The following is a 56,659-nucleotide window of genomic DNA, read 5'->3' on the forward strand; positions in this document are numbered from 1 at the left end:
CGGCTGCGGCCCGGCCGCGGGCGCCGGACGGGCGCCGCCGCGGCGCTCCCGCCACCGTTCGCGCATCGCGAAGATCCAGGCCTCGGTCCGGGCGATCAGCGGTTCGAACCAGGGCAGCGCCAGCAGGATGAGCAGCCCGGCCGCCCAGCCCAGCACGACATCGCTGAGCCAGTGCGTACCGATGTACACGGTGGTGAGACCGACGCCCAGCGAGACCGTCGCGGACACCGCCGACAGATAGCGCCTGGCGCGCGGCGTGGTAGCCAGATAGGCGAGGATTCCCCAGGTCACGACGGCGTTCGCGGTGTGCCCGGAAGGAAATATATCGCCGCCGGCGAACATCTCGGCCGAACCGACCTGTGTCGCGTAGTGCGGGCCGAGCCGCCCGAGCCCCAGCTTGACCGCGCCCACCGTCACATTGAGCAGCAGCAGGGACGCGCCGAGGACCAGCAGCGGCCGGAGCGTGTGCTGGCGCCAGGAGCGCCAGCCCAGCCAGCAGGCGACCATCACCGCCGTGGGGCCGCGCTGGCCGAGCACGACGTAGTAGTCCAGGAAGGCGTGAATCTCGGGCCACTGCTGGTAGGGCCGGAACAGCATGACCTTCCAGTCCAGGGCCACCAGCCAGGACGTGATCAGCACCGCCCAGACGATGGCGAGATAGAACGCCAACGTCCCGCCGAAGAGGGCGATGCGGTGACGGCTCATCCGCGGTGCCTCTATCTTCGGCGGTTCCGGCTCCCGGTCCAGCCGGGCAAAGATGTCGGTACGCACCCAATCGACGTTACAGCGAGTGAGTGCGCGAGCAGGCCAATCCGGGCTCTTCGTGATGACGATGTGATGTGGAATTTATCTCGGAACGGCGTCTTTTCCGGGTGCGGCGAAGAATCTCCGTGATCTTGCACCCAATAGTCCGCGGGTTCCGTTCGTAAGCGTGTTTGATCTCTCGGAAAAGGAACCGCACCGGAATCCGCGGCAATTGATCCCGCCATTCGGGGGAGGCGTGCGCCGCCGCGCCGCGTCCCGGCCGCCCGGGCCCCCGTCCCGTCAGGGCTGCCGGCTTCCCGGGCAGGGGCCCCCGGCCGGGCCCGGAATGGCGTACGCCACACTGTGCGGCGGACCGGGGTATGACGTGGACCACGTCTGACCACACCGAACTCGCGTACGCTGACGGATCACTCGCCCGTCGATGCCGGGCCCGAGGGACGCACATCCCACGTCACCGTCGGTCCGCCGAGCGCGAGGGACTCATCGGGAGGTACGCAGATGTCCGGGACGACCACGGCCGGGGTCCGGCTGCGCGAAGCCGCCGACGACGCCAACCGCTGGGTCGTCCTCGTGGTCCTCTGCCTCAGTCTCCTGGTCGTCGCACTCGACGCGACCGTGCTCCATGTCGCCGTTCCGGCCGTCACCGAGGACCTGCGCCCGAGCGGCACGGCCCTCCTCTGGATCGTCGACGCCTACCCCCTCGTCTGCGCCTCGCTGCTCATCCTCTTCGGCACGCTGGGTGACCGGATCGGCAGACGACGCGTGCTGCTCCTCGGCTACGCGCTGTTCGGCGTCGCCTCCGCGCTCGCCGCCGCTGCCGACACCCCCGCCGTCCTGATAGCGGCCCGCGCCCTCCTCGGCGTCGGCGGCGCGATGATCATGCCCGCCACGCTGTCGATCCTGCGCCAGGTCTTCCCCGACCGCCGGGAGCGGGCCCTCGCCATCGGCGTGTGGACCGCGGTCGCCGCGGTCGGTGCCGCCGCCGGACCGGTCGTCGGCGGTTTCCTCGTCGAGCACTTCTGGTGGGGCTCGGTATTCCTGATCAACATCCCGCTGATGGCCGTGATCCTGCCGCTGGCCCGCTGGCTGCTGCCCGAGTCGCGCGGCGGTGACGACGGCCCGTGGGACGTGCTGGGCGCACTGACCGCCGCGGCGGGCGTGCTCGGCGTCGTCCTCGGCGTCAAGCGCCTGGGCGGCGGCGCGGGGTTCCTGGACCCGGTCTCGCTGGGCCCGCTGGCCCTCGGACTCGCGCTGCTGATCCTCTTCGTACGCCGGCAGAAGCGCCGCAGGCATCCCCTGATCGACATCTCGATGTTCGCCCGCCCGGCCTTCTCCACCGCCGTCGGCTGCATCGTGCTCGCCATGCTGGCGCTGGTCGGCCTCCAGCTGATCGCCGTCCAGTACCTCCAGCTGGTGCTGGGACTCAGCCCGCTGGAGACCGGTCTGCGGCTGCTGCCGCTGACCTTCGCGGCGATGGCCGCGGGAGCCACCGGCTCGTACACCCTGCGCCGTGTCGGCCCCCGCCGCATGGTCGGCTGGGGCTTCGTCCTCACCGCGTCCTCGGTGCTGCTGCTCACCTCGATGGGCCAGCACGACCGGCCCGCGTTGCTGACCTGCGCCTTCGTCCTGCTCGGCTTCGGACTGCAGACCACGCTCTTCGGGGCGTACGAGTCGATGCTCAGCGACGCCCCGCCGGAGCGGGCGGGCGGCGCTGCGGCGATCGGTGAGACCTCCTACCAACTGGGCGCGGGCCTCGGCATCGCCCTGCTCGGCAGCGTCATGAACGCCGCCTACGCCCCCGGCCTCGCCTCCCTGCACGAGAAGGGCGTCCCCGCCCGCGCCGGGGTGGAGGCCTCCCACTCGCTGGGCGAGGCCTACCAGGTGGCCGCGCAGCTCGGCGGCCCGATGGGTGATCTGCTGCGCTCCACGGCCCGGCACGCCTTCGTCGGCGGACTCCACATCACGCTCTTCGTCAGCGCGGGGCTGCTGCTGCTCGGGGCGCTGGCCGCACTGCGGCTGCCGAAGGTAATGGACTGCCCGCCGAAGGAGCCCTGTCGCCGGGGCGAGGCCGATGCCGCCGAGCCGGAGGCCGCCGAGCACCGGGCCCCGAAAGCCACGGCCGCCGGCTACCGGGCCGCCGAAGCCGTCCGTCCGGCCGGCCGGGACCGCCCGGCCCCGCGCCCGATGCTGCCCGCGCGGCGCGAGCCGGCCGAGGCCACCGGCTCTGGACGAGCGGCACACTGAGCCGTAACGTCAGCACGACGCCCTGACTACCACTGCTAGTTTTCGGAGGGCGGGCGTCTCCCGGTCCCTCCGAGCACCGTGCGAGCCGCCGGAGGCACCCTCATGTCCAGCACCGAGTCCGCGAAACCGTCGAAGCTCCCGCCGTTCGACGCGTCGGACCCCCTCGGCATCGACGACCTGCTCGGCCCCGACGACCTCGCGATCCGCGACGCCGTCCACACCTGGGCCACCGACCGCGTCCTGCCGCACATCGCCGAGTGGTACGAGAAGGGCGAGCTGCCCGGAATCCGCGAGCTGGCCCGCGAGCTCGGCGCGCTCGGCGCGCTCGGCATGTCGCTCGACGGGTACGGCTGCGCCGGGGCGAGTGCCGTCCAGTACGGGCTCGCCTGCCTGGAGCTGGAGGCCGCCGACTCCGGGATCCGCTCGCTCGTCTCCGTACAGGGGTCGCTCGCGATGTACGCGATCCACCGCTTCGGCTCCGAGGAGCAGAAGCAGCGGTGGCTGCCCGGCATGGCCGCCGGCGAGATCATCGGCTGCTTCGGCCTGACCGAGCCCGACCACGGCTCCGACCCGGCCGGGATGCGGACGTACGCCAGGCGCGACGGAGCGGACTGGGTGCTCACCGGCCGCAAGATGTGGATCACCAACGGCTCGGTCGCCGGGGTCGCCGTCGTCTGGGCGCAGACCGACGAGGGCGAGGACGGCCGGGGCGTCCGGGGATTCGTCGTGCCGACCGACGCCCCCGGCTTCTCCGCCCCGGAGATCCGGCACAAGTGGTCGCTGCGGGCCTCGGTCACCAGCGAGCTGGTCATGGACGAGGTGCGGCTGCCGGCCGACGCGGTGCTTCCGGACGCGCGGGGGCTGCGCGGCCCGCTCAGCTGCCTGAGCCACGCGCGTTACGGCATCGTCTGGGGCGCCATGGGCGCGGCGCGGGCCAGCTTCGAGTCGGCCCTCGACTACGCGAGGAGCCGGGAACAGTTCGGCCGGCCGATCGGCGGCTTCCAGCTCACCCAGGCCAAGCTGGCGGACATGGCCCTGGAGCTGCACAAGGGCATCCTGCTCGCCCACCACCTGGGCCGCCGGATGGACGTCGGCAGGCTCCGGCCGGAGCAGGTCAGTTTCGGCAAGCTGAACAACGTGCGGGAGGCGATCGAGATCTGCCGCACCTCGCGCACGATCCTCGGGGCCAACGGGATCTCGCTGGAGTACCCGGTGATGCGGCACGCCACGAATCTGGAGTCGGTGCTCACCTACGAGGGAACCGTGGAGATGCACCAGCTGGTGCTGGGCAAGGCGCTCACCGGTCTCGACGCCTTCCGGTGACCACGGCACGTCCCGAGGGGCGCGCCGGCCGGAGACGCCGGCCGGACCGTTCCGGCGAGCGCCCTGCTCAGCTCTGGTTGAAGAAGCCGTCGGCCTTGCGGCCGGCGGCTTCGCCCGCCATCACCTGGGTGTCGGCGGGGGACAGCAGGAAGACCCGGGTGGCCACCCGGTCGATCGAGCCGCGCAGACCGAAGATCAGCCCGGCGGCGAAGTCCACCACGCGCTTGGCGTCGGCGGGGTCCATGGCCGTGAGGTTGACGATCACCGGGACGCCGTCCCGGAAGAGCTCGCCGATGGCCCGTGCGTCCCGGAAGCTGTCCGGGGTCACCGTGGCGATCCGGCGGTCCCGCTCCTCGGCCGTCTCCGCGGCCACCTGCACCCGCGGGTCGGTGACCCAGGCCTGGTTGCCCGTACCGGTCTCCGTACCCTCGGCGTACTCGTCGTCGTAGTACCGCTCGTCGTTGTCCTCTACGAGGCCCAGCCAGGCACTCGCCTTGCGCACCGATCCCATGGACGCCTCCTCTCACCGCGGTTCCTTGGTGTTCCGCATCTCTTTCGTATCCCTATGGTCGTCCATGATGCGGATACCGCGCCAAGTGGATAGTCGGCTCGCAGGCGATTCGTGACGTTACTGGTGCAGAAGATGTGGCGATTCGTCAGGGTTCTTCCTACGTAAGGGGGCTTGTAGAAGGAAAATATGATGCTCCGGCCGTACGGGTGATCCAGGGGACGTACGGGTGAACGGGGCACTCGATACGATGCACGACGCTTCGGTCCGCGAACGCCGCGCACCGGCTGAACGGCTCTCGGGGGATCGTCGTGTTCGGAATCGTCAGGCCCTGCACCCACCGGCTCTCGGAGGGCCTCAAGGTCGAGTGGATGGCCCATCTCTGCGGCCTCTGCCTGGCCCTGAGGGCGGATCACGGGCAGTTCGCCCGTATCGTCACGAACTATGACGGTCTGATCGTCTCGGTCCTGACGGAGGCTCAGGCGGTCCGGACGCCGGAGGGGCGCCGCACCGCCGGCCCCTGCCCTTCCCCAAGCTCTTGAGGAGCAGGGGAGACCCCATCCGCGCCATGCGCACCGCGCCGGTCGCCAAGGGGGAGGGGGCGGGGCTCGCCGCGGCCGTCTCGCTCATCCTGGCCTCGGCCAAGGTCCGTGACCACGTCGCCGACCGGGACGGGCTGTTGGCCCGCCGCCCGGTCGCCGCCGCCGCGCGCCGGGTCGCCGCCGGGTGGGACCGGGCGGGAGCGCGAACCGGGGCGGCCCTCGGCTTCGACACCGCCCTCCTGGTCGACGCGGTCGACCGGCAGGCCGGGATCGAGACGCTCGCCGGGATCGGCACCCCGCTGCTGACGGTCACCGAACCCACTGAGACGGCCACCGCGGCCGCCTTCGCGCACACCGCCGTGCTCGCCGGGAAGCCGCAGAACGCCGCGCCGCTCGCGGAGGCCGGCCGGCTCTTCGGGCGGCTCGCGCATCTGCTGGATGCCGTGGAGGACCGCGAGGCTGACGCCGCGTCGGACGCCTGGAACCCTCCCCCGAGGCCTGAAGGGCCAGGGGCCCCCTCCCGCCACCGGCACCCCGCTGTCCGAGGCGCGCCGGCTCTGCGACGACGCGCTGCACGGCGTACGGCTGGCGCTGCGCGAGGTGGAGTTCACCGACGGCAGGCTCGTCCGCGTCCTGCTCACCCATGAGCTGCGGCGGTCGGTCGACCGGGCGTTCGGCACTTCTTCCTGCACGCACCAGGAGCACCAGGGACAGCAGGGGCTGCTGGTGCCGGACGGTTCCTTCGGGCCGCCGCCGGGGAACCCGTACGGCCCGACGCCCGGGCATCCGTACGGTCCGCCGCCCGGCGGCCCGGCCGCCCCGCCCCCGCCGCGCGACCGGCGCGGGCTGATCGCCGGATGCCTTGTGTGGGCCGGACTCGCCTGCACCTGCCAGATGTGCTGCGGGACCTATGAGAACCCCTGGAGCAGGGAGCGGCGGCAGGCGCCGTGCAGCGACTGCGGCGACTGCTGCGAGGTGTGCGACTGCTGCGGGGACTCCTGCGGCTGCGACTGCTGAGGCCCGCCGCCCCGCCACCCTGGACCACCTCGGCGCGGGGCGCGCCGCCTGGAATGAGAGCGGAGCGTATCGCTCGGAACGCACCGGCCCCACGCTGCGGTCGCACCTCGGCCTGCCGGAGCCGGTATGGAAAGGTTGACCGCATGAGTACGGACGCAACGCAGCAGGAGCAGGGGGGCGGGCCGGACGCCGCGCGCGACTGGCACCGGTGGCACGAGGGGCGCGTCGTCGCCGTCGCCGCCCCGTACGGCCCGCTCTCCCTGACCGGAACCCACTGGCTCTCCGACTACCCGGAAGGGCGAATTCCGGCCGTACCTGGCCACTGGCGCGAGGACGGTGCCGAGGTGGTCCTCACGGCCGCCGCCGAGGACGGCGTCGTCGTCGACGGCAAGCCGCTGACCGGCGGTATCCGGCTCGGCGCGGACCGCGGTCCCATCGACGACTCCCGGGTGACGCGGGGGGAGCGGCGACTGGTGGTGCTCCGCCGCGAAGGGCTGTGGGCGGTACGGGACTTCGACCCGGGATCGGCGGCCCGGCACGCCTTCTCGACCATCGATGCCACTCCGTACGACCCCCGCTGGGTGCTGCCGGGGGCCTTCCGTCCGTACGACGGGGGCCGGACCGTGCGGGTGGCCAACGCGGACGGGGTCGAGCGAGGCCTCGGCCTCGGCGGCGAGATCGCCTTCACGGTGGACGGCGACGAGCACACGCTCCAGGTCGCGGTCGAACCCGATGGGTCGCTGTGGGCCGTCTTCGCCGACGCGACCAGCGGGAACAGTAGCTACCGCTTCCGCTTCCTGCGGCCCGGGGCGCCCGCCGCCGACGGCCGCGTGAACGTCGACTTCAACCGCGCCCTGCTGCCTCCGTGCGCCTTCGCCGATCACTTCATCTGTCCCTTCCCGCCCCCGGGCAACACGCTCACCGCGGCGGTCCCGGCGGGGGAGCGGAACCGGATCGACGCCTGACTCGCGAGCGGCCCCTCCGGTTCCGGCGACCCCACGGCCCCACGGTCCCGGGGCCGGATGCGTAGGTGATCCAGGTGGCCGAAAGGCCTTCTTGCGGCTCCCGTCCGGTCCCCTCGATACTCCGGTCAGCGATTGTCAGGGGCATGGCATCTCCGAATCCGGACAGGCCCCCGACTGCGCCTCACGGGCCCGCCACCCCACAGGAGGGCCCCCGATTCCCCTCGGAGGAACCCGAAGTGAGGATCAAGCGCACCAACAGCCGCTCCACCACGGCGACACGCGTCCGTACCACGGCCGTACTAGCGGGGCTCGCCGCCGTCGCGGCGATGGCCATCCCCACCGCGAACGCCGAAACACCCCGTACCTTCGGCGTCAACCAGCTGACCGCGGCGAGCGACGCCGTGCTCGGCGCCGACATCGCGGGCACCGCCTGGAACATCGACCCGCAGTCCAAGCGCCTCGTCGTCACCGTGGACAGCACGGTCTCGAAGGCGGAGATCAACCAGATCAAGAAGTCGGCGGGCGCCAACGCCGACGCACTGCGCATCGAGCGCACTCCCGGCAAGTTCACCAAGCTGATCTCCGGCGGCGACGCGATCTACTCCAACACCGGACGCTGCTCCCTCGGCTTCAACGTCCGCAGTGGCAGCACGTACTACTTCCTGACCGCCGGTCACTGCACCGACGGCGCGGGCACCTGGTGGGCGAACTCGGCCCGCACCACCGTGCTCGGGACGACCGCCGGATCGAGCTTCCCGAACAACGACTACGGCATCGTGCGCTACACCAACACCAGCATTCCCAAGAGCGGCACGGTCGGCGGCCAGGACATCACCAGCGCCGCCAACGCCAGCGTCGGCATGTCCGTCACCCGCCGCGGCTCCACCACCGGCACCCACAGCGGTTCGGTCACCGGACTCAACGCCACCGTCAACTACGGTGGCGGCGACGTCGTCTACGGCATGATCCGCACGAACGTGTGCGCCGAGCCCGGCGACTCCGGCGGCCCGCTCTACTCCGGCACCCGGGCGATCGGTCTCACCTCCGGCGGCAGCGGCAACTGCACCTTCGGCGGAACGACCTTCTACCAGCCGGTCACCGAGGCGCTGAGCGCTTACGGCGTCAGCGTGTACTGACCGGCCCCGCCTCGGCCGGGTACGGAGCTGTCCGTACATACGTGCCCCCGTCCGGAATTCCGGACGGGGGCTCCCGCTCGCCGGGGGCTCTTGAGAGGATGTCGCCACGACGGGTCGTCGCGACGGGGCGACGGGGGCGGGCCCGCCCCCGGGGTGCGCTCCGCTGGCATCAGGGGGTAGCAGGTCCGTGAACCGCATCGGAGTGACCGGTCACCGCTCCATCCCCGCCGAGGCCGAGGCCCATGTGCTCGCCGGGCTGCGGGCCGCGCTGTGCGGCCTCGGCGGCGCGACGCAGGCGCTCTCCAGCTTGGCCGTCGGCGCCGACCAGCTCTTCGCCGACCTCGCTCTCACCTGCGGCGCCGAACTGACCGCCGTGATCCCCAGCGGCGACTACGAGGCCTGCTTCGAGAACGCCGTCGACCTCGCCCGCTACCGGACGCTCAAGGCCCGCGCGGCGCAGGAGGTCCGGCTCGACTTCCCGCACTCCACCGACGAGGCCTACTATGCGGCGGGCGCCTACATCGCCGACCACTGCGACCGGCTGCTCGCAGTCTGGGACGGCCTCCCGGCCCGGGGCCTCGGCGGCACGGGCGACATCGTGACGTACGCCCGCACCCTGGGCCGCCCGGTCACCGTGATCTGGCGCGACGGAGTCCTGCGCGGCTGACCGACGGTCCCTCACCGGGCAGGCCGTACGGGAGCGGGGCTTCCGGCCCCGTAGGCTCTCCCCGTCTCACACGCGGTGCCTGACCAGCCAGTCGGTGTGCTCGGGCGACACGATCCGCTCGGTCTCGAACACCGCCGCCGGCCAGTGCCGCTCGGTGAGGGTGGTCTCCATGGCGGCCTGCATCGACTCCAGGTCCTTCTCCACCAGCGAGTGCGCCGAGATCAGCGGATGGTGCCGACGCATCTCGTTCCAGGCGAGACAGGCCGCCGCCGCCGCGGACAACGTCCCCGTGAGGCCGAACGACCGGCCCACCCCGAAGGTCTGGAACACGCTCAGTGTCAGCGCCGGGAGCGTCAGCGCGACAATGGCGCCCGACCACAGGAGCGCCCCGCGCCGGGAGGCCTGCTGACGTCTGCGGTACCAGCGCCGCTGTTCGATGAGCCGGTCCCGTACATAGGTTTCCTTGCGGACCGTGTAGGCCTTGTTCCGTAGCGCGCGCATGGACTCCGTGATGAGGCCGCCGGAATCCGGCAGTTCCTCGCGCGGATCGGCCCAGCCTACTTTCCGCAGCTCCTGGAGGCCGTCCTCCAGGCGATTGGCGAACAGCGCCTCCGGGTGCTCGGACGCGCTGTCGAACGGTGCGCCGTGCACCGCGTAGCGCCAGCAGTTGGACTTGATGAACTCGGCCGCGGAGCGGTTCAGTTGCCAATGCGACTTTGCTTTGCGCTGGGAGGCGAGAAAGGTCACGAAGAGCACACCCAGGTAGGCCAGTACCGCGGCGCCGTACAGGGCCCGGGCCGCCGGACCGTCCTCGGCGTGCCAGGGCAGCGCCGCGGGCACCGTGCCGGCCACGAGCAGCGCCAGCTGCACCCGGGTGGTGTTCACGGCCTCGTGCTGGCGGGCCACGGCGACCGTGTCCGTGTGATGGAACAGGGCCGGCAGGTCATCGTTCCTGAAGACCATGGATCTCAGCGGCTCGGGCAACGCCGTCATGGTCGCCTCCGTCTGCAGTTGTCGTATGACCCGGCCGGTCGTCGTGCCTGCCCCGCCCGGGGCCACGAGAGTAGGGGGGAGGGCCGGACGCGGCAAGAGCGTCCCGGCTCCCCGGGCGGCCGGCACGGCGAGGTTCGGCCACTTCCGCACCCGCGTCCTCCCTCGCGTGGCGGCACTGTGGCACGGCTGTCCGACTGGACGTTGCAGCAGCTGAGTTGATGCCCCTCATCAGCGGGTGCGATCACCTCCGGGCGAGGGAGGGGGTATCGAGGGGGCCGGGGCGCAGGGACGGACTGCCGGCTCGTCGCCTTCGGGGCGGGCCTTCCGCCGGTCGGCGCCGGGAGCCGCGGGACCGTGCCGGTGGGGGTGCTCCCGCGGCGGTGCGTCGAGCGGGTCGGGGCGCTCCGCGTCCGGGCGCGGGCCACGGACGTCGTGGGCGACCGCCGTGACCGCGTCCTGGGCCGCCTGCGGCGGCTCCCCGGGCGGAACGCGGCGTCCCCGGCGAGAAACCGGTGAACGAGTGAATCGCCGTCCCCGCCGGGGCGTCCCGGCGAGCGTGGGCCGGGGCCCTGCCGGACGCACGACGATGCGCGTGCCCGACGCCTGCGCGGGCGGTTTCGCCGACGTCGGAAAGGCCCCCACCTGCAAGGGCCGGCGGCGGAGAGGCCGGCTCTCCGGCGCGCCGCTTCCGCCGATCGTCCCGCGCTCATCCGAGCGGTCGCACGGAAAGCGTTTCCCGACTTTCACAACCCGGTGCGAAGGCTGGTCCGCCGGCATGTGCAAGGGCCCCAGCGGTAGTAAAGTGCGCGTGCCGGGCCGTGTGATGACACGGAATCCGGCAACGTTTCAATGTCCGGAAACAGACCCCTTCAGGATCCCCCTAGGACGGCCGTGAAGACCTACGGAACCACTCCCGCCTTCGCCTCTGCGAAGACCCGCGCGACCCTCTCGGCGACCGACGTCCGCAGCGCCGAGGCCGCCAGGAAGATCAGCCGTGTATGCGGTGCGACAATGGCCCGGTCCACCCGGATCTCCACGTTCAATTCGGCTCTCTGAGTTGGCGTCAGAAGTGGCTAGAATGGCGGAATGACAGGACCGCTGGTCCCCTTCCGTGAATTCGTGCTCAAAGTGCACAGCAGGTGCGATCTGGCCTGTGACCACTGCTATGTCTACGAACATGCAGATCAGAGCTGGCTGACCCGCCCCAGGGCCATCTCCGACGAAGCGATTTCCTGGACTGCCCGGCGCCTGGCCGAGCATGCGACGACTCATGCGCTTCCCTCCGTCACAGTGATCCTGCACGGCGGGGAACCGCTCCTGGCAGGGCCCGCGCGACTGCGACGGGTCTGCGAGGAGCTCGGCTCGGCTCTGAACGGCATCGCTGAGCTGGACCTCAGGATCCACACCAACGGCGTCCAGCTCAGCCCCCGTTACCTCGACCTCTTCGACGAGTTCCACGTCCGCGTCGGGATCTCGCTCGACGGCGACCGCGCGGCCAACGACCGCCACCGCCGGTTCACCGACGGACGCAGCAGCCACCCGATGGTGATGCGAGCGGTCGAACTGCTCCGCGAGGAGCGCTACCGCCACCTGGACCTCGGCCTGCTGTGCACGGTCGACATCCACAACGATCCGGTGGCCGTGCACGACGCCCTCGCCGGACTCGAACCCCCGCTCGTCGACTTCCTGCTGCCGCACGCCACCTGGGACGACCCGCCCCCGCGGCCGGACGGATCGTCCACCGCGTACGCCGACTGGCTCCTGGCCATCTTCGACCGCTGGACGGAACAGGGCCGCCCCATGCCCGTCCGGATGTTCGCCTCGGTGCTCTCCAGCCTGAACGGCGGCCCCAGCCTCACCGAGTCCCTGGGGCTCGCCCCCACTGACCTCGTCGTCATCGAGACCGACGGGAAGCTGGAACAGGTCGACTCGCTCAAGAGCGCCTACGAGGGCGCCGCCGCCACCGGGTTCGACGTCTTCCGCAACACCCTCGACGAGGTCGCGGCCCACCCCGGCGTGCAGGCGCGGCAGCTCGGCCTGGCCGGGGTCAGCGAGACCTGCCGCCGCTGCCCGGTCGTGCGTTCGTGCGGCGGCGGGCTCTACACCCACCGCTACCGCTCCGGGCCCGGCCCCGACACCGACACCGACACCGGCCCCGACACCGGCCCCGACATCGGCTTCGACAACCCGTCGGTCTACTGCGCCGACCTGACCGCCCTGATCCGGGGCATCGAGGAGCGTACGGCCGCCGCCACCGGGTCGCCCGCCGTCCGGGCTCCGGACGAACTGCTCGCCGCCCATCAGGACCTGACCCGCACCCTGCTCGCGGTGGTCCACGACACCCTCGACGGACAGGGGGGAGCCCTCTGGGACGACGCCTGGCGGCTCGCGGCGACGGTGGAGGCGGGCACTCCGGGCGCCGGGGCGCTCGACGCGGTGCTCGCGCACCCCTACACCCGCACCTGGCTGGTCGGCGCCCTGGAGGACGTCCAGGCGGGCCGCGGTATGTCGGGGCCCACAGCCGAACGGCTCGGCGCGACCGTGGCCGCCGCCGCCGTCCGGGCCGGACTCGACCTGCCCGTGCCGGTGGCGTACCGGGACGGAGGCCTGTACCTGCCCACTCTCGGCACTGCGGTCATCGGCGACCCGGGAGAGCGGGGTGTCGCCGTGGTGCGTGCCACGGGCGACGGATTCCTCGTCCGGCGGCAGGGGACCGCCTCCGGCGCGGAGCTGCGCATCGCGCGGGAGGAACCCGAGGGCCCGCACTGGCGTCCCGTGCGCGTCCTGCGGCAGGCGCCGGCCCCCGCCCTCCTGCTGGAGGACCTCGACCCCTTCCGCGACTGCTTCGACATCCCCGCGGCCGGCCGGCTCGCGGGGGAGCGGGCCGACGCCTGGGCGCACCGGATCGCCGAGGCCTGGGCACTGCTGGCCGACGCCGTTCCGGACCAGGCGGCGGAGGCGGCCCGGACGTTCACCACGGTGACCCCGCTGACCGCCGGCGCGGTCGAGCCGGGGCGGCACGGACCCGGTTCACTCGGTATCGGGGAGACGGCGGACGGGAAGGAGCTGGCACTCGGCCTGCTGAGCGGATTCCGCCGGGCGAAACTGCGGGCGCTCGGTGAAGTGACGGATCTTTACGCCTTGGACGGTACCTGGGAACATCGGACGCCTTGGGGGAGCGAACACGTGACGTTCTCCCGACTGCTGGCGGAGACATTCGAACGGGCGGGGCTCGGACTCTACGATCCGCGCTTCCTCACGGGTGTTCCGGAAGCACTCGACATGATCGAGAACGCGGCGGAGGTGACGGTCGACGGAAAACAGCTGATCACCGCTGTCCGCAAGGAGATCAGCGGAACACGGAGTGCGGCCGGGAGGAATCTCGGCGGGAACGTCCCGCCGTCCGGTCAGGCATCGAACGTACTGGCGTCTGACCGGAAAGTGACGTTCGAATGACCGAACGGCAGGGGAGTGAATAGCGGTCCGCTCCGGAATGATGAGTTCGCTTGCACTCCCTTCCTCCTTCTGGGATGCGAGTGCTCACACAGGACGGGGGTCGTGTGCACGCATCGACGCAACAGCGAGCGGTGGGCCATCGGCCGTATTTCTTTCTGAGTTACGCCCACACGCCGGGGTACGGCGGCGGCACGGACCCCGACATGTGGGTTGAGCGGCTGTTCCAGGATCTTTGCGGTCATGTGATGGCCATGACCGACTTACCCGCGGGTGCGCCCGCGGGATTCATGGACCGGGAGATACGTTCCGGAGAGGGCTGGTCGGAACGGCTCGGTGACGTCCTCGCCACCTGCCGGGTCTTCGTGCCGCTGTTCTCGCCGCGCTACTTCGCCAGCGAGATGTGCGGCAAGGAGTGGTACGCCTTCGAACAGCGGGCCATCCACCACCGGGCCCGCTCCAACCAGCCGGCCGAGGCCATCGTCCCGGCGCTCTGGGTGCCGGTGCCGCCGAGTCAGCTGCCCGGCTCCGCCGAGCGACTCCAGTTCAACCACCGTGATTTCGGGGAACGGTACGTCAGCGACGGCCTCTACGGCCTGATCAAGCTCCGGCTCTTCGCCGAGGAATACGAACGGGCCGTCTACGAACTGGCCAAGCGCATCGTCAGTGTCGCCGACTCGGTCCGCATCGATACCGGCCGGCCGGTCGACTACCGCCTCGCGCCCAGTGCCTTCGGCTCGCCCAGCAGCGGAGTCGGCGCTCCCCGGCCGATGCAGATCACCATCGCGGCGCCCACCCGCCACGATCTGCCCGAGGGACGCAACAGCGACCACTACGGCGACCACCCCCAGGACTGGAACCCCTACTATCCGGCCGCCGCCCGCCCGCTGGCCTATGTGGCGGAGGAACTGGTCCGGTCGCTCAACTACCAGGCCGTCATCACCTCGTTCGACGAGGACCGGCACGACGGCAAGGCCCCGCCCAGCACCCCCGAGATCCTGCTCGTCGACCGCTGGGCCCTCAGGGACGAGGACCACCGTCGCAGGCTCGCCGCCTTCGACGCCGAGAACCGGCCCTGGGTGACCATGGTCGTGCCGTGGAGCCGTGACGACCACCAGAGCAGAGCGGCGGAGACCGAGCTCATCGAGAAGCTCGAAGCGACCATGCCGATCAAGATGGGCCAGGGCCGGGCCCTCTGCCGTGCCGCGGCGAAAGGAGTGCCCACCATGGAGGCGTTCGGCCAACTCCTGCCCCAGGTCGTCGAAGTGGCCGCCCAGCAGTACCTCAAGCACGCGAAGGCCTACCCGCCCGGATCCGGCGGCGGATCCGGCGAGCGGACCAGGCTCACCGGCCCCATGGGCAGTACGAGCTACATCCCCGACCCGCACGACCCTGCGACGGAAGCGGAGGACCTATGAGTGCCGGTCGTGACGGGCGCATCGTCACCTTCTACTCGTACAAGGGCGGTACCGGGCGCACCATGGCGCTCGCCAACACCGCCTGGATCCTCGCGGCCAACGGCAAGCGGGTGCTGGCCGTCGACTGGGACCTGGAGGCCCCCGGGCTGCACCGGTTCTTCCACCCCTTCCTCGACCCGGCCACCCTCGGCGCCACCACCGGCGTGATCGACCTGATCACCGAGTACGCCTGGGCCGCGACCAGCCCCGCCCAGCGCGCCGAGGACTGGCACCGCGACTACGCCCGCATCCAGCCGCACGCCGTGTCGCTGACCCCGGAGTCGCTCGGCTGGGAGTTCCCGAAGGGCGGCACGCTCGACTTCGTCTCCGCCGGACGGCAGAACCGCGAGTACTCCGCGACCGTCTCCACCTTCGACTGGGACAACTTCTACGACCGGTTCGGCGGCGGCCACTTCTTCGACGCGTTGCGCGACGACATGAAGGCCAACTACGACTACGTCCTCATCGACAGCCGGACCGGCCTCAGCGACATCGCCGACATCTGCACCGTCCACCTGCCGGACGTACTCGTCGACTGCTTCACCCTCAGCGACCAGTCCATCGACGGCGCGGCCTCCGTCGCCCGCCAGATCGCCGAGCGCAACACCGGCCGTCCCATCGCCCTCTACCCCGTCCCGATGCGCATCGACGAGGGCGAGAAGGAGAAGGCGGACGCCGGAAGGGCGCTGGCCCGGCTCAAGTTCGACCGGCTTCCCCGCGACCTGTCCGGCGACGAACTCACCGCCTACTGGGGTGCGGTGGAGATCCCCTACCGCCCCTACTACGCCTACGAGGAGACGCTCTCCACCTTCGGTGACGAGGCCGGGCTCACCAACTCGCTGCTCTCCGCCTTCGAACGGCTCACCGCGGTCATCACCGGCCGGGAGATCACCTCGATGCCCCCGATCGGCGAAGAGGTCCGGCTGCGGATCCGCGACGCCTTCACCCGGCGCAGGCCCGCCCTGCCCGCCGACCTCCACCTCAGCTATGTGGCGGAGAACCGGATGTGGGCCGACTGGCTCGAGTCGATCCTCACCCGGGCCGGCTTCCGGGTGGTTCCGCGCGACGTCTCCGCCGAACGTCCCCCGGAGGAGGCCGAAGCCACCGCGGACAACGCCGCCCGCACCGTGGTGCTGCTCTCCAGCGCCTACCTGAAGTCCCCGCGCGCGGTCGAGCTGTGGGAACGGACCGCCGCCGAGGCCGTCGGCAGCGGCCGCCGCCGGCTGGTCCCCCTGCGGGTCGGGGACGTACGCCTGAGCGCCCCGTACATCGACCGCAACCCGGTCGACCTCTTCCGGCTGGACGAGGTGCACGCCACCACCGCCGTGATGCGGGCCCTGGACCGCCCGGTGCAGGTGGCGGACGGGGTCTCGCCCGGGCCCCGCTTCCCCGGCACCGTGCCGAGGATCTGGAACGCGCCGCCCCGCAACCCCGGCTTCACCGGCCGCTCGCTCGTCCTGGAGCGGATGCGCGACCAGCTCGGCGGCGGGCTGGCCGTCGTCCTGCCGCAGCCGCAGACCCTGTACGGACTCGGCGGCGTCGGCAAGACCCAGGTGGCCCTGGAGTACGTGCACCGCTTCATGGCCGACTACGACCTGGTGTGGTGGATATCGTCCGAGCAGCCCGACGACGTGGTCGCCTCGCTCGCCGAACTCGCCGTCCGGCTCGGCGCCCAGGGCGGCGACGACATGGCGGCCGCCTCCCAGGAGGCCGTCGACCTGCTGCGGCGCGGCGTCCCCTCGGACCGCTGGCTGCTGGTCTTCGACAACGCGGACGACCCCGAGCAGCTGCGCCGCTACTTCCCGCAGGGCGGCTCCGGCCACATCCTGGTGACCTCCCGCAACCAGAGCTGGTCCCAGCACGGGGACGCGCTGCCCGTGGATGTCTTCCTCCGCGAGGAGTCGATCGAGCACCTCCAGCGCCGGGCCCCGGGGCTGAGCGACGAGGACGCCGCCCAGGTGGCGACCGCGGTGGGCGACCTGCCGCTCGCCGTGGAGCAGGCCGCCGCCTGGATCGCGGAGACCGCCACCCCCATCGACGCCTATCTCGAACAGCTCGCCCAGCAGGCGCCCCAGGTCCTCGCGCTCAACCAGCCGGCCGGCTACCCGGAACCGGTCGCCGCGACCTGGAACATCTCCATCGCCCGGCTCAAGGAGCGTTCGCCCGCCGCCGTGCGGCTGCTCCAGCTCTGCGCCTTCTTCGCCCCGGAACCGATCTCCGCGAACCTCCTCTACAGCAAGGAGATGATCGACGCGCTGAAGCCGTACGACTCCTCGCTCCAGGAGAAGCTCGTGCTGGGCCGGGTCATCCGGGAGATCGGCCGGTTCGCCCTCGCCAAGGTCGACCAGGTCTCGAACTCCATCCAGGTCCACCGGCTCGTCCAGGCCGTGATCAAGGCGCAGCTCAGCGAGGAGGAGCAGCGTGAGGCCCGGCACGTCGTCCACCGCGTCCTCGCCGGCGCCCGGCCCGATGACGACGAGCCGATCGACAACCCGGAGACCTGGCCGCGCTTCGCGACGATCTGGCCCCACCTCGGACCCTCCGACGCCCGCAACTGCAAGGAGCCGGAGACCCGCAGGCTGCTGATCGACCGGGTCCGCTACCTCTGGAAGCGCGGCGACGTCAGGACCGCGGGGGTGCTGGGCGACGAACTGCGGGGAATCTGGGAGGAGAAGCTGGGGGAGCGGGACCTGCAGTACCTCTACCTCTGCTTTCACCTCTCCAACATCCTGCGCACCCGCGGGCGTTACGTGGAGGCGAAGGACCTCGACGAGTTCACCCTGGAACGGCAGCGGGCGGTGCTGGGACCCGAACACCCGCATACCTACATGACCACCAGCAGCCTGGCCATCGACCTCGGTCTGCTGGGGGACTACGCCCGGGCGATCGAGATGGCGACCGAGGCCCACGAGGGGTTCGGGCAGATCTTCCACGACTCCCACCCCCGGACGCTGGCCGCCGCCAACAACCTGGCCCTGAACCTGCGCAGCGTCGGCCAGTACGCCCGCGCCCGGGAGATCGACCAGGACGTCTACGACCTCCGCTCCCAGGTGCTCGGACCGGAACACCCCTACAGCCTGTCCTCCGCCATGAACCTCGCCCGTGACCTGCGGGAGGTCGGGCGGTACGAGGATTCCGTGGGGCTGCTCAGCACCACGTACAACAGCTTCAAGGAGACGATGGGCCGCAGCTTCCCCGCCACACTGAGCGCCGCGAAGAGCCTCGCGGTGTCGTTGCGCAGGGCGGGCCGGCTGGAGGACGCCCGCCGTCTCACGGTGGCGACCCGCGCCCGCTACCGGGCGAAGTACTCCACTGCCAATCCCGATTCGCTGGCTTGTGACCTCAACCTCGCCGCGGACCTGTTCGCGGCGGGCGAGAGCGCCGAGGCGAGGGACACGGCGCAGGAGGTCGTCGACCAGTTCATGAAGGTGCCGGGGGAGAAGCACCCGTACACCCTGGCGGCGCAGAACAACCTCGGCGTCTATCTGACGGGGGCCGGGGAGCCGGAACTGGCGGAGCGAGTGCTGAAGGTGGTCGTCGCCACCATGCGGGACACCTTCGGCCGGGAGCACCCCAACACCCTGTTCTGTGTGATGAACCTGGCCAGCGCGACAGCGGACCTGGGAGACCTGGACATCGTGCTGCAGACCGAGCAGCGGCTGTCCGGGCAACTGCGCGAAGCGCTCGGGGCACATCATCCGGAAACCTTGGCCATGACCTCGAACATGGCGGTTACGCTCGATGCCATGGGACGGGGGGACCAGTCGGCGCAGTTGCGGGCGGAGATCGTCGTCGAGCTGTCCCGCCAGCTCGGCGACGACCATCCGCTGACCCGTATGGCCCGGACCGAGGAGCGGTTCAGGCGGGAGCTGGAGCCGATGTCGGTGTGACCGTGGGGCCGGGAGGGCTCACCCTCCCGGCACGGCGGTCGGCAGTGTTCCGTCCGGGTGCGCCCGCTCGTCCACCAGCCAGTCGAGGACGCGGGGGAGCATGGGGAACGCGTCGAAGTGGGCTGCCTTCGGTTCGAGTACGGCGGTGGCGCCCGGGATCTGCCCGGCCAGCCAGCGGGAGTGGCCGACCGGGGCGAAGACGTCCTTCATCCCGTGCCAGAGCAGCACCTTGCCGGTGATCCGGGCGGGCTCGAACCCCCAGGGGCTGCAGAACGCGATGGCGTCGTCGATCCAGCCGTGCGCCGAGGTGCGCAGCCCTTCGCTGTAGTTGCGCAGCAGCATGGACCGGATCCCCGCGTCGTTGACCACCACCCGGTCGGAGTCGGTCAGCTCACGGCGCAGATCGTCCAGGAGCCGGACCGGGTCCTGCCGGATCTGGTCCGAGCGGATGGTGAAGGTCTCCGCGAACCCGTCCGGATCGGCGGCCGCCGTGGAGTAGGCGTCCACGTTGGACGCGGTCATCCCGTCGAACCAGTCGAGACCGGCCGCGTCCGGGGGCGCGAGACTGACCAGGGCCGCGGTCCGGGTGATCCGTTCCGGCATCAGCGCCGCGCAGGCCAGGGCGTGCGGGGCTCCGCCGGAGCGGCCCACCACGGCGAACCGCTCAAGACCCAACGAGTCGGCGATGGCCCGGACGTCCTCGGCGACGTCCTTGATCCGGCGGCCCTCGTGCCGGTCGCTGCCGCCGTACCCCGGGCGGTCGTAGGTGATCAACTGCGTATGGCGCTGGTACAGCACCATGCCGCGGGGAGCGGGTCCGAGCCTGCTGCCCGGAGTGCCGTGGAGGAGGAAGACCGGTCTTCCCCGTGGATCCCCCATCCGCTCCACCATCAGATGCCGCCCGTCCGCCGCGAGCACCCGATTGCGCACCCGTACCTCCTCCGCTCGGTCATCCGGCCGGCGCGTGCCGCCTTTTCGATGATGAACCATCAGAGGCGTTACGGGGACTGTTCGCCGATGAGGAGATGGGGGAACTGCGAAGGTCCTGGAGGCTCCCGGGTGGACGGTTTCCGTCGGTATCCGGACGGGTGGGCACACCATCCGGACCAGCAAGGCGAATACCGGACAGGACTAGTCCTCACCCAGGGGCCATCGACAGTTGCGCGGGGTGTTCGCGATCGGAACCGACGTGGCATGGCCCGGGGTAGGTGAACGCCTCGCGTGCGAAGCGTCGCCGCCGTGTGCACGTCTGGAAGCCGGCCTTGTGCGCGTTTCCCCGCCTCGGCATAGTGAGCGCCCCATCCTCCGTGTACGAGCACCCCACTTGCTCCGTGCACGGCCCCCACAGGAGGTCGAAGTTGAAGCATCGACGCATATCCAGGAAGCGCGCGACGCTGGCCGGCTCAGCCGTCGTCGCACTGGTCGCAGCGGGATTCACGTTCCGGACTGCGAACGCCGGTTCCGATGTGCCGGAGTTCACGGCCAAGAACCTCAGCGCGGACGCGGCCGGAAAGCTGGCCACCTCCCTGGACCGCGACCTGGGCGCGGACGCGGCGGGCTCGTACTACGACAGCACGGCGAAGGCCCTCGTCGTGAACGTCGTCGACGAGGCCGGCGCCGAGCAGGTCCGCCAGGCGGGCGGTAAGGCCAGAATCGTGGAGAACTCCCTCGCCGAGCTGAAGTCGGCCCGGCAGACCCTCACCGACAGGGCGACGATCCCGGGCACCTCCTGGGCGGTCGACCCGGTGACCAACAAGGTGCTCGTCACCGCTGACAGCACGGTCGACGGCGCGGCCTGGAAGAAGCTCTCGGCCGTGGTCGAGGGTCTCGGCGGCTCGGCCGAACTCAACAGGACCGCAGGCGAGTTCAAGCCGCTGATCGCGGGGGGTGACGCGATCCTGGGCTCCGGCTCCCGCTGTTCGCTCGGCTTCAACGTGATCAAGGACGGCGAGCCGTACTTCCTGACCGCCGGCCACTGCACCGAGTCGGTCACCAGCTGGTCGGACACCCGGGGCGGCTCGGAGATCGGGGCGAACGAGGGCTCCAGCTTCCCGGAGAACGACTACGGCCTGGTCAAGTACACGTCGGACATCGCGCACCCGAGCGAGGTCAACCTCTACGACGGCTCCGCCCAGGAGATCACCCGGGCGGGCGACGCGACGGTCGGCCAGGCGGTCACCCGCAGCGGCTCCACCACCCAGGTGCACGACGGTGAGGTCACCGCGTTGGACGCCACGGTCAACTACGGCAACGGCGACATCGTCAACGGCCTCATCCGGACGACGGTCTGCGCCGAGCCGGGCGACAGCGGCGGCGCCCTCTTCGCGGGCGACACCGCGCTCGGCCTGACCTCGGGCGGCAGTGGCAACTGCTCCTCGGGCGGCACGACCTTCTTCCAGCCGGTACCGGAGGCGCTGGCCGCCTACGGCGCCGAGATCGGCTGACGCGCCGGCGCACGAGCGCGGTAAGGAAGGGCCCCCGGTTCACCGGGGGCCCTTCCCGTGCTCAGGCGGCCTGGGACGGATTGCCGGCTTCCGTGCTTGTCGGCGGGGGCGGCCTGGGCGGAACCGGCGGTGATCAGGGTGAGCGGGAGCGACAGGGCGACCGCGGCGAGCGGAACCGTGAATCGACGACGCATGAACGACCTCCGTGGGGGTGAAAGGAGTGGTGGTCCTGACCGTGCTCCTCGTCGGGTGGTACGAGGCCGCTCCTACATGTCGCCATGTACCTGTCATTCTTAGGTGTCGCACTGACCGGACATCAAGAATTGGGGCGCACGTCGGGTGGGGCCGCCATCAGGGCGGCCCCATGGGGGATCATCACGATCGATCGCGGATCATCTCGGGTGATCCCGGGTGAAGAGAGCGAAGAGGGGGAGGAAGGGAGCGGAGAGGGCGGGTCCGGTTCAGGCTGCGGTCGACCCGCCGGTGCCCGGTGCGGGGGCGGCGGCCGTAGCCGTGGTTTCCGCCGGATCCCCCTCCGTCCGCTCCCGCATCGACAGCAGCAGGGTCAGCGCCGTGCCGACGGCCGCCCAGGCGGAGAGCACCAGAAGTGGCCCGGTGACCGCGTTGCCGTGGAAGTAGGCGATCGAGCGGGCCACCCAGGTACCCGCGCCCGGGGGGAGGGCCGGGCCGATCGCCCGCCAGAAGTCCGGGAGCATCGGCAGCGGGAAGGCGCCGCCCGCGCTCGGGTTGCCCGCGATGACGATGATGAGGACGGCCAGGCCGATGCCGACGATGCCGGTGAGAGCCTGCAGTGCGAGCGTGGTCATGCCGACAGCGAAGACGACCAGGGCGCCCAGGCCGGCCAGCCCCCAGAAGCTGCCCGGCAGTGCGCCGAGGACCGGGCCGATGATGATCGCGCCGCCGATGCCGCCCACGACCGAGTACAGGGCCATGGCGCCGGTCCGGATCGCCGCGCGCTGCCGGTTGGCGGGCTTGGCGCCGGAGCTGATCGCCAGGATCGAGGCGCAGAGGTAGCCGCCCACGCACCAGCCGACGACCAGATAGAAGGACGAGAGCCCGTTGAAGTCCTCGCCGGAGGCCGGGGCGACGTCCACGGTCCGCACGCTCCGCTGCTGGGAGGCGTCGACCTCGGTGAGGATCTGCTCCAGGGAGGTGGCCAGAGCGGTTCCGCCGCCGGACGCGACCAGCAGGGTGTCGGTGCGGCCTTCCGGTGAGACGATCAGGGCGCCGTCGATGTCGCGGTTCATGATCTGCTCGCGTGCCTCGGCCGCACTGCTCACCGTGCGGGGGTCCAGCGGTCCGCCGGGGAGTCCCTCCAGCCGGTCGACGAGCTGTTGGGACATCTGCTGCGGGGCCACCACCCCGAAGGCGACATCCGTCGGCTTCGGCTTGTGCAGCGCTCCGACGTAGGACGCGATGAACAGCAGTTGCAGTCCGAGCACACCGATGACGAGCAGGGCGGCCCGTGGGGTGACGGCGTTCTTCACCTCGTCGACGAAAGTCATGCCTCCACCGTCCGGGCGGGGCGGTGTTCGCGCAGGCGGGGCGGGGCCGAACGGCGTAGGGGACATCCGGTGGAGCAGGGCCGGTCGCGGGTCAGGTGTGGCTGAGGATCACCGTCAGCGCCACGAACTCCGCGAGGAGCTGGATGGCGAACGCCGCTCGGCGCACGCGCACGGCGGTCGCCGCCAGGGCGACGACGCAGGCGATGACAGCCAGGGTGAGGCTCCAGCCGAACAGCCAGCCGGGCAGTGAATCGCCGCACCGGTCCCCGTACGTCAGGCAGCACCCCGCCCGTTCGGTACTGAGGGCCAGCAGTCCCGCGAACAGCGCGGCGGGTACGAAGAGGCCGGCGCTCAGGCCGGACCGGAAGCACGTGCGGTCCGTGGCGGGGGATTCCTGGACCGCGGGGGAGTTCACGGCCGGGCGCGCGGGCTGCGGTGCTGTTGTGTTCATGCCTCGATCCAACGCGGTTTCCGCTGCCCGCCGCGTCGGTCCGGATGCTCGGTACGGATGCGTGAGGTACTCAGAGCGTGGTGGCCTTCGGCTTCGCTTCGGTGCTCGCCGCCTACGCGCCCACCGCGGAAACGCTGATCGTGGCCCGTGCTCTCCTCGGCATCGCGGTGCTCGGCAGTGTGCTGAACGGCGCCTGACGCGGCGGGACGGCCGGTTCGGTGCCGGACGGCGTACCCGCATCCGCCCGCGAGACGGCCACCGACAACCTGCCCGCGACCCTCGAAGCCGCCGGCGAGCCGCCCGAGCGGACAGCGGCTCAACTCATCGCCGCGGCGCGGGACTCCTTCGCGCAGGGCCTTGCCCGGATCGCGATGGGGGCCGTACCGGTCATGCTCGCGCTGGCCGTCACGGCCACGGTGCTGCTCCGGAACGTGGCGCGCGCGGACGACGGAGGGGAGGCGGACGAGACGGGAGAGGCGGCGTCCACTGCGGGGAGGGCGGCGTCCTGACCGCCCATCACCCCGTTACTCGATCTGCGGTGAGGTCGCGGCAGTTTTTACCGACGCGTAACTTCCCTCTCCACCTTACTCGTGCGTAATTTGGCATGAGCACATAAAGCTTGTGGTCCGGGCCACAGGGCGCACCGCCATCGCACCTCCCTTGAGCCGCAAGGAGACCACACGATGCTGCCCTGGATCCGTGCTGCGCGCGTTCCCCGCGCGCGCAGCCTGCTCGCCGCCCTGCTCCTCTCCCTCACCGTTCTCGTCGCCCCCGCGGCGACCGCGAACGCGGCTTCCCCGGCCGCCGCCGCGGCCACATCGCGTGGCTGGAACGACTACTCCTGCAAGCCCTCCGCCGCCCATCCCCGCCCCGTCGTCCTGGTCCACGGAACCTTCGGGAACTCGATCGACAACTGGCTGGTCCTCGCCCCCTACCTGGTCAACCGGGGCTACTGCGTCTTCTCCCTCGACTACGGTCAGCTCCCCGGCGTGCCGTTCTTCCACGGCCTCGGACCCATCGACAAGTCCGCCGAACAGCTCGACGTGTTCGTCGACAAGGTGCTCGCCGCCACCGGAGCCCCGAAGGCCGACCTCGTCGGCCACTCCCAGGGCGGCATGATGCCGAACTACTACCTGAAGTTCCTCGGCGGCGCCGACAAGGTCAACGCCCTCGTCGGCGTCGCCCCGGACAACCACGGCACCACGCTGCTCGGCCTCACCAAGCTGCTGCCGTTCTTCCCCGGCGTCGAGAAGTTCATCAGCGACAAGACCCCCGGACTCGCCGACCAGGTCGCCGGATCGCCCTTCATCACCAAGCTCACGGCGGGCGGCGACACCGTCCCCGGCGTCCGCTACACCGTCATCGCGACCAAGTACGACCAGGTCGTGACCCCGTACCGCACGCAGTACCTGGACGGCCCGAACGTACGCAACGTCCTCCTCCAGGACCTGTGCCCGCTCGACCTGTCCGAGCACGTGGCGATCGGGACCATCGACCGCATCGCCTTCCACGAAGTGGCCAACGCCCTCGACCCGGCCCGCGCCACCCCGACCACCTGCTTCTCGGTCATCGGCTGACCCACCGCGCAACGACGGGCCGGGGCCCGGCGTCCGATGGGGCGGACGGCGGACCCCGGCCCGTCACGGCCTGCCGCGCCCGACGTCCCGGAGGGACGCGGCAGGGGTACGAAGGGGGGTGCTGCGGCGGTCAGCTGCTGTGGCGGCCCGTCGCCGCGGCGGCCCGTCGCCGCTGAGAGGCGAACAGCACGGCCGCACCGGCGGCGAGGACCCCGGCACCCCCGAGCGCCAGGTACGTGCTGCTGCCGGAACCGCCCGTCTCGGCAAGCACCTCCTCGGTGCCCGCCGCGTTGACCTCCGGGGCGTTGCCCTTGGCCTCGCCCCTCGCCTTGTCCGTGACTTCGTCCTCGCCGGCCGGAGCGGCGGCGTTGACCTTCGCCCCGGTGTTCGCGTCGTCGTCTCCGTGGCCGTTGTGCTCGACCGACGACTTCTCGGAACCCTCGGCGATCGCGTCCTCGGACGGCGCGGAGGGGGCCGGCGCCGGAGCCTCGGCACCGGAGTCACCGCCGGAACCCTGCTGCCCCTTCCCGTCCTCCTTCTCCGCCCCGCCGCCCGCCGAAGCGCCGCCGAACGTCACGTCTGAGCAGGCGTAGAACGCCTCTGGGGAGTCGGAGCGCTGCCAGATCGTGTAGACCAGCTGCCGCCCGGAGCGCTCGGGGATCGTCCCGTCGAAGACGTACGAGCCGTTCTCCAGCGCCGGGTCGGTGACCTCGGCGAAGGGCTTCGCCTCCAGGTCGGACCAGGCCAGCGGTTTCGCCGCATCGTAACCGGGCTTCGTCATGTACAGCTCGAACGAGCCCTTGTGCGGAGCCGTCGCGCGGAACCGGAAGGTGTGCTCGCCCGCCGACATCGCGGTCGCCGGCCAGTCGGCGCGCGGGAGGTCGAGCCCCTTGAACTTGTCGTTGGCCGCGCTGCACAGCTTGCCGTCCGGGATCAGCTCACGGTGCTTGCCCGCCGCGTTGGCGATGTTCACCCCGTTCCAGTCGTACAGTGCCTGGGTCCCACCCGCCGCGACCGCCGCCCGGCACGCCGCCGACTTCGGGCTCTCCGGACCCTCCGCGAAGCACGCGGACACCCGGCTCACCGGGTCGGTGAGCGAACCGTGCGCGACGGCCGGGGCGGCGGTCAGCCCGGCCAGTGCGAGCGGTGCGAAACCGAGGGCGAGGATCCCGGCGGCCTTGCGACGAGCGGTCATGGATGGATCTCCTTCTGAACGGCACTGCTACGGCACAGCTGTTGGGGGGTGGCGATCAGCAAGCTAGCCGCTCGGAAGGTCGAAAAGGCCTGTTGGGACGGGGTGATGGCGATCCTTATGGTCTCTTTAAGGAGCGGTTAGGAGAGGGCTCAGGAAGGGGGGTGCGCGATACTCGACGGCGAAGGGCGCAGAGGCCCGACGGGGGAGGGGGGAACGGCGATGGCCGGCCGATGGGGCGAGGACGAGGCGGCGCGGGACGAGAGCCTGCCGCTGGAGTACGCCGTGCTTCCCGCCCAGCGGTGGCTGTAGCGGTGGGTCGCCGTGGGGTGGCTGGCGATCTACGCCCTAGCCGTCCTGTACCTGGGCGCGGGCAGCGATCCCGCTCTGCCCCAGTGGGTGGCGGCTCTCCTCTGTCTGCCGGTCGTGGCGGGGGCGGTGCACTCGTGGCGCAAGGCCGCCGCGGGGACCCGTATCGACGAGGGCGGGTTCACCACCGGAGTGTGGCCCACCCGGCAGGTGTGCCGCTGGGAGGAGATACGGACCGTCACCACTGTGCGGACCGGCCGGGGGCCGAGCGCCCGCACCTTCATCCAGCTCATCCGCCAGGACAGCCGTGCCGTGACGCTCCAGGCACCCGTCGACCTGGTGGAGGACCCCGACCACCGTTTCCGGCGTGCCCACGCGATCGTGCGCGGCACCTGGGAGGAGCGGAGCGCCGGAGGCACCTCCTGAGGGTGCGTGGTCAGCGGGCGTCCGGTTGCCGGCGGTGTCCCACGAGGTCTCAGCCCTTCCAGCGGTAGCGGCGTTCGGGGCGGCCCGTTCCTTCGTAGCGCAGGGTCACCTCGGCGCGGCCGGTGGAGGCGAAGTACTCCAGGTAACGGCGCGCGCTCACCCGGGACAGCGCCCCCGCCTCGGCGCACTCCGAGGCCGACAGGCCCTCGGGGCGTCCCCGCAGGGTGCGTTCCACCAGCTTGGCCGTGGGGGCGGCCAGGCCCTTCGCAGCTCGCGCGAGCCGGGCGGGCGGGTGCCGAAGATCTGGCCGACGTCCTCCTGGCGGGCCTCTCCCAGCTCATCCAGGCGGGTGCGCAGCGAGGCGACATGGCGCAGCTGCTCCTGGAGGGCGGACCGGCTGAACGGCTTGATCAGATAGTGCAGTGCCCCCGCCCGCAGCGCCGCCCGGATCACCCCCGCGTCCCGGGCCGCCGTGATGAACAGGGCGTCCGTGGTGGGGCGTGAGGCGTCCCGCTCCTCAGCGGCGCGCAACGCGCGCAGCACCCCGATCCCGTCCATATCGGGCAGATAGATGTCCAGCAGCACCAGATCGGGGCGCAACCTCTCAGCGGCCCGCACGGCGTCGGCCCCGTTGTGCGCCACCCCGACGACCGCGAAGCCGTCCATGGCGGACACATAGCGGCTGTGTAGTTTCGCGACCATGAAGTCGTCGTCCACCACCAGCACAGTTGTCACGCCGCCACGCTAGGCCGCGACCGCAATGACCACACCGTCCGTTGATACCGGAAGAGAGACAGCTCCTCAACGCGCAGGCAACATGTGGGCCACTTCACAGTGAAAGGCGGAACCTGTGCGACTGCGCACTCTCCTCGCCCTTCTCGGGGCCGCGTTGCTGGTGGTGGTCGGGCCGCCCCTGCTCTCCACCGGCGACGGCACGGACGCCGGTAACCGGATTCCCGGGCTCCGCTTCATGGTCCCCAACACCCCGGCGGCGGCGACGACATCACCGCGCGCACCATGGCCAAGAACGCCGAGGACGCCGGACTCACCCACAACATCGAGGTGTTCAACCTGCCGGGCGCCGGCGGAACGGTCGGCCTGACCCGGCTCGTCGGCGAAGACGGCAACGGCAAGCTCGCGCTCTCCATGGGCCTCGGCGTCGTCGGAGCCGTCCACACCAGCAAGTCTCCGACCACCCTGGCCGACACCACCCCGATCGCCCGGCTCACCGAGGAGCCGGACATCGTCGTCGTGTCCAAGGACTCCCCGTACCGCACCATCGCCGACTTCCTCGTCGCCTGGAAGAAGGACCCGGCCCGCGTCCTGGTCGGCGGCGGTTCCTCGCCCGGCGGCCCGGACCACCTCGCCCCGATGCTCATGGCGCAGGCCGCCGGCATCGCCCCGAGGACGGTCGACTACGTCCCGTTCGACGGCGGCGGCGAACTCCTCGCCTCCATCCTCGGCAACAAGGTCGGCTTCGGAGTCTCCGGCCTCAGCGAGTACCGCGACCAGATCGAGGCCGGCGAACTGCGGCTGCTCGCCGTGACCGGCCCGAAGCGGGTGCCGGGCCTCGACGCTCCCACCCTGCGTGAAGCCGGACTCGACACCGAGTTCACCAACTGGCGTGGCATCGTCGCCCCGCCCGGCCTCTCGACGGCCGAACGCGACAAGCTCACCGGCCTGTTCCGCGAACTCCACGGCTCGAAGCAGTGGAAGGAGTCGATGAAGCGGCACGGCTGGGACGACGCCCTCCTCATCGGTGAACCCTTCGGCGACTTCCTCGACGAGCAGGACCAGCGGGTCGCCACTGTCCTCAAGGAGCTGGGGCTGTGACCACCGAACCCACCGACTCCCCGCAGGGCAGCCGGCCACCGATCCAGCGGAAGGGGCCGCTCAGGAGGGGAACACCACTCTCTCCTGGCTGCGCGGCCACTTCGAACTCGGCGCCTGCGTCCTGCTGTTCGCGCTCGGCGCGCTCGTCCTCACCGACGCCTCCACCATGAGCGTCGACATCGCCCAGCGCGGCCCCGTCGGTCCCCGGACCGTCCCCTTCGTCATCGGCGGTCTGTTCCTCCTCATCTCCGTCCTGCTCGCCGGCGAAGTCCTGCGCGGCGGACGCGGCGAGGCGGAGGGCGGCGAGCACGTCGACCTCGACGAACCGGCCGACTGGCGCACCGTCCTCCTGCTCACCGGGATCTTCCTCGCCGCCGCCGTCCTGATCGGCCCTCTCGGCTTCCCGATCGCCGGGGCACTGCTCTTCTGGGGCTCCGCCTACGCGCTCGGCAGCCGGCCCCACGGCCGTGACCCGCTCATCGCCGCCGGCATCTCCCTCGCCACCTACTTCGTCTTCGACAACCTGCTCGGTGTCCCCCTTCCGGGCGGCCCGCTGATGGGGATGCTCTGACCGATGGATTCCCTCAACTCCCTCATCGACGGCTTCGGTACGGGGCTCACCCCGATGAACCTGCTCCGGGCCGCGATCGGCGTCCTGCTCGGCACCGCGATCGGTGTGCTCCCCGGCATCGGCCCGGCGATGGCCGTGGCGCTGCTGCTCCCGGTGACCTACGGACTCGCCCCGACCGTCGCCTCCCTCACCATCGGTATCGGCGCCCCGACCACTTCGCCATCATGGTGCTGCTGCTCGCTCTCAACCTCCCGCTCGCCCCCGTCTGGGCGAAGCTCCTGCGGATCCCGCGCCCCTATCCGCACGCGGGCATCCTCTTCTTCGCCGCCGTCGCGCGTACGCGGTCGGCGGCGAGTCCCTCGACCTGTTGATCCTCCTGGTCATCGGCCCGATCGGGTTCGGGATGCGGCGCTACGGGCCGCCGGTGCTGCCGGCCGTCATCGGGGTGATCCTCGGCCCGGCCGCCGAACAGCAGCTGCGCCGCACGCTCCAGATCAGCGACGGGAACGTGTCCGGCCTGGTCAACACCCCGTTCTCCGTCACGGTCTACGCGATCGTGGTGCTGATCGTGGCCTGGCCGCTGATCGGTCGGCCGGTCGTACGGCTGCGCGGTGGCCGGAATGCGGCAGAGGAGTCCCGCACTGTCAGTGGTGGCTGAGAGCATCGGCACCATGACCACGATCGACTGGGACGCGGCTGCCGGATCCTTCGACGAGGAGCCCGACCACGGGCTCCTCGACCCCGCGGTGCGCGACGCCTGGGCCGGGCGGCTGGAGAGCTGGCTGCCCGCCACCCGCGGTGATGTGCTGGACCTGGGGTGCGGCACCGGCAGCCTCTCCCTGCTCGCCGCCGGCCAGGGCCACCGCGTCACCGCCGTCGACCGCTCGCCCCGCATGGCCGATCGGGCCCGTGCCAAGCTCGCCGGGACCGGCGCGGAGGTGCTCGTCGGGGACGCCGCCCGGCCCCCGGTCGGGGAGCGGGCGTTCGACGTCGTCGTGGCCCGGCATGTCGTCTGGTTGCTGCCCGACCCGGCGGCGGCCCTGGAGCACTGGTTCGGCCTGCTGAAGCCGGGCGGGCGACTCGTTCTCGTCGAAGGGGTGTGGGGCGGCGCCGGTCTGTCCGCCGCCGCCCTCACCGCCCTGCTGTCCGCGCACACCGAGCGCATCCACCACGAGGACCTGGCCCCCGACAGCCGGCTGTGGGGCAAGAAGGTCGACGACGAGCGCTATGCGCTGGTCGCCCGCGCGATGCCGCCGCACCGGCACTCCGAGGTCGTCGACGTCCACCTGATCCTGCGCCGCGGCCCGGACGTCCTGCTGGCCCGCCGTTCCGACACCGGGTATGCGGACGGACTGCTCCACCTGCCCTCCGGCCACGCGGAGGACGGCGAGGACGTCCGCGAGGCGGTGATCCGGGAGGCCGCCGAGGAGATCGGCCTCGATCTGGAGCCCGAGGAGCTGCGGGTGGCCCTCGTGATGCAGCACCGGGGCCCCGGCGGCGGGGCGCGCATGGGCTGGTTCTTCGTCGCGGAGTACGACCCGGAGCGCCCGCCGCGCAACGCGGAGCCGGAGAAGTGCTCCGAGCTGGCCTGGTTCCCGCTGGCCGCGCTGCCGGACGACATGGTCGCGTACTGCCGTGCGGGCCTGGACGGCTACCGTGCGGGCGAGCACTTCATGCTCCACTGGCACCGGGACGGGGAGCCGATCGTGTACGTCCCGGGCGGCGTCGGCCGGGCCGTCCCGCTGCCCGCCGCCGGGGAGACCACCGGCCGGGTCCACCACATCGAGCTGTGGGTGGCGGACCTCGCGCAGGCGGAGCGCGGTTGGGGCTGGCTGCTGGGCCGGCTCGGCCATGTCCCGTACCAGCACTGGGCCCACGGCCGTAGCTGGCGGCGCGGCGACACGTACGTCGTGCTGGAGCAGTCCCCCGACCTGGTCGCCGGCGGCCACGACCGCCGCCGCCCCGGGCTCAACCACCTGGCGTTCCACCTGGCGGACCGGGCCGCCCTCGACGCCCTGGTCGCCGAGGCCCCGGGATACGGCTGGCGGCTGCTGTTCCCCGACCGCCATCCGCACGCGGGCGGCGACGGTCACCACGCCGCCTATCTGGAGGACCCGGCGGGGTACCAGGTGGAGCTCGTCGCCGACTCCCGGCCCCGCCCCTGAGCCGCCCGGCGGTTCGTACGAGCCGCCGCCGGATCGCGCTCGGCCGGAAGCCGGTCCGCGACGCGTCCGCGACGTCGTGCAGGCGCCGTTCGGGCGCACCCAGCTGCCCGAAGAGGACGTCGGAGCCCGTCCGTGCACTTCAGAGGTGCCGTCGTGGCAGCGGGGGCCGCCGCTCTCCCGGTGTGCTGTCCGTGATGGACTGGTGTGCGTTCATGGATGGTCAGGGGGAGAAATGACAGCTGACGAGACCACGCCACCGGCGCCCGCCCCGGCGGACGCCGTATCGGAGCAGACCCGGCGAGATGCCCGCCGGTTCGACGCCTGGTCGATCGCGTGGCTGTTCCTGGCCCTGGCGATCTGGGCATGGTTCGCGTTCCTGATGCTCGCCGACTACGGCCCCGAGTCCGGGTCCGGAGCGATGTGCCGGAGCCCGTTGGCCGGCCCGCCGTCCGATGCCGTCCTGTGCCGCAGCGAGCTGCGGCAGTGGCCCGCGCTGCTGGGCATCCTCGCGCTGGCAGTCATGGCGACCGTCATCGCGGCGGCGACCATGGTGTACGCCAAGCTTCTTTCCCGTCTGGCCCGTCGCGACGGGCCAGACGCGCGCCCGCAGGGCTGAGGGCTGCTCCGTGAACCTCCATGCGCCGGAGCGTTGGCCATTGGTTGCTGTGGATGGGGGGCAGTCATGCGGCACCGCCCCTGAGGCGCCCGGCGGTTCGTACGAGCCTCGCCCCTGAGGCGTACGGGGAGCTGCCGGGCAGGCGGGGCTGACCGGTCAGCCGAGCAGGCCGGTCAGCCCCTCCGTCCGGGCCAGGCGTTCCAGTTCGTCCAGGGCCGCCACCGCCGCCCCGGCCGCCGCCGGATCGCGTCCGGCCAGGCCGCTCTCCTCGAACTCGTCCTCGTCCAGCCGCAGGACCGACGAGCCGTCGGCCGGCACCCACAGGTCCAGATCCAGGTCCTCGACCGCCAGCACCCCGTCGGCCAGCACGGCGGGCCGGGTGATGTCGCAGTACCAGCCCTTGAGCACGCTGTCACCGGTGCGGACCTCCTTCACCGCGAACCACCGGTCCCGCCAGTAGTGCTCGGTGAGGACGTCGCCCGGCTCGAACCGGACGAAGCCGAAGTCCCGCACCCCGGGCGCGGCCCACGGCGCCCGGACGGTGACGCGGACGCCGTCGTCCCTGACCAGCTCCGCCGGATACCTGATCTTGGTGCGGCCCGCCTTGCTCAGCGCGACGACCAGCTCCCGCCGGCGGTCCGCGCGGGGCTCAGAGGGTGCGGACATGGCGGACCTCCGTCGCGCAGACCGTGTAGCCGAACCACTGGTTGACGGCCAGCATCGGGCCGTTGCCGGTGTCGTTGGCGGTGTAGGCGTCGGTGTATCCGGCCGCCCGTGCCCGGTGCAGCGAGTCGTTCTTCGCCAGCTTGGCCAGGCCCCGCCCCCGGAAGTCCCGCAGGGTCCCGGTCATGGCGCTCAGATACGTCCGCAGGCCGTCGGTGGTGGCCGCGCTGAACGCCGCCACCTTCCCGTCCACCAGCGCCACCGAGGTGAGCCCCTGGTCGAAGGCCGGGTGCCGCCAGATGTTCGTCAGCCAGTCCTCGTAGTCGGCCAGCTCGGAGGTGATGTCGCCCGGCTCGTCGGCCGTCACCTCGGCGTCCGCCTCGAACAGCGGCCGGGGATCGTCCGCGAAATCGGATCCGGGCCGCAGCTCGACGCCTGCCGGGAGCTCCTGACGCGGCGGCAGGACTCCACCGGCGAGGTCGAGGTGCTGGAAGTGCGCGGAGCGGCTGGGCCGGTAGCCCCGCCTACGGGCGAACTCCAGGCTCTCCGGGTCGTCCAGGACCCATGCGTACACGACCGTGGCCCCGGCCTCGGCCAGGTGCTCCTCCGCCGTGCGCAGCAGCAGCGAGCCCGCGCCGCGGTTGGTGCGGCCGGGAAGCGTCTGCGGCGTGAAGTACCCCTGCCCCGGCTCCGGACTCTCATGGGCGATGCCCGCCTGCGCCGTGGCGATGATCTCGCCGTCCTCCTCGGCGACCAGCAGCCGGTAGTGCCGGTCCGGATGGGCGTGGGCCAGGTCGTGGACGACCTGTTCGGGGGTGGCCACCATCCGGGGGACCGAGGCCCGGCGGGCGTGGGTCCACGCCTCCGCGTCGGACGGCCGGAAATCACGCACGATCACAGTCATGTGGTGGACCGTAGGCGTAGCCGCACTCCGAACGCCTCCCCTTTTTCCGCCGGTGGGGGAGAATCGGCCCGTGACTGACAAGATCGTCCTCGACCCGGACTCCGGCCTCGCGCCGTACGAGCAACTGCGCACCCAGCTCTCCGGACTGGCCCGTTCCGGCGTGCTGCCCGTCGGCCACCGGCTCCCGACCGTACGCGGCTTCGCCGAGGAGCTGGGCCTCGCCGCCAACACCGTGGCCAAGGCCTACCGGGCCCTGGAGGCGGACGGGGTGATCGAGACCCGGGGGCGCAACGGAACCTTCGTCGCGGCCGCCGGTGGAGCGGCCGAACAGCGGGCGGCGACCGCCGCACAGCTGTACGCGGAGACCGCGGAGCGGCTCGGCCTCACCCGGCAGCAGGCCCTGTCGCTGGCCAAGGACGCGGTACGCGCCGCGTACGGGGACTGAAGCGGCACGTGCCGGTATGCGCGGTGATGTGACCGGCTGTCACAGGTACAGGCCCGCGTCGGCCCCCGCGTCCTGCTTCGGTACCGACGCGGGGCCGATGCCCCGGCGCAGCGCGTACAGCTCGGCCAGGGAATTGCCCTCCCGGCCCACTCCTTCGTCCGTACCCAGCCAGGTCACCGACTCCTGACGGGTCAACGGTCCGACCTCGATCCTGGCCAGGCAGCGGCCGGGCCGGACGACCGCCGGATGCAGCCGCTCCAGGTCCTCGTTGGTGGTGACGCCCACCAGTACGTTGCGGCCCTGGCCCAGCAGACCGTCCGTCAGGTTCAGCAGCCGGGACAGGGCCTGGCCCGCCGTGTGCTTGGCCTCGCCGCGGATCAGCTCGTCGCAGTCCTCCAGGAGGAGCAGCCGCCACCGCCCCTTCGCCGTGCCGTCGTCCTCACCGATCGCGATGTCCATCAGATAGCCGACGTCGTTGAAGAGCCGCTCGGGGTCCAGCACGCAGTCCACCTGGCACCAGTCGCGCCAGGAACGGGCCAGGGTGCGCAGCGCTGACGTCTTGCCGGTGCCGGGCGGGCCGTGCAGCAGGAGCAGCCGGCCCGCGATGTCGTCCGGCGTCACCTCCATCAGCCGGCCCATGGCGTCAGCCACCGGAGCGGTGTAGTTGGGGCGGACCTCGTCCCAGCTGCCGGCGGTGATCCGGCGGGTGGTGCGGTACGGGCCGCGGCGCGGGGAGACGTACCAGAAGCCCATGGTCACGTTGTCGGGCTGGGGCTCGGGTTCGTCCTGCGCCCCGTCCGTGGCCCGGCCGAGGACGTTCTCCGCCAGCTCCGCGCTGGTCGCGGTGACCGTGACGTCCGCGCCCCGGTTCCACCGGGAGGCCAGCAGCGTCCAGCCATCGCCCTCCGCGAGCGTCGCGCTGCGGTCGTCGTCGCGGGCGGTCCGCAACACCGTGGCGTCCGGCGGCAGCAGGGTCGCCCCGGCCTTGACCCGGTCGAGGGAGGAACTGTGCGAGTACGGCTGCTCGCCCGTCGCGAAGCGGCCGAGGAGGAGCGCGTCGACGACGTCGGACGGTGAATCGCTGTCGTCGACGGTGAGCCGGATCGGCAGAGCGGATTCGGGGGAGTCAGGCATGGCGCCCATGATCCGGTACGGGGGCACCCCGTGCACGCGGGTTTCGCAGGCTCGTGCGGGACGCGGACGGCGCGCCCGGGAACCGACGGGGCGACAGGGGGCCGTCAAAGAGCGCCCGTTGAAATCCCGGGGGCGGACGGAAGCACACCGCCCCTATTTTTTGGCATGGACACTTCCGGTGTGGTGGCTGGACTGCTACTACGGAGTAGGCAGATACCCCCTGCTCAAGGAGGCCTCATGAAAATGTCCAGACTCGTGGCGTTCTCGTCCTCTCTCCTGCTCGGCGCCGTCCTCGCCCTCACCGGTGCCGGGGTCGCGAACGCCGGCTCGTCCGCCGCGGCCGTCGACTACGTCGCTCTCGGTGACTCGTACTCCTCCGGCGTCGGAGCCGGCAGTTACGACGGCTCCAGCTGCAAGCGCAGCAGCCGCGCCTACCCCGCCCTCTGGGCGGCCGCCAACTCCCCCTCCACCTTCGACTTCGCCGCCTGCTCCGGGGCCAGGACCGGAGACGTGACGGGCGGCCAGCTCGGCCGGCTCAACTCCTCGACCGACCTCGTCACGATCTCCATCGGTGGCAACGACGCAGGCTTCGCCGACGTCATGACGACCTGTGTGCTCCAGTCCGAGGCCACCTGCCTCAGCCGGATCGCCACCGCCCGCGCCTACGTCGACTCCACCCTGCCCGGCCGGCTCGACTCCGTGTACACCGCCATCCGCTCCAATGCCCCCGCCGCGCAGGTCGTCGTCCTCGGCTATCCCCGCTTCTACCAGCTCGGCGGCGGCTGCTTCGCCGGCCTGAGCGAGAAGGAGCGCTCCGCCATCAACGGGGCGTCCGACCACCTCAACACTGCCACCGCCAAGCGGGCGGCGGACCACGGCTTCACCTTCGGCGACGTCAGGACGACCTTCGCAGGGCACGAGATCTGCTCGGGCAACTCCTGGTTGCACAGCGTGAACTGGCTCAACATCGGTGAGTCCTACCACCCCACCGCCGCCGGACAGTCGGGCGGCTATCTCCCGGTCCTCAACTCCGCTCTCTGACCCGGGAAAGCGTTCCGCCGCCCGCCGTCCCCCATGCGGGAGACCTGGGGTCTTTCGTTTGGATCAGGTCGGACCCCGCGAGCCCGACATGATCCGAACGAGAGGCCCTGGCGCTCCGAGGTATCCCGCTCCACGGCCGAGCGGCGGGTGACTCAAGGGGCAAACCAGTTGAACTGTCCCAAGTCGCCCTGGAATCGCGCAGATTCGGTAACGGGCCGTCAACCTCCGTATATGTGTGCGCAATCCCGTGGCCGGGATACACGGGTGTCACCGCAGGACGATAGGGTTAACCTGCCCGGACCGGGTGCCCTCGTACGGGTGGGGAGTGACATGGAACAGATAACGGTGCGAAGCAGGCCGCGGGTGCCTGCCATCACATGCGGGAGCGGTGCGACCAGTACGCGCCTCGACCGCCATCTCGCGGTGCTCGGCGGCCCTGTCGTCCCGCAGCGCGAGTCGGCGGAAGCGACGCTGCTGATGCGTGAGCTGACCTCGCGTGATGCCGCGCACACCCGCCGGAGCAGGAGCGCACGCGTGTCGCTCTTCGCGCCGCTGCGGCGACTGCGGCGCTCGCTCTTCGGCAGCCGCCGCTGACCCACGGCACGGCGTCGCCCGTCCGGACCGGCCCGCCGCACTCGGGACGGCTCCTCAGACGATCACTCCGTCCCGGCGCAGCACCGATGCCTGCTCGTCCGTCATCCCCAGGGCTCGCAGCAGTGCATCGGTGTGCTCACCCAGCGCCGGTACGGCACCCATCACCGCCTCCCCGCTCCCCGGCAGCGTGATCGGCGGCAGCAGCGCCCGCAACGGTCCCACCGGTGACGCCACTTCCCGCCACCGGTCCCGGGCCGCAAGCTGCGGGTGCGCCGCCACATCGGCCACCGTGTTCAGCCGGGCGCAGGCGATGCCCGCCGCCTCCAGCCCGGCCAGCGCCTCCCGCCCCGTCAGGCCCGCCAGTGCCTGGCCCACCACCGCATCGGTCCGCTCCCGGTTCGCGGTGCGCGCCGCGTTCGTCGCGAAGTCCGGTTCGTCGGCCAACTCGGGTTGCCCGAGCACCTGTTCCGCCAGCCGCCGCCACTCCCGGTCGTTCTGCACGGAGAGCAGCACCCGCTCGCCGTCGGCCGTGGGAAAGGCGTCGTATGGGGCGATCACCGAGTGCGCGAGACCGGTACGCGCCGGGGGCACGGAGCCGTGCATCCCCTGGTGCAGCGGGTGCCCCATCCACTCGGCCAGCGCGTCCAGCATCGAGACCTCCACCGGGCCGCCCCGCCCGGTGGTGGCCCGCCGCAGCAGCGCCGCGAGCACCCCGGAGAACGCGTACATCGCCGCCGCGATGTCCGCCGCGGGAATGCCCGCCTTCACCGGCTGCTCCGCCGTCCCCGTCACCGACACCAGGCCGGCCTCGCACTGCACGAGCATGTCGTAGGCCCGCTTGTGCGCGTACGGCCCGTCCGCCCCGTAGCCGGAGATGTCGACCGCCACCAGCCGCGGGTGCGCCGCGCAGAGCGTGGCGGCGTCGAGCCCGAGCCGGGCCGCCGCCCCCTGGGCCAGATTCTGTACGAACACATCGGCCCCGGCGACGAGTTCACGGACCACCGCCAGTCCGCGCGGGTCCTTCAGATCGACGGCGAGGGACTCCTTGCCGCGGTTGCACCAGACGAAGTGCGAGGCGAGGCCGCGCGCCGCCGTGTCGTAACCGCGCGCGAAGTCGCCGCCGTCCGGGCGCTCCACCTTGATGACCCTGGCTCCGAGGTCGGCGAGCTGCCGGGTGGCGAAGGGGGCGGCGACCGCCTGTTCGACGGCCACCACGGTGATGCCGTCGAGGGGGAGTGGTGATGTGTTCATGGCCCGTGCTTACCCGGTGACCGGATCTTCCGCCACCTCCAGTCCCTCTTCCGGCCCCTCTTCCAGCCCCTCGGTTCGCCGCTACAGCAGCGCGAACTGCCCCTCCGGGCCCTCCTCCTGGTGTCCGAGCACCGATGCGGGACGCCGTGCCGAGGACGGGACCGGCAGCACCCCCGCCGCCCGCAGCTCGGCAGGCCCGATCAGTGGACCCGCCCCCAGCCGGTCCCGCAACTGCTCGCGGGGCCCCGCCGTGTCGTCCAGCAGGGCCAGTACGGTGATGAGTTCGAGCAGCTCCGAGGTCCACTCCCGGGGCCAGCCGCGCGCACCGACCGCGTCGAGACCGTCTGGGGCGGCCCCGTCCGGCCCCCGGCCGGCCGAGGCCGCGGCCCGGCGCCCGAACCAGAGCTCCAGCACCCGCACCCCGCCCACCGTGAACTCCCAGGCCGCCGCGGGCACCGGCGAGATCCGGCCGTCGCCGACGACCAGCGTCTCGTCCCCGGCCTCGTACCTCAGCTCCGTGGGACGGGCCGGGAGCGTGGCCCGCACATAGGGCCTGCGTCCGCCCGGCAGCCGCGGGCGTTCCCCGCCCCGGGCCCCGCGCGACTGGAGCCGCATCAGCTCCCGGCCGAGCGCCACCCCCGACGACCACACCTCGGCGTCGGCCGGCAACGGGACCCGGAGGCCGGTGGGGGAGGGCAGGGCGGCGGCCAGGGTCCATGCCAGCACCGCTTCCGGGGTGAACGCGTCCGGGTCCGGCCCGCCGCCGAGCCGCCCGCGCAGCAGGTCCGCGAGCCCCGGCGCAAGATTGGGTTCCGTGCCGCCGGGCCTGCGGTAGAGCGGCCTGATCCGGCCGGGCCGCCCGGCGGGGGAGTGCCCGTCGGGCAGTAGCGCGGTCACCGACAGGGCGGGCCCGGCATCCTCGGGGGCGGAGCTGTGGTCGACCGCGAAGAGCTGCTGACCGTCGGCGACCCGCCACAGCTCCGGACGGGCCGCGTCGATCAGCCGGTGGTCGGGGAGCAGCCACTGTTCGTCGTAGGGGCCGTGCAGGATCCGTACGGGGTCGGGGCAGGGGCCCGGTGTCCGGGCGAAACGGCCCGTTCCGGCGGACCGGCCGGGCAGGGCCGCGACCGAGGTGTGCGGCGTACGGGAACGGGTGGGCGCGAACAGCCGCTCCTGCTCGGCGGCCTCGGCGGCGGCCAGCCGTTCCCAGCGGGCCCGGAGCACCACGGGGTCGGGGCCGCTCACCCAGGTGCGGCCGGTTCGGAGCGGCCGCACGGACCAGGGCATCAGCTCGTCCAGCGACAGGAGCCCGTCCGGCGGCGGTGGTGTCCCCGGAGGCGACGACCGGGCGATCCCGTCGCCGCCGGCCGCAGCTGTCCCGTGCGCTGTCACCTGCCCGTCCTCCCCTGTCAGCCGTGACCCGTTCGCATCGTAGCGGCGGGCGGCATTCCCGTGGGGCGGGGTCAGGTGGCCTCCACCGTCACGGAGAAGGAGAACCGGTCGCCCCGGTAACGGATCCGGGCCACGTCCACGACGCGCCCCTCCTCGTCGTACGTCACGCCCGTGTAGTGCAGGATCGGGCTGAGCAGCGGGACCTGGAGCAGCTCGGCGGTGACGGGGTCGGCGAGCCGGGCCTCCACCGTGTCGGTGATCCGGGAGATCCTCACCCCGACGACGTCGCGCAGGACCTTGGTCATCGGCCAGCTTTCCAGGTCGGTCACGTCGATCCGGGCGGCGATGTCGGGGCGTACCGCGTTCTCCGCCCAGTTGGTGGGCTCGTCGCTCTCGCCGTCGCGGCGCAGCCGCCGGTAGCAGGTCACCTCGGCGCAGTCGGGGAAGAACTCGGCGAGATCACCGGGCACCGCCGTCGGGCCATGGCCGAGAACGGTCGTCGCCTCCCCGGACTGCTGGGCCACGATCGCGTCGACCGAGCCCAGCAGCCGGACCGGGGAGACCCGCCGGGCGCGCGGCTCGATGAACGTGCCGCGCCGCCGGTGCCGGCTGATCAGCCCCTCCGTCTCCAGCTCCTTGAGCGCCTGGCGCATCGTGAGCACGCTGACCCCGTAGTGCGCGGCGAGCTGCTCCTCCGTGGGCAGCCGGGCGGAGGCGTCCTGCGGGCGGCCCAGTATGGAGGCCCGCAGGGACTGGGAGACCTGGTACCAGAGCGGCAGCTTCCGGTTCAGGACGAGGGAGTCGGGGGCGAAGGCCGGCGGGTGCGGTACCGGGTCCGCCTGGGCGGCCGGGCCGGCTCCGGCCGTGACGTCCCCGTCGCTCGCCCCGGCCGTGGCGTTCCCGTCCGCCCCGGCCTTGGTGTCCCCGTCGGTTCCCCGGGCGTCCGCCCCGGCTTGTCCGTGGCTCTCTGTCACGTCGTCCCCGTCCCGTCCCGCCGGCCTTCCGCCGTCTACGGCCGGAAGTTGCGGCTCAGACCCTGCCACACGTCGTCGTAGCCGCGCTGCAGGTGGTCGGCGGCAGCCGCCTGCGCGGTCGCCGTGACCGGCCAGCGGGTCTCGAACATGAAGGCCAGACCGTCGTCGATCTTCTGCGGCTTCAGCTCCGCCGCGCTCGCCCGGTCGAAGGTCTCCCGGTCCGGTCCGTGCGCCGACATCATGTTGTGCAGGGAACCGCCGCCGGGGACGAAGCCGTCCGCCTTCGCGTCGTACGCCCCGTCGATCAGCCCCATGTACTCGCTCATCACATTGCGGTGGAAGTACGGCGGACGGAAGGTGTCCTCGCCGACCAGCCAGCGCGGGGCGAACACGACGAAGTCCACCCCGGCCAGCCCCGGGGTGTCGGACGGCGAGGTCAGCACCGTGAAGATCGACGGATCGGGGTGGTCGTAGCTGATCGTGCCGATCACGTTGAACCGGCGCAGGTCGTAGACGTACGGGGTGTGGTTGCCGTGCCAGGCCACCACATCGAGCGGCGAGTGGTCGTACGTCGCCGACCAGAGGTTCCCGCAGAACTTGTTGACCACCTCCACCGGGCCCTCGTGGTCCTCGTACGCGGCGACGGGGGCGAGGAAGTCCCGGGCGTTCGCCAGGCCGTTGGCGCCGATCGGGCCGAGGTCGGGCAGCGCGAACGGGCGGCCGTAGTTCTCGCAGACGTAGCCGCGCGCGGTCTCCTCCAGCAGCTCCACCCGGAAGCGGACCCCGCGCGGGATCAGCGCGACGTGGCCCGGCTCGGCGCGCAGCAGGCCCAGCTCGGTGCGCAGCAGCAGGCCACCGCGCTCGGGGACGATCAGCAGCTCGCCGTCGGAGTCGCTGAACACCCGGTCCGTCATCGAGGAGTCGGCGCTGTACAGGTGGATCGCCATACCGGCGCGCTGCGCGGCGTCGCCGTTGCCGCCGAGCGTCCACAGGCCGCTCAGGAAGTCCGTGCCCGGCGCGGGGTCGGGCAGCGGGTTCCAGCGCAGCCGGTTCGGGTCCGGCACGGTCTCGGTGAAGGGCGCCGAGCGCAGGCCCCCGTTGTCGGTCCGGGTGAACGCCGGGTGGGCGGCCGAGGGGCGGATCCGGTAGAGCCAGGAACGGCGGTTGTCGGCGCGCGGCTCGGTGAACGCGGAGCCGCTCAGCTGCTCCGCGTACAGCCCGAGCGGGGCGCGCTGGGGGGAGTTGCGGCCGTGCGGCAGCGCCCCGGGAACCGCCTCCGAGCTGTGCTCGTTGCCGAAGCCGGAGGAATACGTCAGCCCCTCGGCCGTCTTCCTCGCCTGGTCGATCGCGCTCATCCCGCACTCCCGGTGTGCCCAAGAAAGCTTTCGGATTCGCCGGACAGTGAATCCTATGCACTACCGTATGAATAGGAGCGGGGCACGTCAACGGCTTGCATCGCGCCATTCGTGGCATGTGCCGCGCTCCTCGTCCCGGGTGTGGACAGGGGGACTCCCCGGGCCGGGTGCGGCTGCCGTTCGCGGGGCGAAGGGGGCACGGCATCATGGGGCCCGTGCCCCATGTCAACCCGAATCTCCGCCGCGCCCCCGTGCAGCAGCGCAGCGCCGACCGCCTGGCCCGGATACTCGACTCCTGCGCCGGGCTCCTCGACGAGACCGGCTACGAGCAGCTCACCACCCGGGCCGTCGCCGAGCGTGCCGAGGTGCCCATCGGCTCCGTCTACCGGTTCTTCTCCAACAAGCGCGCGCTCGTCGACGCCCTCGCGCTGCGCAACCTGGACGTCTACGCCGAGCGCATCGCCGCCCGGCTCGCGGACCTCCCCGCCACCGACTGGCGTGCCGCCATCGACGCGGTGCTCGACGAGTACCTGGCGATGAAGCGGAGCGTCCCCGGCTTCGCCCTCGTCGACTTCGGGCCGCCGGTTCCCGTCGGGGGTGCGGCGGACGACGCCAACCGGCGGCTGGCGGACCGGCTCGCCGTCCTGCTCGCCGGCCACCTCGGCCGCCGGCCCGACGAGGTGCTGTCCCGGGCGATCCTGGTGAGCGTCGAGGCCGCGGACGCGCTGCTCCAGCTCGCCTTCCGTACGGAACCGTCGGGGGACGCGGCCATCGTCGCCGAGACCCGGACCCTGGTCAGGTCCTACCTCGCCCAGACACTTGACTGAGCGATGTCCCCTGAGCGATGGCCCCTGAGCGATGCCCCCAGGTCGGGGGCTCGTCCGTCTGCTCCTCCACTTTCCCCTCCGCGCAACACCTCCCCACCATGCGTACCGGTCGGTATGCTCGGCCGGGCCGGGGCTCCACGCCCGCCCGGCTCATGTCCGCGCGCCGTCGCCGCAGCCGCCCGGGGAGGGCCCATGTCCCACGACTCCCGCACCGCACCACGTATCTGCCCCCTCTGCGAGGCCACCTGCGGCCTCACCCTCACCATCGAGGGGACCGTCGTCACCGGCGCGCGCGGCGACCGCGACGACATCTTCAGCCGGGGCTTCATCTGCCCCAAGGGCGCATCCTTCGGGGGGCTCGACGCCGACCCCGACCGGCTGCGCTTCCCCCTCGTACGCGGCGACGACGGGGAGCTGCGCGAGGCTGCCTGGAGCGAGGCGTTCGACCTGATCGCCGCACGGATACCGGCCCTGACGAAGGCCCACGGGCCCGGGGCCGTCGGCGTGGTCCTCGGCAACCCCAACGTGCACACGATGGCCGGCTCCCTCTACCCGCCCCTGCTGCTCGCCGCCCTGCGCACCCGTAACGTCTTCACCACGAGCACCCTGGACCAGATGCCCAAGCACGTCTCCAGTGGCCTGCTCTTCGGTGACGCGCACGCCATCCCCGTACCGGATCTCGACCGCACCGACCACCTTCTCCTGATCGGCGCCAACCCGCTGGAGTCCAACGGCAGCCTCTGCACCGCCCCCGACTTCCCCGGCCGGCTCAAGGCCCTGCGCAAGCGCGGCGGCACCCTCACCGTCATCGACCCGCGCCGCACCCGCACCGCCCGTCTCGCCGACCGGCACGTCGCGATCCGGCCCGGCGCGGACGCCCTGCTGCTGGCCGCGCTCGCGCGGACCCTGCTGACGGAAAAGCTCGCCGACCCCGGTCCGCTCGCCGAGCACCTGGAGGGCATCGACGAACTCGCCACCGCCCTGGCGGACTTCCCCCCGGACGCCGTCGCCGCCGCCTGCGACGTGGACGCGGCCACCATCACCGCCATCGCCCGCGAACTAGCCGCCGCCCCCACCGCCGCCGTCTACGGGCGCATCGGCAGCTGCACCGTCGAGCACGGCACCCTGGCCAGCTGGCTGGTGGACGTCCTCAACATCCTCACCGGCAACCTCGACCGGCCCGGCGGCGCCCTGTTCCCGCTCTCCGCCACCGCGCGCGCCCCACGGCCCGCCGCCCCGGGCAAGGGGTTCGCGCTCGGCCGCTGGTCGAGCCGGGTCTCCGGGCACCCCGAGGCCAAGGGTGAACTGCCCATCGCCGCCCTCGCCGAGGAGATCGACACCCCGGGAGAGGGCCGTATCCGCGCCCTGGTGGTCGTCGCGGCCAACCCCGTACTCTCCGCGCCCGACGGCGACCGCCTCGACGCGGCCCTCGCCGACGGGCTCGACTTCATGGTCAGCGTCGACCCCTACCTGAACGAGACCTCCCGGCACGCCGACGTCGTCCTGCCTCCGCCGCCGCCCTCGCAGAGCGCCCACTTCGACTTCGCGTTCAACAGCTTCGCCGTGCACAACCAGGTCCGCTACACCCGCGCCGCCGTGCCCCTGGAGGACGGGCGAATGGACGAGAGCGAGATCCACGCCCGTCTCGTCCTCGCGGTGAGCGGCATGTACGGCGCGCCGCCCTCCGCCGTCGACGACCTGGCCATCGGCACCGCCCTCACCCGGGCCGGGGCCCCGAAGGAGCAGGCCACCGAGCTCACCGGCGATAGCGGTCCCGAACGCCGCCTCGACCTCATGCTGCGCCTCGGCCCGTACGGGCTGTCGCTGGAACAGCTCCTCGCCCACCCGCACGGCATCGACCTCGGCCCGCTGAAACCCCGCGTCCCGGAGGTCCTGCGCACCCGCTCCGGCCGCATCGAACTGCTCCCGGAGCCGATCGCCGCCGATCTGCCGCGCCTGCGCCGGGCGCTGGGCGACCGGCCCGCCCCGCTCGTCCTCGTCGGCCGCCGCCATCTGCGCTCCAACAACAGCTGGATGCACAACGTCGGCTCGCTCACCGGCGGGTCCAACGTCTGCACGCTCCAGATCCACCCCGACGACGCGGCCCGCCTCGGGCTCGTGGACGGGGCCACGGCCCGGATCGAGTCGTCGGGCGGCGGGATCGAGGCTCCCACCGAGATCACCGACACCGTGCGCAGCGGGGTGGTGAGCCTGCCGCACGGCTGGGGTCACAGCCGCCCCGGAACCCGTATGGCGGTCGCCGCCGCTCAACCGGGAGCGAACGTCAACCAACTGCTCGACGGCACGCTCCTGGATCCGCTGTCCGGCACCGCCGTACTGAACGCCATTCCGGTCTCCGTGACCCCCGCTCCGTAGCATCACCGTGCTGACCTGGGATTTTGCTCGTACTGCTCGCGCTGGAGATCGCGCGCGCCTCCCTGGCCGGCCAGGCCCTGCACATGTCCTCGCCGCTCGTGCCCGCCGTGTACGTCCTCGTCGGCATGGCGAAGGTCGAGTTCGGCGACCACACCCGCTTCACCGTGGAGTGGGCCGTGCTCACCTCCCTCGTGGTGCTCGGGGCGGGCATCCTCTTCGGCATCATGTGATGACACCCGAACCACGGACCGGGCCCGGCAGGGGCCGGCTGCTGCGCCTCGTCATCGCCTTCGCGTTCGCGCAGGGGGCGGTGCCGATGGCGCGGCCCGCCGTCTCCTACCGGGCTCTCGTGCCGGGGGAGTGCGGTCTCCCCCGCTCGAACGGAGTTGAGAGCGTGGAGAAGAGGCGGCCGTCGGCGTCATCGCCGGGATCCACGCCCCGCTCCCGCTGTTCGTCGCCGTTCGCGCTGCTCGGCGTGGGTCTGGTCGGCGCGGCGGGCCCCGGACTGCGTGGAGAGGGCCGTACGGAGCACGCCCCCGTACCGCCGGACACCGGAGCCGCCCCCGTGCAGCAGCCGGGGTCCGACGATGTTCCCCGGCGCTGACGGGCCCGCCCGGTTCAGCGCCCCGTCGAGCCGTCGATCAGCTCGCGGAGGATGTCCGCGTGGCCGGCGTGGCGGCCGGTCTCCTCGATCATGTGTGTGAGGGCCCAACGGGCGCTGGGGGCGGGGCCCCCGGGCGCGGGCGGGGCACCGGCGCGCCGAGGTCGGCGCACGTGTCGAGTACGCCGTTCGCCTCCGTGACCGCCTCCCGGTAGCGGGCGACGACCTCGGCCACGCCGTCCTCGGGGGCGGCGCCGAAGGTCGCCGGCCAGTCGGCGACCCGCTCCCCGAGGAACAGGGACCGCTCGACGGACGTCAGATGGCTGAGCAGGCCGAGCAGATTCGTGCCCGAGGGCACCCCGGCGGTGCGGACCTCCGGTTCCGGGACCCCCTCGACCTTCGCGGCGACCGAGTCGCGCAGATAGTCGAGGAAGCCGCGCAGCACCTCGGCCTCGCTGCCCCCGGTCCGGGGCGGCGGGGTGTCCCGGCGGCGTCGGGGGCGAGGTGCGGCGGTCATGGGTGCCTCCTGGGAATCCGGGGTTCACGTGTTCGTCCCAGTCTTGGCCGGGCCGCAGCCGTCAGGACAAGGGATCATGCCGTTCCGGCAAGAGCGCGCGGGGCGGGGACGTCCGTGCCGGGGCGTGCGTTCCGGGCGTGACGGGCGTCTCGGGCGGCTCCCTGGCGCCAGAAAACTAACGGCGCTAGTTTGGGCGGGTGCGACGTGTGCCCCGCGCCGCACGGCTTCGGCGCTCCGCACAGCACGTCCGGGAGGAAACAGCCATGAAGGCCCATGACCAGATGTACATCGACGGTGCGTGGCGGCCCGCCGTCGGCCAGGACACGATCGCGGTCGTGAACCCGGCCGACGAGCAGGTCATCGCCCACGTGCCGGCGGGGACGGCCGAGGACGTCGACGCGGCGGTACGGGCCGCGCGCGCCGCCTTCCCCGCCTGGGCCGCGACCCCGCCCGCCGAGCGCGCCGCCCGGCTCACCGCGCTGGCCGAAGCGCTGGCCGCCCGCGAGGACGAGCTGGCCGAGACGATCACGGCCGAGCTGGGGTCACCGCTGCCGCTGTCGCGGATGGTCCACGCGGGCGTGCCCATGCTGGTGGCCGCCTCGTACGCCGAACTGGCCGCCCGCCACGCCTTCGAGGAGCGGATCGGCAACTCCACCGTGCTGCTGGAGCCGGTCGGCGTGGTCGGCGCGATCACCCCCTGGAACTACCCGCTCCACCAGATCGTCGCCAAGGTCGCCCCCGCGCTCGCCGCGGGCTGCACGGTCGTCCTCAAGCCCGCCGAGGACACCCCGCTCACCGCCCAGCTCTTCGCGGAGGCCACCGAGGCGGCCGGCCTGCCGCCGGGCGTCTTCAACCTCGTCACCGGCCTCGGACCGGTCGCGGGCCAGGCGCTCGCCGCCCACGAGGACGTCGACCTGGTCTCCTTCACCGGTTCCACCGCCGTCGGCAAGCAGATCGGCGCCACCGCCGGAGCCGCCGTCAAGCGCGTCGCCCTGGAGCTGGGCGGCAAGTCCGCCAATGTGATCCTGCCCGGCGCGGACCTCGCCAAGGCGGTCAACGTCGGCATCGCCAACGTGATGACCAACTCCGGCCAGACGTGCAGCGCGTGGACCCGGATGCTGGTGGACGCGGAGCGGTACGACGAGGCCGTGGAGCTCGCGGCGAACGCCGTCACCAAGTACGTACCCGGGGGGCGGGTCGGTCCGCTCGTCAACGCCAAGCAGCAGGCCCGGGTGCGCGGTTACATCGCCAAGGGCGTCGAGGAGGGCGCCCGGCTGGTCGCGGGAGGCCCGGACGCGCCGCTGGAGACCGGCTACTACGTCAGCCCGACGGTCTTCGCCGACGTCACCCCGGACATGACGATCGCCCGCGAGGAGATCTTCGGCCCGGTGGTCTCGATCCTGCGGTACGAGGACGTGGACGACGCCCTGCGGATCGCCAACGACACCGTGTACGGGCTCGCGGGAGCCGTGTGGGCCGCGGACGACGAGCAGGCGGTGGCCTTCGCCCGCAGGATGGACACCGGGCAGGTCGACATCAACGGCGGCCGCTTCAACCCGCTGGCCCCGTTCGGCGGTTACAAGCAGTCGGGGGTGGGTCGCGAGCTGGGGCCGCACGGTCTGGCGGAGTACCTCCAGACCAAGTCCCTCCAGTTCTGAAGCCGTCGCCCGCCCAGCCAGTCGTTCGAAGAGCCCTAGGAGTCTGTTCGTGGTCCGCGCCGCCGTACTGCCCGCCGTCGGAGCTCCGTTGGAGATCACCGACATCGTCCTGCCGGAGCCCGGCCCCGGCCAGGTGCGTATCGTGCTCGCCGCCGCCGGGGTCTGTCACTCCGACCTGTCCCTGTCCAACGGCACCATGCGCGTTCCGGTGCCGGCCGTCCTCGGACACGAGGGCGCCGGCAGGGTCCTGGCGGTCGGCGAGGGCGTCACACATGTGGCCCCGGGCGACGGAGTGGTCCTCAACTGGGCCCCCTCCTGCGGGGCCTGCTTCCACTGCGGGATCGGCGAGGTCTGGCTCTGCGCCGACGCCCTGAAGGGGACCGCCAACCAGCACGCCCGTACGGCGGACGGCACCGACCTCCACCCCGGCCTCAATGTCGCGGCCTTCGCGGAGGAGACGGTCGTCGCCGGCAACTGTGTGCTCCCCGCCCCCGACGGCATCCCGCTCACCGACGCCGCCCTCCTCGGCTGCGCGGTCCTGACCGGCTACGGGGCCATCCACCACAGCGCCAAGGTCCGCGAGGGCGAGAGCGTCGTGGTCTTCGGGATCGGCGGTGTCGGCCTCGCCGTGCTCCAGGCCGCCCGGATCGCCGGCGCGTCCCGGATCATCGCGGTCGACGTCTCCCCGGCCAAGGAGGAGCTGGCCCGGCAGGCCGGGGCGACCGATTACGTCATCGCCTCCGACACCACCCCGCGCGAGATCCGCAAGCTCTCCGGCGGCCAGGGCACGGACGTCGCCGTGGAGTGCGTCGGCCGCCCCGCGACCATCCGGGCCGCCTGGGAGTCCACCCGGCGCGGCGGGCGCACCACGGTCGTCGGGATCGGCGGCAAGGACCAGCAGGTCACCTTCAACGCCCTGGAGATCTTCCACTGGGGCCGGTCCCTGACGGGCTGCGTCTACGGCAACAGCGACCCGGCCCGCGATCTGCCCGCCCTCGCCGACCACATCCGCGCGGGCCGCTTCGACCTGTCGATGATGGTCACCGAGCGCATCACCCTGGGCGGCATCCCCGCCGCCTTCGACAACATGGTCGCGGGCAAGGGCGGCCGCGCGCTGGTGGTGTTCTAGGGCCTGTCGTCGGACTGTTGTCGTCGCCTGGCGGACAGCAGTCCGGCGACAGGCCCTAGAAGTCGGTGGTCCGGGACGTCGACGTCACCGGGCCCAGCAGCCGGGCGTCCATCTCGCCCTCCTCGAACAGCCGGGAGGCCGGGCCCACGATCAACGGGTCCGGCTTCCCGACCACGTCCACGTCCTTGCCCGGGTAGTCGAAGCGGTCCAGCACATGCCGCATCGCCTCCAGCCGGGCCCGCTTCTTGTCGTTGCTCTTCACCACCGTCCAGGGCGCGTCCGCCGTGTCGGTGTGGAAGAGCATCAGTTCCTTCGCCTCCGTGTACTCGTCCCACTTGTCCAGCGAGGCCAGGTCGACCGGGCTCAGCTTCCACCGCCGTACGGGGTCGATCTGCCGGATCATGAACCGGTTGCGCTGCTCGTTGCGGGAGACGGAGAACCAGAACTTCACCAGATGGACGCCGTCCCGGGCGAGCATCCGCTCGAAGCCCGGCGTCTGGTGCATGAACTCCAGGTACTCACGGGTCGTGCAGAATCCCATCACCCGCTCGACCCCGGCCCGGTTGTACCAGGAGCGGTCGAACAGCACGATCTCCCCGGCGCTCGGCAGATGCGCCGTGTAGCGCTGGAAGTACCACTGGGTGCGCTCACGCTCGGTCGGCTTCTCGAGCGCCACCACCCGCGCGCCACGTGGATTGAGATGCTCGGTGAACCGCTTGATCGTGCCGCCCTTGCCCGCCGCGTCCCGGCCCTCGAAGAGGATCACCAGCCGCTCGTCGCGCTCCTTCACCCAGTGCTGGAGCTTCAGCAGCTCGATCTGGAGCGCCCGCTTGGCCTTGTCGTAGTCGCGGCGGGGCAGCTTGCGGTCGTACGGGTAGTCCTCGCGCCAGGCGTCGCGGGCGTGGCCCTCCGGCGTGACGAGGACCGGATCGTCGTCCCCGCCGTCGACCACGTCGAACCCGTCCAGATACGGCCCGCCGTAGCGGGCCGCCAGCTTGCTCGCCCCGGGGGCGGCACGGTCCTCGGGCTCGCTCGCCCCGGGGGCGGAGGGGGCGTCCCGGCCCGCCTCGACCCCGGCCTTCCCGTTACGTCCGTTCCGCTTGTCGCTCCTCGTCATGACGGGGTCCCTCCACCGGACGGGCCGGATTTCCGCGTGTGGGCCCAGTCTGCTGACGGCTCCGGGAGACCGCCACCCCGGCCAGGCAGAGCACGCCGCCGACGATGCCGAGTGGGGTCGGTACCTCGTCCAGCAGTACCCACGCCATGCCCACGACGAGCGCCGGGACGGCGTACGTGGTCGCGCCCATCCGGCCCGCGGTGGTCCGGGCCAGTGCGTAGCCCCAGGTGGTGAAGGCCAGCGCGGTCGGGAAGACGCCCAGGTAGACCATGTTCAGGGTGGCGGACAGCGGCGCGTCGGCGGCCTCGGAGACCAGCGCCCCGGTGAACGGCAGGCAGGCCACGGCCCCGATCAGGCAGCCGAAGGTGTTGATCTGGAGCGAGGAGCCGTGCGCGAGGGCCGGCTTCTGGCTCACCACGCCCGCCGCGTACGCCACCGCGGCCAGCAGGCACAGCGCGACGCCCAGCACCGAGGAGCCGCCCTGCCCGGACATCGCGAGGCCGACCACGACCGCGCCCGCGAACGAGACGCCCATTCCCAGCAGCAGCCGGCGCGGCAGCCCCTCGCCGAGCATCCGGGCGCCGAGCAGGGCGATCAGGATCGGCCCGATGTTCACGAGCATCGCGGCCGTTCCCGCGTCGACCTCCTGCTCGCCCCAGTTCAGAACCACCATGTACAGCCCGAACCAGAGCACCCCCGAGGCGACGATCCCCGGCCAGGCACCCCGCCCCGGGAGTCCCTCCCGGCGAACGAGCAGGATCGCCCCGAGCACCAGAGTGCCCGCCAGCAGCCGGCCGAGGGCCAGTGCGCCGGGGGAGTAGGCCTCGCCCGCACTGCGGATGGACACGAAGGCGGAGGCCCACAGCACGACGGTGGTGCAGGCGGCGGCGGGGGCAAGCCAGCGGTGGGCCGGCGGGGAGACCGGAAGCGGTGTCGGGGGCGTCGTCATGGCCGCGACCGTAGAGCCGGAACGCTTCGGCTCCCACCGAATTGTCGAGGACCGTCAATCGACGCCGGACGGGCCCGTCCCCCTCCCGGCCCGTCGCCCTTCAGCCCGTCCGGCGTTTGAGGACGGAACCCTGGTGGTGGAGCGGGGCGGCCCCTCCGCGCCCGGGAAGCAGGGCGCAGCCCATCCCAAGCGCCGGCCGGGCCGCGAAAGGTGCTCGTCCGGCCCAGGCGCCGGTGTCAGCCCTCGGAGCGGTCGTCGATCGACGCGGGCTCGATCCCCAGGAGCTCCGACAGCGCCCGCACCCCCGACGGAGTCACCCGCACCGCCCGCCCCGACCCGAACCGCTCGCACCAGCCCGCCTCCAGCACATGCGCGCACAGCGCCGCCCCCGCAGCCCCCGCGAGATGCGGCCGCCGCTCCGTCCAGTCCAGGCAGCCCCGCACCAAGGGCCGCCGCGCGGACCGGTCCAGGGAGATGCCGAGTGTGCCGAACCACTCCAGGCCCGCGTCGGTCAGCGCGAACCCGGTGTCCTGCCGCAGCAGCCCCCGGGCGCTCATCGCGTCGGTGATCCGGATGCCGAGCCGGCCGGCGAGATGGTCGTAACAGGTACGCCCCCGGGCCAGTGCGCTGGTGAGGTTCGCCGCCCGCAGGGAGCGCGGCCGCTCCGGGACTTCGGGCACCGCGTGGGAGGCCAGCTCCTCCACCAGGTGGGCGGCCCGCTCGTCGGCCAGCCGGACGTACCGGTGCCGGCCCTGCCGCTCCTCGGCGAGCAGCCCGCCCCGCGACCAGCCGGCCCAGGTGCTCGCTTGCGGTGGACGGGGCGACGGAGGCGTACCGGGCCAGCTCACCGGCGGTCCAGGCCCGCCCGTCGAGCAGGGCCAGGCAGAAGGACGCGCGGGTCTCGTCCGCGAGGAGGGCGGCCAGTGCGGCGAGTCGCGGGGCCGCCGCGTCGTGAGGTCGCGGCCGTGGGCGCGGGGAACGGTCCATGCGTCCAGGGTGCGTCAGGGAGGGTTCGGCGCCGGCCGAACCGTGACCGTGTCGTCGCCCGCCGGTCGCGCGTACTGCTCGTACTGGAGTGCCAGCCCGTCCAGAAGCGCCCGCAGCCCGGTCTCGAAGGCTCCTTCGTCGACCTGGCTGCGGTGGTCGGCCAGCAGGTGGGCCTGGCCGAGGTGCGGGTAGTCGGCGGGGTCGTAGGCGGTCTCGTCGTCGACGAAACCCCCGGCGAACGACCCCAGCGCCGAACCGGTGATGAAGTAGCGCATCAGCGCCCCGATCCGGGTGGCCTGGGCGGGCGGCCAGCCCGCGCCGGTCATCGCCCCGAACACCGCGTCGGCGACCCGCAGCCCCGCCGGCCGGCGGCCGGGCCCCCGGGCCAGCACGGGGACGATGTGCGGGTGCGCGGCGAGAGCGGCCCGGTAGGACAGCGCCCAGTCGTGCAGGGCCTCGCGCCAGTCGCGCGGATCCGACCCCTGGAACATCGACAGATCGACCTGTACGGAGACCGCGTCGGCGACGGCGTCGAGGATCTCCTCCTTGTTGCGGAAGTGGTTGTAGAGCGAGGGCCCGCTGACCCCCAGCACGGCCGCCAGGCGGCGCGTGGAGACGGCGTCGAGTCCCTCGGAGTCCACGAGCGCGCTCGCCGCCTCGACGATGCGGTCTCTGCTGAGGAGGGGCTTGCGCGGTCGGGCCATGCGGCTCATAGTAGGGCCTGCCAACCAGAAACTAGCAGTGCTAATTAAAGTGCGCCCGAGTGGCGCTCGCGAGAGGCAGTGGGTGACGCGCGATGGACCTGGCGCTCAGCGAGGAGCAGGAAGCCGTCCGGAAACTGGCCGAGGACTTCGTCACCCGCGAGGTCGCCCCCCACGTCGTCGCGTGGGACCGCGCCGAGAACGTCGACAAGTCGATCGTAAAGAAGCTCGGAGACCTCGGCTTCCTCGGTCTGACCGTCCCCGAGGAGTACGGCGGCTCCGGCGGCGACCACCTCTCCTACTGTCTGGTCACCGAGGAGCTGGGGCGCGGCGACTCCTCGGTGCGCGGCATCGTCTCCGTATCGCTCGGCCTGGTCGCCAAGACCATCGCGACCTGGGGCGACGAGGAGCAGAAGCGGACCTGGCTGCCGCGGCTCACCTCGGGCGAGGCGGTCGGCTGCTTCGGCCTCACCGAGCCCGGCACCGGCTCGGACGCCGGGAACCTCGCCACCAGGGCCGTCCGCGACGGCGGTGACTACGTCGTCAACGGCACCAAGATGTTCATCACCAACGGCACCTGGGCCGATGTCGTCCTGCTCTTCGCGCGGACGAACGACACCCCCGGCCGCCGGGGCGTCTCCGCCTTCCTCGTCCCCACCGACACCCCCGGCCTCACCCGCCGCACCATCCACGGCAAGCTCGGCCTGCGCGGCCAGGCCACCGCCGAACTGGTCCTCCAGGACGTCCGGATACCGGCGTCCGGCCTGCTCGGGCCCGAGGGCAAGGGCTTCTCCATCGCCATGTCCGCCCTCGCCAAGGGGCGCATGTCGGTCGCGGCGGGCTGCGTCGGCATCGCGCGGGCCGCACTGGACGCCGCCGTGCGCTACGCCGGTGAGCGCGAACAGTTCGGCGGACCCATCGCCCGTCACCAGCTCGTCCAGGAACTGCTCAGCGACATCGCCGTGGACGTGGACGCCGCCCGGCTGCTCACCTGGCGGGTCGCCGATCTGATCGACCGGGGCCAGGAGTTCGCCACCGCCGCCTCCAAGGCCAAGCTGTATGCCTCCGAGGCCGCCGTCCGCTGCGCCAACAACGCCCTCCAGGTCTTCGGAGGCTACGGCTACATCGACGAGTACCCGGTCGGCAAGCTGCTGCGGGACGCCCGCGTGATGACGCTCTACGAGGGCACCAGCCAGATCCAGAAGCTGATCATCGGCCGCGCGCTGACGGGCGTCTCCGCGTTCTGACCGGCGCCCGGGGGCTTCCGGCCGGTGCCGGGTTCGTACGGGTGTCTGAGTACGGGCCTGAGTACGGGCGCGGATGTGGCCTGCGCCACGTCGACGGATGCTGAATCCATGAGTGACACGACATCGGTCAAGCAGCAGAGCACCGCCGCCTTCTACGGCCAGGCCGTCGCCTCCTTCATGGTGGCGATCGGCGCGGTGGCCCTCGGTATCTTCTTCCTCGACGCCGACGCCTGGGTGCGCGGCTTCCTCGCCATCGGCGTGCTCTACCTCGTCACGTCCTGCTTCACGCTCGCCAAGGTGATCCGGGACCGCCAGGAGGCCGGGCAGATCGTCAGCCGGGTGGACCAGGCCCGGCTGGAGAAGATCCTCGCCGAGCACGACCCCTTCCAGAAGCTCTGACCCGGCGAGGCCCACAGCGCGAGGCCCACGGGGCGAGATCGACAGGGCAACCCCTAAGCGCTTGCTCAGGTTCGGGGTATGGTGTTCGTCCTGCTGACGGAGAGGGGCCCTGGGCGATGTGTACGGCGGAGGAGACGGGCGGCGAGGACGCGCCGTGGGGCGAGGTCACTCCCGAGGCGGCCAGGCGGCTCCTCGTCGCCGCCGTGGACGCCTTCGCCGAGCGCGGGTACCACGCGACCACCACGCGTGACATCGCCGGCCGGGCCGGGATGAGCCCGGCCGCGCTCTACATCCACTACAAGACCAAGGAAGAGCTGCTCCACCGGATCAGCAAGCTCGGCCACGAGCGGGCGCTGTACGTCCTCGACTCCGAGGCGGACCGGGACGGCACGGCCGCCGAACGGCTCGCCGGGGCCGTCCGCTCCTTCGTCCGCTGGCACGCGGAGCGGCACACCACCGCCCGGGTCGTGCAGTACGAGCTCGACGCCCTCGGTGACGAGCACCGCACCGAGATCGTCGCCCTGCGGCGCAGGAGCGACGCGGTGGTGCGCCGGATCATCAGCGAAGGGGTGCGGGACGGCGAGTTCGACGTCCCCGACGTCCCCGGCACCACGCTCGCGGTGCTGTCCCTCTGCATCGACGTGGCCCGCTGGTTCAACGCCCGGGGCAGCCGTACGCCCGACGAGGTCGGCGAGCTGTACGCCGACCTCGTCCTGCGGATGGTCGGAGCCCGGCAGGTTCAGAAGTAGCCCGGCGGGTTCAGGGGCGGTCGGCAGGTTCAGAAGTAGTAGCGGGACACCGACTCGGCGACACAGGCCGGCTTCTCGCTGCCCTCGCGCTCGACCGTGACGACCGCCGTGACCTGCACGCCACCGCCCACCTCCTCGACATCGCGGAGCACCGCCGTGGCCCGCAGCCGCGAGCCGGCCGGGACGGTCGAGGGGAAGCGGACCTTGTTGGTCCCGTAGTTGATGCCCATCTTCATGCCCTCGACCCGCATCACCTGCGGTATCAGCGCGGGCAGCAGTGAGAGCGTCAGATAGCCGTGCGCGATGGTGGTGCCGAACGGCCCGTCCTTCGCCCGCTCCGGGTCCACGTGGATCCACTGGTGGTCGCCGGTCGCCTCGGCGAACAGGTCGATCCTCTTCTGCTCGATCTCCAGCCAGTCGCTCTGCCCCAGCTGCTCGCCCACTCCGTCCCGCAGTTCCTGCGCGGACGTGAAGATCCTCGGCTCTGCCATGTTCCCGGTCCCTGCCTTCCGGCTCGACGCACCATCCGGCGCGATGTCTAAGCGCTTGCTCAGCATCGTTGTGCGGCGCGTTCCTGTCAACGACATGGCAGTAGGTTTGAGGGGTGCCACAGATCCCACAGACACTTCACGAACTCTCGGTCGGCCAGCTCTCGGCGCGCAGTGGCGCCGCCGTCTCGGCCCTGCACTTCTACGAGTCCAAGGGCCTGATCAGCTCCACCCGCACCAGCGGCAACCAGCGCCGTTACTCGCGGGACGCGCTGCGCCGGGTCGCCTTCGTCCGGGCGGCCCAGCGCGTCGGCATCCCGCTGGCCACGATCCGGGACGCACTGGGCGAACTGCCCGAGGAGCGCACGCCCAACCGCGAGGACTGGGCCCGCCTCTCCGAGGTCTGGCGCAAGGAACTGGACGAGCGCATCACGCAGTTGCACCGCCTGCGCGACCATCTGACCGACTGCATCGGATGCGGCTGTCTGTCGCTGGAGACCTGCGTGCTGTCCAACCCGGACGACATCAACGGCGAGCGGATCACCGGTTCCCGTCTGATGCCCGAGCGTGAGCAGCCGCCCGGGCGTACGTAGCTCCCGGCACGGGGCCCCGGAACCTCACGCCGCCTGCGCGGCCGGCGACCGGTGCCGTTGCAGCCGGGCCCCGGCCAGCGTGCGGTCGGTGAGGGCCGACTGCGGCACCGCGATCCCGCAGCCCGTGCACACCGGGCCCGCCCACGGCGCCTCGCCGCGCTCCTGCCGCCACTCGATGCCGGTGCCCGCGCAGACCGGGCAGGCGGAGCCGCGGCCGGAGCCGAGCGCCGCGATCAGGCGGCACAGGACCTCGGCGAGCGGCGCGGTCGGATGGACGCCCGGGTCGGAGCAGCGGGCCACCCCGTGACCGCCCCGGGCGCGGCGGTGCCAGTCGTCGAACGCGCCGGGCCGCCGCAGCCCCGCGTGCTTCTCGCGCCGCCGCCGCTCGGCGAACCCCGCCTCGTACGCGAGCCAGACGGCCCGCGCCTCCTCCAGCTCGTCCAGCGCGCCCATCAGGCGCACCGGATCGGGCGCCCGGTCCTCGGGATCGATCCCGTG

Annotated in this window: 46 protein-coding genes and 9 pseudogenes (1 of these 55 cut by a window edge); 33 read left to right on the top strand and 22 right to left on the bottom strand. The window is 72.1% G+C overall.

Going from position 1 to position 56,659, the window contains the following annotated elements; all coding sequences use genetic code 11:
* The coding region (locus B9S58_RS17720) for a phosphatase PAP2 family protein (protein ID WP_103533175.1) at positions 1-771 on the bottom strand (771 nt) is incomplete at its 3' end.
* Between the two features lie 492 nt (positions 772-1,263).
* Here B9S58_RS17720 and B9S58_RS17725 point away from each other — a divergent pair.
* The gene (locus tag B9S58_RS17725; RefSeq protein WP_103533108.1) at positions 1,264-3,009 is read left to right on the top strand and encodes an MFS transporter; all 1,746 of its coding nucleotides are present in this window, start codon (positions 1,264-1,266) and stop codon (positions 3,007-3,009) included.
* Between the two features lie 102 nt (positions 3,010-3,111).
* A complete protein-coding gene (locus tag B9S58_RS17730) occupies positions 3,112-4,332 on the top strand; it encodes an acyl-CoA dehydrogenase family protein (protein WP_103533110.1) in 1,221 nt (406 codons plus the stop codon).
* Positions 4,333-4,399: 67 nt separating this feature from the next.
* Here the strand turns inward: B9S58_RS17730 and B9S58_RS17735 are convergent, their stop codons facing one another.
* Positions 4,400-4,843: a cell division protein SepF gene (locus B9S58_RS17735; RefSeq protein ID WP_103533112.1), complete on the bottom strand. Its 444-nt coding sequence runs from the start codon at positions 4,841-4,843 to the stop codon at positions 4,400-4,402.
* A 308-nt stretch (positions 4,844-5,151) separates the two neighbouring features.
* Here B9S58_RS17735 and B9S58_RS17740 point away from each other — a divergent pair.
* From B9S58_RS17740 to B9S58_RS17760, 4 genes and pseudogenes are all read left to right on the top strand, one after another.
* Positions 5,152-6,399 (top strand): annotated as a pseudogene (locus B9S58_RS17740) (DUF5685 family protein).
* 143 nt (positions 6,400-6,542) lie between these two features.
* Positions 6,543-7,364, top strand: coding sequence for a DUF1684 domain-containing protein (locus B9S58_RS17750; protein ID WP_103533116.1), 822 nt, complete (start codon positions 6,543-6,545; stop codon positions 7,362-7,364).
* Positions 7,365-7,600: 236 nt separating this feature from the next.
* The gene (locus tag B9S58_RS17755; protein WP_103533117.1) at positions 7,601-8,500 is read left to right on the top strand and encodes a S1 family peptidase; all 900 of its coding nucleotides are present in this window, start codon (positions 7,601-7,603) and stop codon (positions 8,498-8,500) included.
* A 187-nt stretch (positions 8,501-8,687) separates the two neighbouring features.
* Complete coding sequence (locus B9S58_RS17760; protein WP_103533118.1) at positions 8,688-9,167, top strand: hypothetical protein; 480 nt, start codon at positions 8,688-8,690, stop codon at positions 9,165-9,167.
* A gap of 66 nt (positions 9,168-9,233) precedes the next feature.
* On the opposite strand, the gene B9S58_RS17765 is transcribed toward B9S58_RS17760, so the two are convergent.
* Positions 9,234-10,160 carry a DUF4231 domain-containing protein gene (locus B9S58_RS17765; RefSeq protein WP_103533119.1) on the bottom strand — a complete coding sequence of 309 codons (927 nt, stop codon included), beginning with the start codon at positions 10,158-10,160 and terminating at the stop codon, positions 9,234-9,236.
* Between the two features lie 891 nt (positions 10,161-11,051).
* On the opposite strand from B9S58_RS17765, the gene fxsA reads away from it, so the two are divergent.
* From fxsA to fxsT, 4 genes are all read left to right on the top strand, one after another.
* Positions 11,052-11,216: an FxSxx-COOH cyclophane-containing RiPP peptide gene (fxsA, locus tag B9S58_RS38030; protein ID WP_181009353.1), complete on the top strand. Its 165-nt coding sequence runs from the start codon at positions 11,052-11,054 to the stop codon at positions 11,214-11,216.
* A 30-nt stretch (positions 11,217-11,246) separates the two neighbouring features.
* Positions 11,247-13,616 carry a radical SAM/SPASM protein FxsB, inactivated metallohydrolase extension form gene (fxsB, locus tag B9S58_RS17770; protein ID WP_103533120.1) on the top strand — a complete coding sequence of 790 codons (2,370 nt, stop codon included), beginning with the start codon at positions 11,247-11,249 and terminating at the stop codon, positions 13,614-13,616.
* Between the two features lie 74 nt (positions 13,617-13,690).
* Positions 13,691-15,031 (top strand): FxsC protein, encoded by a 1,341-nt coding sequence (fsxC, locus tag B9S58_RS17775; RefSeq protein WP_181009354.1) that lies wholly within the window; start codon positions 13,691-13,693, stop codon positions 15,029-15,031.
* The gene (gene fxsT, locus B9S58_RS17780) at positions 15,028-18,960 is read left to right on the top strand and encodes an FxSxx-COOH system tetratricopeptide repeat protein (RefSeq protein ID WP_103533122.1); all 3,933 of its coding nucleotides are present in this window, start codon (positions 15,028-15,030) and stop codon (positions 18,958-18,960) included. Before fsxC ends, fxsT begins: the two co-directional genes overlap by 4 nt.
* 18 nt (positions 18,961-18,978) lie before the next feature.
* On the opposite strand, the gene B9S58_RS17785 is transcribed toward fxsT, so the two are convergent.
* On the bottom strand, positions 18,979-19,890 hold the full coding sequence (locus B9S58_RS17785) for an alpha/beta fold hydrolase (RefSeq protein WP_103533123.1): 912 nt from the start codon (positions 19,888-19,890) through the stop codon (positions 18,979-18,981).
* 428 nt (positions 19,891-20,318) lie between these two features.
* Here B9S58_RS17785 and B9S58_RS17790 point away from each other — a divergent pair, with 428 nt between their 5' ends.
* A complete protein-coding gene (locus B9S58_RS17790; RefSeq protein WP_103533124.1) occupies positions 20,319-21,404 on the top strand; it encodes a S1 family peptidase in 1,086 nt (361 codons plus the stop codon).
* 461 nt (positions 21,405-21,865) lie between these two features.
* Here the strand turns inward: B9S58_RS17790 and B9S58_RS17800 are convergent, their stop codons facing one another.
* A complete protein-coding gene (locus tag B9S58_RS17800; RefSeq protein WP_103533126.1) occupies positions 21,866-22,930 on the bottom strand; it encodes a DUF3533 domain-containing protein in 1,065 nt (354 codons plus the stop codon).
* A 91-nt stretch (positions 22,931-23,021) separates the two neighbouring features.
* Entirely contained in the window at positions 23,022-23,381 is a 360-nt protein-coding gene (locus tag B9S58_RS17805; protein ID WP_146063525.1) for a hypothetical protein, read from the bottom strand.
* 218 nt (positions 23,382-23,599) lie between these two features.
* On the opposite strand from B9S58_RS17805, the gene B9S58_RS17810 reads away from it, so the two are divergent.
* Together B9S58_RS17810 and B9S58_RS17815 are read left to right on the top strand one after the other, a co-directional pair.
* Positions 23,600-23,890: a hypothetical protein gene (locus B9S58_RS17810; RefSeq protein WP_258044675.1), complete on the top strand. Its 291-nt coding sequence runs from the start codon at positions 23,600-23,602 to the stop codon at positions 23,888-23,890.
* Positions 23,891-24,064: 174 nt separating this feature from the next.
* The gene (locus B9S58_RS17815; RefSeq protein WP_103533128.1) at positions 24,065-24,958 is read left to right on the top strand and encodes a triacylglycerol lipase; all 894 of its coding nucleotides are present in this window, start codon (positions 24,065-24,067) and stop codon (positions 24,956-24,958) included.
* Positions 24,959-25,088: 130 nt separating this feature from the next.
* Here the strand turns inward: B9S58_RS17815 and B9S58_RS17820 are convergent, their stop codons facing one another.
* Positions 25,089-26,153, bottom strand: coding sequence for a lytic polysaccharide monooxygenase (locus B9S58_RS17820; RefSeq protein WP_103533129.1), 1,065 nt, complete (start codon positions 26,151-26,153; stop codon positions 25,089-25,091).
* Between the two features lie 321 nt (positions 26,154-26,474).
* Here B9S58_RS17820 and B9S58_RS17825 point away from each other — a divergent pair, with 321 nt between their 5' ends.
* Complete coding sequence (locus tag B9S58_RS17825; RefSeq protein ID WP_258044676.1) at positions 26,475-26,885, top strand: hypothetical protein; 411 nt, start codon at positions 26,475-26,477, stop codon at positions 26,883-26,885.
* Positions 26,886-26,934: 49 nt separating this feature from the next.
* Here B9S58_RS17825 and B9S58_RS17830 read toward each other — a convergent pair.
* Positions 26,935-27,587, bottom strand: a pseudogene (locus tag B9S58_RS17830) (response regulator).
* 148 nt (positions 27,588-27,735) lie between these two features.
* On the opposite strand from B9S58_RS17830, the pseudogene B9S58_RS17835 reads away from it, so the two are divergent.
* The 6 genes and pseudogenes from B9S58_RS17835 (at position 27,736) to B9S58_RS17855 (ending at position 32,070) form a co-directional block, all read left to right on the top strand.
* A pseudogene (locus B9S58_RS17835) lies at positions 27,736-28,718 on the top strand (Bug family tripartite tricarboxylate transporter substrate binding protein).
* Positions 28,693-29,289: a tripartite tricarboxylate transporter TctB family protein gene (locus B9S58_RS17840; protein WP_103533176.1), complete on the top strand. Its 597-nt coding sequence runs from the start codon at positions 28,693-28,695 to the stop codon at positions 29,287-29,289. Before B9S58_RS17835 ends, B9S58_RS17840 begins: the two are co-directional and overlap by 26 nt.
* A gap of 54 nt (positions 29,290-29,343) precedes the next feature.
* Positions 29,344-29,469 (top strand): annotated as a pseudogene (locus B9S58_RS40240) (tripartite tricarboxylate transporter permease); the annotation flags it as partial.
* Between the two features lie 35 nt (positions 29,470-29,504).
* Positions 29,505-29,947, top strand: a pseudogene (locus B9S58_RS17845) (tripartite tricarboxylate transporter permease); the annotation flags it as partial.
* Between the two features lie 13 nt (positions 29,948-29,960).
* Positions 29,961-31,454 (top strand): trifunctional class I SAM-dependent methyltransferase/NUDIX hydrolase/VOC family protein, encoded by a 1,494-nt coding sequence (locus tag B9S58_RS17850; RefSeq protein WP_103533177.1) that lies wholly within the window; start codon positions 29,961-29,963, stop codon positions 31,452-31,454.
* Positions 31,455-31,686: 232 nt separating this feature from the next.
* Positions 31,687-32,070 (top strand): hypothetical protein, encoded by a 384-nt coding sequence (locus B9S58_RS17855; RefSeq protein ID WP_103533130.1) that lies wholly within the window; start codon positions 31,687-31,689, stop codon positions 32,068-32,070.
* A gap of 156 nt (positions 32,071-32,226) precedes the next feature.
* On the opposite strand, the gene B9S58_RS17860 is transcribed toward B9S58_RS17855, so the two are convergent.
* Positions 32,227-32,736: a DUF402 domain-containing protein gene (locus B9S58_RS17860; protein WP_103533131.1), complete on the bottom strand. Its 510-nt coding sequence runs from the start codon at positions 32,734-32,736 to the stop codon at positions 32,227-32,229.
* Positions 32,720-33,637 carry a GNAT family N-acetyltransferase gene (locus B9S58_RS17865; protein ID WP_103533132.1) on the bottom strand — a complete coding sequence of 306 codons (918 nt, stop codon included), beginning with the start codon at positions 33,635-33,637 and terminating at the stop codon, positions 32,720-32,722. The genes B9S58_RS17860 and B9S58_RS17865 overlap by 17 nt, the downstream gene beginning before the upstream one ends.
* A gap of 70 nt (positions 33,638-33,707) precedes the next feature.
* Here B9S58_RS17865 and B9S58_RS17870 point away from each other — a divergent pair, with 70 nt between their 5' ends.
* Positions 33,708-34,082, top strand: coding sequence for a GntR family transcriptional regulator (locus B9S58_RS17870; RefSeq protein ID WP_103533133.1), 375 nt, complete (start codon positions 33,708-33,710; stop codon positions 34,080-34,082).
* Positions 34,083-34,121: 39 nt separating this feature from the next.
* Here B9S58_RS17870 and B9S58_RS17875 read toward each other — a convergent pair whose 3' ends face one another.
* The gene (locus B9S58_RS17875) at positions 34,122-35,216 is read right to left on the bottom strand and encodes a DUF5925 domain-containing protein (RefSeq protein ID WP_103533178.1); all 1,095 of its coding nucleotides are present in this window, start codon (positions 35,214-35,216) and stop codon (positions 34,122-34,124) included.
* Positions 35,217-35,453: 237 nt separating this feature from the next.
* Here B9S58_RS17875 and B9S58_RS17880 point away from each other — a divergent pair, with 237 nt between their 5' ends.
* Together B9S58_RS17880 and B9S58_RS17885 are read left to right on the top strand one after the other, a co-directional pair.
* On the top strand, positions 35,454-36,257 hold the full coding sequence (locus tag B9S58_RS17880; RefSeq protein WP_103533134.1) for an SGNH/GDSL hydrolase family protein: 804 nt from the start codon (positions 35,454-35,456) through the stop codon (positions 36,255-36,257).
* Between the two features lie 330 nt (positions 36,258-36,587).
* Entirely contained in the window at positions 36,588-36,851 is a 264-nt protein-coding gene (locus tag B9S58_RS17885) for a hypothetical protein (RefSeq protein WP_003970092.1), read from the top strand.
* A 54-nt stretch (positions 36,852-36,905) separates the two neighbouring features.
* Here B9S58_RS17885 and B9S58_RS17890 read toward each other — a convergent pair whose 3' ends face one another.
* From B9S58_RS17890 to hmgA, 4 genes are all read right to left on the bottom strand, one after another.
* The gene (locus B9S58_RS17890) at positions 36,906-38,102 is read right to left on the bottom strand and encodes a CaiB/BaiF CoA-transferase family protein (RefSeq protein ID WP_103533135.1); all 1,197 of its coding nucleotides are present in this window, start codon (positions 38,100-38,102) and stop codon (positions 36,906-36,908) included.
* Positions 38,103-38,183: 81 nt separating this feature from the next.
* The gene (locus B9S58_RS17895; protein ID WP_374935689.1) at positions 38,184-39,494 is read right to left on the bottom strand and encodes a type ISP restriction/modification enzyme; all 1,311 of its coding nucleotides are present in this window, start codon (positions 39,492-39,494) and stop codon (positions 38,184-38,186) included.
* Between the two features lie 71 nt (positions 39,495-39,565).
* A complete protein-coding gene (locus B9S58_RS17900) occupies positions 39,566-40,468 on the bottom strand; it encodes a GntR family transcriptional regulator (RefSeq protein WP_103533136.1) in 903 nt (300 codons plus the stop codon).
* A 35-nt stretch (positions 40,469-40,503) separates the two neighbouring features.
* On the bottom strand, positions 40,504-41,823 hold the full coding sequence (hmgA, locus tag B9S58_RS17905) for a homogentisate 1,2-dioxygenase (RefSeq protein ID WP_103533137.1): 1,320 nt from the start codon (positions 41,821-41,823) through the stop codon (positions 40,504-40,506).
* Positions 41,824-42,029: 206 nt separating this feature from the next.
* Here hmgA and B9S58_RS17910 point away from each other — a divergent pair, with 206 nt between their 5' ends.
* The 4 genes and pseudogenes from B9S58_RS17910 to B9S58_RS17925 form a co-directional block, all read left to right on the top strand.
* Positions 42,030-42,650 (top strand): TetR/AcrR family transcriptional regulator, encoded by a 621-nt coding sequence (locus B9S58_RS17910; protein ID WP_103533180.1) that lies wholly within the window; start codon positions 42,030-42,032, stop codon positions 42,648-42,650.
* A 192-nt stretch (positions 42,651-42,842) separates the two neighbouring features.
* Complete coding sequence (locus tag B9S58_RS17915; protein ID WP_103533138.1) at positions 42,843-45,026, top strand: molybdopterin-dependent oxidoreductase; 2,184 nt, start codon at positions 42,843-42,845, stop codon at positions 45,024-45,026.
* Between the two features lie 41 nt (positions 45,027-45,067).
* A pseudogene (locus B9S58_RS17920) lies at positions 45,068-45,256 on the top strand (citrate:proton symporter); the annotation flags it as partial.
* Positions 45,256-45,527: pseudogene (locus tag B9S58_RS17925) on the top strand (hypothetical protein); the annotation flags it as partial. The pseudogenes B9S58_RS17920 and B9S58_RS17925, both read left to right, overlap by 1 nt.
* A gap of 117 nt (positions 45,528-45,644) precedes the next feature.
* Here the strand turns inward: B9S58_RS17925 and B9S58_RS17930 are convergent.
* Positions 45,645-46,144: pseudogene (locus tag B9S58_RS17930) on the bottom strand (DinB family protein).
* Between the two features lie 263 nt (positions 46,145-46,407).
* Between B9S58_RS17930 and B9S58_RS17935 the strand changes: the two are divergent.
* Together B9S58_RS17935 and B9S58_RS17940 are read left to right on the top strand one after the other, a co-directional pair.
* Positions 46,408-47,802, top strand: a complete 1,395-nt coding sequence (locus B9S58_RS17935; protein WP_103533139.1) for an aldehyde dehydrogenase family protein — start codon at positions 46,408-46,410, stop codon at positions 47,800-47,802.
* 49 nt (positions 47,803-47,851) lie between these two features.
* Positions 47,852-48,931 (top strand): Zn-dependent alcohol dehydrogenase, encoded by a 1,080-nt coding sequence (locus B9S58_RS17940; RefSeq protein ID WP_103533140.1) that lies wholly within the window; start codon positions 47,852-47,854, stop codon positions 48,929-48,931.
* Between the two features lie 55 nt (positions 48,932-48,986).
* Here B9S58_RS17940 and ppk2 read toward each other — a convergent pair whose 3' ends face one another.
* From ppk2 to B9S58_RS17960, 4 genes and pseudogenes are all read right to left on the bottom strand, one after another.
* Positions 48,987-50,048, bottom strand: coding sequence for a polyphosphate kinase 2 (gene ppk2, locus B9S58_RS17945; protein ID WP_103533141.1), 1,062 nt, complete (start codon positions 50,046-50,048; stop codon positions 48,987-48,989).
* Positions 50,017-50,997 carry a DMT family transporter gene (locus B9S58_RS17950; protein WP_103533142.1) on the bottom strand — a complete coding sequence of 327 codons (981 nt, stop codon included), beginning with the start codon at positions 50,995-50,997 and terminating at the stop codon, positions 50,017-50,019. Before B9S58_RS17950 ends, ppk2 begins: the two co-directional genes overlap by 32 nt.
* Positions 50,998-51,233: 236 nt before the next feature.
* A pseudogene (locus B9S58_RS17955) lies at positions 51,234-51,984 on the bottom strand (ArsR/SmtB family transcription factor).
* A 14-nt stretch (positions 51,985-51,998) separates the two neighbouring features.
* Positions 51,999-52,688: a TetR/AcrR family transcriptional regulator gene (locus tag B9S58_RS17960; protein ID WP_103533143.1), complete on the bottom strand. Its 690-nt coding sequence runs from the start codon at positions 52,686-52,688 to the stop codon at positions 51,999-52,001.
* 92 nt (positions 52,689-52,780) lie between these two features.
* Between B9S58_RS17960 and B9S58_RS17965 the strand changes: the two genes are divergently transcribed.
* From B9S58_RS17965 to B9S58_RS17975, 3 genes are all read left to right on the top strand, one after another.
* A complete protein-coding gene (locus B9S58_RS17965) occupies positions 52,781-53,932 on the top strand; it encodes an acyl-CoA dehydrogenase family protein (RefSeq protein WP_103533144.1) in 1,152 nt (383 codons plus the stop codon).
* A 108-nt stretch (positions 53,933-54,040) separates the two neighbouring features.
* On the top strand, positions 54,041-54,331 hold the full coding sequence (locus tag B9S58_RS17970) for a YiaA/YiaB family inner membrane protein (protein WP_030583825.1): 291 nt from the start codon (positions 54,041-54,043) through the stop codon (positions 54,329-54,331).
* Between the two features lie 116 nt (positions 54,332-54,447).
* Positions 54,448-55,080, top strand: coding sequence for a TetR/AcrR family transcriptional regulator (locus B9S58_RS17975; protein ID WP_103533145.1), 633 nt, complete (start codon positions 54,448-54,450; stop codon positions 55,078-55,080).
* Between the two features lie 29 nt (positions 55,081-55,109).
* Here the strand turns inward: B9S58_RS17975 and B9S58_RS17980 are convergent, their stop codons facing one another.
* Positions 55,110-55,571 (bottom strand): MaoC family dehydratase, encoded by a 462-nt coding sequence (locus tag B9S58_RS17980; protein ID WP_103533146.1) that lies wholly within the window; start codon positions 55,569-55,571, stop codon positions 55,110-55,112.
* A gap of 113 nt (positions 55,572-55,684) precedes the next feature.
* On the opposite strand from B9S58_RS17980, the gene soxR reads away from it, so the two are divergent.
* The gene (soxR, locus tag B9S58_RS17985) at positions 55,685-56,161 is read left to right on the top strand and encodes a redox-sensitive transcriptional activator SoxR (RefSeq protein ID WP_103533147.1); all 477 of its coding nucleotides are present in this window, start codon (positions 55,685-55,687) and stop codon (positions 56,159-56,161) included.
* Positions 56,162-56,185: 24 nt separating this feature from the next.
* Here soxR and B9S58_RS17990 read toward each other — a convergent pair whose 3' ends face one another.
* A protein-coding gene (locus B9S58_RS17990) for a hypothetical protein (protein WP_103533148.1) crosses the window boundary here: on the bottom strand, positions 56,186-56,659 show its 3' portion. The gene runs 141 nt beyond the window's last position; the window shows 474 of its 615 coding nt (coding positions 142-615); its start codon lies off the right edge, out of view — the gene reads right to left on this strand; the stop codon is at positions 56,186-56,188.

The organism is Streptomyces sp. SM11 (assembly GCF_002910905.1).
Classification (GTDB): domain Bacteria; phylum Actinomycetota; class Actinomycetes; order Streptomycetales; family Streptomycetaceae; genus Streptomyces.

Coding starts and splice junctions, on each gene's coding strand:
- B9S58_RS17725 (WP_103533108.1), top strand. CDS start 1,264: ATGTCCGGGACGACCACGGCCGGGGTCCGGCTGCGCGAAGCCGCCGAC.
- B9S58_RS17730 (WP_103533110.1), top strand. CDS start 3,112: ATGTCCAGCACCGAGTCCGCGAAACCGTCGAAGCTCCCGCCGTTCGAC.
- B9S58_RS17735 (WP_103533112.1), bottom strand. CDS start 4,843: ATGGGATCGGTGCGCAAGGCGAGTGCCTGGCTGGGCCTCGTAGAGGAC.
- B9S58_RS17750 (WP_103533116.1), top strand. CDS start 6,543: ATGAGTACGGACGCAACGCAGCAGGAGCAGGGGGGCGGGCCGGACGCC.
- B9S58_RS17765 (WP_103533119.1), bottom strand. CDS start 10,160: ATGACGGCGTTGCCCGAGCCGCTGAGATCCATGGTCTTCAGGAACGAT.
- fxsB (WP_103533120.1), top strand. CDS start 11,247: ATGACAGGACCGCTGGTCCCCTTCCGTGAATTCGTGCTCAAAGTGCAC.
- fsxC (WP_181009354.1), top strand. CDS start 13,691: ATGCGAGTGCTCACACAGGACGGGGGTCGTGTGCACGCATCGACGCAA.
- fxsT (WP_103533122.1), top strand. CDS start 15,028: ATGAGTGCCGGTCGTGACGGGCGCATCGTCACCTTCTACTCGTACAAG.
- B9S58_RS17800 (WP_103533126.1), bottom strand. CDS start 22,930: ATGACTTTCGTCGACGAGGTGAAGAACGCCGTCACCCCACGGGCCGCC.
- B9S58_RS17805 (WP_146063525.1), bottom strand. CDS start 23,381: ATGAACACAACAGCACCGCAGCCCGCGCGCCCGGCCGTGAACTCCCCC.
- B9S58_RS17815 (WP_103533128.1), top strand. CDS start 24,065: ATGCTGCCCTGGATCCGTGCTGCGCGCGTTCCCCGCGCGCGCAGCCTG.
- B9S58_RS17820 (WP_103533129.1), bottom strand. CDS start 26,153: ATGACCGCTCGTCGCAAGGCCGCCGGGATCCTCGCCCTCGGTTTCGCA.
- B9S58_RS17850 (WP_103533177.1), top strand. CDS start 29,961: ATGACCACGATCGACTGGGACGCGGCTGCCGGATCCTTCGACGAGGAG.
- B9S58_RS17855 (WP_103533130.1), top strand. CDS start 31,687: ATGACAGCTGACGAGACCACGCCACCGGCGCCCGCCCCGGCGGACGCC.
- B9S58_RS17860 (WP_103533131.1), bottom strand. CDS start 32,736: ATGTCCGCACCCTCTGAGCCCCGCGCGGACCGCCGGCGGGAGCTGGTC.
- B9S58_RS17865 (WP_103533132.1), bottom strand. CDS start 33,637: ATGACTGTGATCGTGCGTGATTTCCGGCCGTCCGACGCGGAGGCGTGG.
- B9S58_RS17875 (WP_103533178.1), bottom strand. CDS start 35,216: ATGCCTGACTCCCCCGAATCCGCTCTGCCGATCCGGCTCACCGTCGAC.
- B9S58_RS17880 (WP_103533134.1), top strand. CDS start 35,454: ATGAAAATGTCCAGACTCGTGGCGTTCTCGTCCTCTCTCCTGCTCGGC.
- B9S58_RS17885 (WP_003970092.1), top strand. CDS start 36,588: ATGGAACAGATAACGGTGCGAAGCAGGCCGCGGGTGCCTGCCATCACA.
- B9S58_RS17890 (WP_103533135.1), bottom strand. CDS start 38,102: ATGAACACATCACCACTCCCCCTCGACGGCATCACCGTGGTGGCCGTC.
- hmgA (WP_103533137.1), bottom strand. CDS start 41,823: ATGAGCGCGATCGACCAGGCGAGGAAGACGGCCGAGGGGCTGACGTAT.
- B9S58_RS17910 (WP_103533180.1), top strand. CDS start 42,030: ATGGGGCCCGTGCCCCATGTCAACCCGAATCTCCGCCGCGCCCCCGTG.
- B9S58_RS17915 (WP_103533138.1), top strand. CDS start 42,843: ATGTCCCACGACTCCCGCACCGCACCACGTATCTGCCCCCTCTGCGAG.
- B9S58_RS17935 (WP_103533139.1), top strand. CDS start 46,408: ATGAAGGCCCATGACCAGATGTACATCGACGGTGCGTGGCGGCCCGCC.
- ppk2 (WP_103533141.1), bottom strand. CDS start 50,048: ATGACGAGGAGCGACAAGCGGAACGGACGTAACGGGAAGGCCGGGGTC.
- B9S58_RS17950 (WP_103533142.1), bottom strand. CDS start 50,997: ATGACGACGCCCCCGACACCGCTTCCGGTCTCCCCGCCGGCCCACCGC.
- B9S58_RS17960 (WP_103533143.1), bottom strand. CDS start 52,688: ATGGCCCGACCGCGCAAGCCCCTCCTCAGCAGAGACCGCATCGTCGAG.
- B9S58_RS17965 (WP_103533144.1), top strand. CDS start 52,781: ATGGACCTGGCGCTCAGCGAGGAGCAGGAAGCCGTCCGGAAACTGGCC.
- B9S58_RS17970 (WP_030583825.1), top strand. CDS start 54,041: ATGAGTGACACGACATCGGTCAAGCAGCAGAGCACCGCCGCCTTCTAC.
- B9S58_RS17975 (WP_103533145.1), top strand. CDS start 54,448: ATGTGTACGGCGGAGGAGACGGGCGGCGAGGACGCGCCGTGGGGCGAG.
- B9S58_RS17980 (WP_103533146.1), bottom strand. CDS start 55,571: ATGGCAGAGCCGAGGATCTTCACGTCCGCGCAGGAACTGCGGGACGGA.